Origin of the sequence: Streptomyces glomeratus (assembly GCF_021462825.1) — a bacterium.
Classification (GTDB): Bacteria; Actinomycetota; Actinomycetes; order Streptomycetales; family Streptomycetaceae; genus Streptomyces; species Streptomyces glomeratus.
The window spans coordinates 1-57671 of record NZ_JAKEEB010000028.1 but is presented as its reverse complement, the minus strand read 5'-3'; the positions used below and the strand labels follow the sequence as shown (position 1 = coordinate 57671).

The following is a 57671-nucleotide window of genomic DNA, read 5'->3' as shown; positions in this document are numbered from 1 at the left end:
GGTCTGGGAGCTGGAGACCTGGGGCGCCCTCTTCGACCGTACGAAGGACGGGCGCATCTCCCAGCGCAACTTCGGCGGCCACGAGTACCCGCGCCTGGCGCACGTGGGCGACCGCACGGGCCTGGAGCTGATCCGCACGCTCCAGCAGAAGGTCGTCGCGCTGCAGCAGGAGGACGCGAAGGAGACCGGGGACTACGAGTCCCGGCTGAAGGTCTTCCAGGAGTGCACGGTCACCCGGGTCCTCAAGCAGGGGAACCGGGTGTCGGGGGTCTTCGCCTACGAGCGCGAGTCCGGCCGTTTCTTCGTCCTCGAGGCTCCCGCGGTGGTGATCGCGACGGGCGGCATCGGCAAGTCCTTCAAGGTGACGTCGAACTCCTGGGAGTACACGGGCGACGGGCACGCGCTGGCCCTGCTCGCCGGGGCGCCGCTGCTGAACATGGAGTTCGTGCAGTTCCACCCGACGGGCATGGTCTGGCCGCCGTCGGTGAAGGGCATCCTGGTCACCGAGTCGGTGCGCGGCGACGGCGGGGTGCTCCGGAACTCCGACGGCAAACGGTTCATGTTCGACTACATCCCGGATGTCTTCAAGGAGAAGTACGCGCAGTCCGAGGACGAGGCCGACCGCTGGTACGACGACCCGGACAACAACCGGCGCCCGCCGGAGCTGCTCCCCCGTGACGAGGTCGCGCGCGCGATCAACGCCGAGGTGAAGGCGGGCCGCGGCTCCCCGCACGGCGGTGTCTTCCTCGATGTCTCCACGCGTATGCCCGCCGAGGTCATCCGGCGCCGGCTGCCGTCGATGTACCACCAGTTCAAGGAGCTGGCGGACGTCGACATCACCGCCGAGGCCATGGAGGTCGGCCCGACCTGTCACTACGTGATGGGCGGCATCGCGGTCGACTCGGACACGGCGGCGGCCCGTGGGGTCGAGGGCCTGTACGCGGCCGGAGAGGTGGCCGGCGGGATGCACGGCTCCAACCGGCTGGGCGGCAACTCGCTCTCCGACCTGTTGGTCTTCGGACGGCGGGCGGGTCTGCACGCGGCGCGGTACGCGACGGAGACCGCGGAGCGCCCCACGGTGGACGAGGCCGAGGTGGACAGCGCCGCGGCGGAGGCCCTGCGCCCGTTCTCGGCCGAGGGGCCGGCACCCGGCGAGGAGGACGGGCGCCCGCCGGAGAACCCGTACGCCTTGCACCAGGAACTCCAGCAGACCATGAACGACCTGGTCGGGATCATCCGCCGGGAGCCGGAGATGCGGCAGGCGCTGCAGAAGCTGGCGGAGCTGCGGGTGCGGGCGCGCCGGGCGGGTGTCGAGGGGCACCGCCAGTTCAACCCGGGCTGGCATCTCGCCCTGGACCTGCGGAACATGCTGCTGGTCAGCGAGTGCGTGGCACGGGCCGCCCTGGAGCGCACGGAGTCACGCGGCGGGCACACCCGGGAGGACTTCCCGGCGATGGACCGGGCGTGGCGCCGCATCAATCTGCTGTGCCGCCTGACCGACCCGACGGGCGGTCTCGCGGCGACGGACCCGGTCCGCGGCCAGATCACCCTGTCCCGCGAGACCACCGAACCCATCCGCCCCGACCTGCTCGCCCTCTTCGAGAAGGAGGAGCTGGTCAAGTACCTGGCCGAAGAGGAGCTCTACGAGTGAGCAGCTACGAGGCCCGCTTCAAGGTGTGGCGGGGCGATGCACAGGGCGGCGCCCTGGAGGACTTCAAGGTCGAGGTCAACGACGGCGAGGTGGTGCTGGACATCATCCATCGCCTCCAGGCCACCCAGGCCCCGGACCTCGCCGTGCGCTGGAACTGCAAGGCGGGCAAATGCGGTTCGTGCTCGGCGGAGATCAACGGGCGGCCGCGGCTGATGTGCATGACGCGGATGTCGGTCTTCGGCCGGGACGAGACGGTCACCGTGACCCCGCTGCGCGCCTTCCCGGTGGTCCGCGACCTGGTGACGGACGTGGGCTTCAACTACCGCAAGGCGCGCGAGATCCCGTCCTTCGTACCGCCACCGGGCCTCGGCCCCGGGGAGTACCGCATGATGCAGGAGGACGTGGACCGCCCACAGGAGTTCCGCAAGTGCATCGAGTGCTTCCTGTGCCAGGACACCTGTCATGTGGTCCGTGACCACGAGGAGAACAAGCAGGTGTTCGCGGGGCCGCGCTTCCTGATGCGGGTGGCGGAGCTGGACATGCACCCCCTGGACGCGGCCGCGGAGTCGGGCCTGGACCGCAAGCGCACGGCCCAGGACGAGCACGGCCTCGGCTACTGCAACATCACCAAATGCTGCACGGAGGTGTGCCCCGAGGGCATCCGGATCACGGACAACGCGCTGATCCCACTGAAGGAACGGGCCGTCGACCGCAAGTACGATCCGCTGGTCTGGCTCGGGTCGAGGATCAGGAGGCGTCCCACGGCGGGATGAGGGCCCTCCTGCGGTCGTGCCGTACGGGGCTGCGGCCGGCGCGTCAGACCTGGACCCGGCCGACGCGCTGGCCGAGGAACTGCAGCACTGCGCCGGAGCCCATCAGAACAAGCCCGCCGGTGGACAGGATGCCGAAGGCGGTCGCGCCGATCACGGCGGCGGAGAACCTGAGAACCACGAACCCCGCGGCCAGGAGCAGGGCTCCGGAGCCCCACAGCCGTGGCCGCGGCACACGCCCGCGCTGCCACGGCACGATCATCCGCCCGGTGGTGAGGGCCAGGACTCCCAGGAAGGCGTAGAACACCACGACCACCGAGACGGCGATCAGTGATATGACATGCAGCATCGGGGCCTCCGGCCTGTGTTGCCCTGATCATGGCACCACCGCCCCCGGATGGCCAGATCCGTCTCCTGCACCTTGACTCCGCCGGACCAGGCGCACCCCGCTCGCGGCGCCGCGTCATCGGCCATACGCTCCGAAATGTGACGCCGCCCCACCGTCGACGCCGGCCGCGCCGGGCCGCCGCGTACCGAGCCGTGCGGAGGGTCGCCGCCGCGTGCGCGGCGGCGGTGGTCGTGGTGGGGGCGGCCGCGGCCGGACGGGATCCGGGCGCCTCCGGTGACCTGGTGCTGCCGCTGGTCGCCGCGGTCGCCGCCATGGCGGTGGCGGCCTACACGTCGGTGCGGCGCCGGCTGCGGACGAGGACGCGTACGACACCCGGCGGACATGCGCCGACCGTCGTGCGCCTGGACGAACTCGATCTACGGGCGCGGCGGTTGCTCGTCGGGACCGACGACTGCGTACGCACCAGCCGGGAGGAGCTGCGGTGGGCGGCCGCGCAGCTCGGGGACGAGGCGATACGGGGGCACGCCGAGGCGCTGGAGGCCGCCGCGTCGGAACTTGCGGCGGCCTTCGGGATGCGGCAGCGGCTCGACGACGGGGAGGAGGGGGCGCGGGCGCTGCTGGAGGAGATCGTCGCACGGTGCGGGGCGGCCGGGCGGCGGCTGGATGCGGAGGCGCCGGGGTTCGACCGCACCCGGGCGCTGGAACGGACCGCGCCCGGCGCGCTGGAGCACGCCGAGGCTCGGTTCCGCGAACCGGCGGCGCGGGTCGCGGAGGCGGACGGCACGCTCGCGGAACTGCGCGGACGGTACGCGCTGTCCGCGTGTCTGCCGGTCACGGGCCACGACGAACAGGCCAGGGACCGGCTGTTCTTCGCCGCGACCTGCCTGCACCGGGGACGCAGGGCCGTGGACCTGGGGCACACCGGGAGCGCAGTGGTCCATCTGCGCGCGGCCGAGGCCGCCGTCGACCAGGCGACCCTGCTGGTGGCCGGTATCGCCCGGCTGGCGTCGGCCCTGGCGGCGGCGGCGCGTGTCCTGCCCGACGCCCTGACCGCGGCGGAGACCGACCTCAGGGAGGCAGCCGTGGGGTCCGCCCGTACGGACCTGCGGACCCGGATCGCCCACGGGGAGGCGGTGGTGGCCCGACTACGGCGGGAGCTGGGCGAGGAGAAGGGAGGTCCGGGGACGGGGGGCCGGGGAGTGCTCGATCCGGTCGGGGCGCTGCGCCGGGTCGAGGAGGTGGCCGCCGGGCTGGACCGTGCGTCCCGCCGCCGGCCGGAGGGACCGCGGGCCCTGGACCGGCTGGAACGTGCCCTGCTCGTGGCCCGCAGCAGCGTCGGTGCCGCGTCGGACTACGTGACCACGCGCCGTGGGGCCGTCGGCTGTGAGGCGCGGACCAGGCTCGCGGAGGCGGAGCGGCGGCTGCGCGCGGCGGAGCGCACGGGCGCTTCGGCCCCCGTCTCCGCCCCGGCCCCCGCCCCCTCCCCGGGCCCCGCCTCCGCCCTGGCGGCCGCCCTCGCCGACGCCCGTGAGGCGGACACACTCGCCCGGCAGGCCCGGCAGCTCGCGGAGCGGGACGTCCGGGCGTACGGGACGCCGTACGGCGAAGGGATCTGGACGGGCGGCGCCGTACTGGGCGGGATTCTGCTCGGCGCTCCGCACCGCCCGGGCGCCCCCGAGGGTCACCCGGGCGACGGCGGTCCCGCCGGCTACGGCGGACCGGGCACGCGGGCGCGCAGGGACGGCGGGGAGCTGTTCCGGACGGAGCGGCCACGGCGGCCGTCCGCCCGGCGGCGGGACGACGGGCCCGCCGAACCGCCCGCCGCGGGGCCGCCGGACTCCCCCTAGAACAGGCTCAGCAGCGCCTCGGCCGGGTCCGCGATACCGTTCTCGCCGTCGGGCAGCGGGAGTTCGAACCAGACCGTCTTGCCGCGCGGTGTGCGCCGCGAACCCCAGGCCGCGGAGAGCAGGCCGACCAGCTGGAGGCCACGGCCTCCCTCGTCCGTGTCGCGGGCGCGTCGGCGGCGCGGCTGGACCAGGCCAGCGTCCCACACCTCGCACACCAGCGTCCGGTCGAGCAGCAGCCGCAGTCTGATCTCGCCCTCGCCGTACCGCAGGGCGTTCGTCACCAACTCGCTGACCAGCAGCTCCGTGGTGTCCACCAGTGGCTCCAGGTCCCAGGAGAGCAGCTGCCCGCGCGTGTACTCCCGGGCCCGGCCCACGCTGCGCGGCTCCCGCGGCAGCGTCCAGTCTCCGACGGACTCGGCCGGCAGTCCCTGGACACGCGCCATCAGCAACGCGATGTCGTCCTCGCCGTGATGGGTGTCCAGGGTGTTGAGGACGTGGTCGCAGACGTCCTCCAGGGGCCGGGAGGGATCGGTGAGCGCGCCGACGAACGCCTGGAGACCCTCGTCCAGCGGATGGTCCCTGGACTCGACGAGGCCGTCCGTGTAGAGCGCGAGCAGGGCGCCCTCCGGGAGTTCGACCTCCACCTCCTCGAACGGCTCGCCGCCCACACCGAGCGGCATCCCGGGCGGCACGTCCAGCATCAGCGCGGGTTCGCCGGGCTCCACGAGCACCGGCGGGAGGTGGCCCGCGTTGGCGAAGGTGCAGCGGCGGGTGACCGAGTCGTAGACCGCGTAGACGCAGGTCGCGAGGTAGACCTCGGACAGGTCGGCCTCGCGCGGCCGGCGGGCGGCGCGGGTGGCCTGCTGGACGCCTGTCCCGGAGCCGAAAGCCTGGGAGGGGCCCCCGGGGGCGCCTAGGCCCCGGGCGATCTCGTCGAGCTGGGAGAGGACTTCGGCCGGTTCGAGGTCCAGCTGCGCCAAGGTGCGTACGGCTGTGCGCAGTTCGCCCATGGCGACGGCGGCACGCAGGCCTCGTCCCATGACGTCGCCGACGACCAGCGCCGTGCGGTGGCCGGGGAGTTCGATGACGTCGAACCAGTCGCCGCCGACCTCGCTCGGCCGCCCGGTGGCCGCGTTGCCCGGCAGATAGCGGCAGGCGATGTCCAGGCCGGAGGCCTCCGGGTCGCCCGGTGGCAGCAGGGATCGTTGCAGTATCAGCGCGCGTTCGTGCTCGCGGCGGTACAGGCGGGCGTTGTCGATGCAGACCGCGGCGCGCGCGGCCAGTTCGACGGCGAGCGCGCGGTCGCGTTCGCCGAACGGCTCGCTGCCCTTCGTCCGGGAGAACTTGGCGAGTCCGACCACGGTGTCGTGCGCGACCATCGGAACGGCGAGAGTGGACTGGATCAGGCCACCGTCCTCGGCGGGGATGATCCGGGGGCGGGCGGCGCGCAGGGCGTCCGCACAGGGGGAGTTGAAGGCGTAGTGGTGGACGGCGCCGACGGCGACGGGCTCGGGCCCGCCGGCGAAGGGCGCGTCCGCGACGGCGCTGGCGAACGCGACGCGGCGTAGTTCGGCGCTGCCGTCGGCCAGGCCGGGCGGGGTCTCGTCGCCGGCCAGCAGCCCTTGGTAGAGGTCGACGGTGGCGAGGTCGCAGAAGCCGGGCACGACCACGTCGAGGAGTTCCCGGGCGGTGGTCTCCAGGTCGAGGGAGTTGCCTATGCGGGCGCCCGCATCGTTCAGGAGGGCGAGGTTGCGGCGGGCGGCGGCGGCCTCGCGGGCGGCGGCGCGGCGGGCGGTGATGTCGATTCCCAGCCAGGCGATACCGATGGGGCGTCCGCTGCCGCTGTGCACGCGGTAGAGGTTGACGGACCAGTGCCTGCGCTCGTCGGAGCCCGGGACGAAGCCCGTGACATGCATGTCCGTAATCGATTCGCCGGTCTCCAGGACGCGTCGCAGGGTCGCCGCGACACGTTCGGCCTCCGGGGACTGGAGGTAGTCGTGGACGGAGCGGCCGCGGTGCTCGTCGGGGGTGCCGCCGAACGTCGAGGCGAACCGCTTGTTGGCACGCCGTACCCGCAGGTCCGCGTCGATCAGCAGGAAACCGAAGGGAGATTGACCGAAAATCGCCTGTGAGGCGGCGAGATCGGTCTCGATGCTGCGGAGCGTGCGGACATCGACGACGATGCACACGGCGGCCCGGTCGCCGTCCTCCGTCATGGTGGGCATCACGTAGACCTCGGCGAACGCCTCGGTTCTCTGCGCGTCGGGCGCCCGGAAGGGGATGACGCCGGTCCACTCCCGGCCGTCGAGGATCTCGGCCATCTTGCGCTGGCCGCGCTCGCGCAGTTCCGGCGCGACGAACGCCTCGATGGGGTCCATGCCGACGGCCCGTTCGCGGGGGATCCCGAAGAGCTGTTCGGCCCGCAGGCTCCACTGGTCGACATACCCGTCGGGGCCGATGGAGAACGAGGCGACCTTGATGTAGTCGTAGATGGAGCCGGGCGGACTGCTCTGCCACATCGGGCCGCTCGCCGTGTCGCGCGGATCGGCCACGGCGGAATCCGCCGCGGCCCCCTTCCTCGCGCCGCCCGACGGGTCCTCGGACTCCGTGGCCTTCGCTGGTATCTCGCTCACGCGAACCGTCCCCTCCAGCTCACCGCGTCCGGCACCGGTCACCGGGGGCGGCTGCCCGCAGTATCCAGCACTACGGTGCCGCACAACACGGTGTTCACGATCACAGCACGGTCCCGATGTTTTTTGGACCGGCCGGGCCATACTCCCAGTCTTCTAACCAGGTGACGCCCGGTCGAACCCCACAACCGCAGCAGGTCAGCCGTGAACCGGCAGCTCGAACCAGACCGTCTTGCCGGTGTCCGCGGGACGGGTGCCCCAGCGGCGCGAGGAACGGGCGACCAGTTGGAGGCCGCGGCCATCCTCGGCGTCGGGTTCCGCGGCGCGTGCGCGGGGCGGGTCGGGGAGCGTGTCGGAGACCTCGACGAGCAGGTAGGGGGCGGTGCCGTCGGACGGGACGAGGCGGACCCCGATGGGGCCGGTGGCGTGCCGCAGCGCATTGGTCACCAGCTCGCTGACCAGCAACGCGGCGATGTCGCCGATCTCGTCGAGCGCCCAGACGCGCAGCTGGCCTCGGACAGCCGCCCGAGCGGCCCGTGCCGCACCGGGGTCTGCGGGGAACGTCCACTCGGCGCTGTTGCCTTCGATGTCGAGCACGCCGATCACTTCCCGGCCAGATGCTCATCGTGTCCGGTTTCGTGGGCCTAATCAGCACATACCCGGTATCCGGAGCGCTTACCGCGCATGAGAGCGCACAGTGGTGTGGACGGCCCGCCGGGCGCCGCCCTCTGGAGCATCAGGCGCCCCCGTCATCCCGCTTCTCATCGCCCCGCCCCCGGACGGTCCGGGTCCGGGCCCGCGTCTCACCGATTCCACACGGCCAGCACGGCCTTGACCGCCGCCACGTCCTGGTCGAGCCAGTCCACGTCCCAGATCTCATCGGGGGTCAGCCAGCGCAGTGCGTCGTGGTCCTCCAGGGGCTCGGGACTGCCGGCGAGCAGGCGCGCGGTCCAGACCCGCAGGACGTATCCCGGTTTCAGCTGCCACTCCCCCGGTACACGCGCGACCGGCTCCGCCGTGACCCCCAGTTCCTCCCTCAGCTCGCGCACGAGGGCGCGCTCGGGGGTCTCGCCCGGTTCGACCTTGCCGCCGGGCAGTTCCCAGCGTCCGGCGAGCTCCGGGGGCGCACTGCGGCGCGCGGCCAGAAGGCGGTCGTGGCCCAGCAGGGCGGCGCCGACGACCACGATCGGTTGTGTCATGCGCCGGAGCCTACGGGAGCGCACGGCGGTTCACACTCCGGGCCGCTCCGCCCGCCTGCCGCCGCTCTGGCCGATGCGCTCGACCCAGTAGAGCTGTCTGTGGCCGCGGTCGTCGAGGCTGTCCACGATCTTCTGGGCCTCGGCGCGGGTGGCGTACCTGCCCACGCGATAGCGGTTGCCGTTGTCGTCCTGCCGTATGACGAGCCAGGGGAGCGAGACCGTGCTGTCGTTCATTGCGTCCCTCCACTTCCCGTCCCCGGCCCTCGCCGCGCCCCGCCCTCCACGGAAACCGCAGTGCGCATATGCCCGAGCCTACGCCTAACCTTCACGGAGCGAATACGGCTTTTCACAAAGAGGTACGCAACCAGCCATGTCAGAGGGGGCGCACGCCGTCGCGTGCGCCGTCCCACGCGCCCCGCGCGCACGCAGAGCAGCCTGAGCGCTCACACATCGCGACCGGAAGGGCAGGAGGAAACGACCGGATTGCGACCGCACCGGAAGCCGGCCCTTCTCCACCGGGCAACCGGCTCAACTCTCCCTGTGCGACGGCTCGTTGAAAAGACCTGGGGGCAAGTGCCCGCGTCGGGGGCGGACGGCCGGGGCGCGTTGAGCGGGAGCGTGGGGTGTGAGGCGCGGACGGAGCAGGGCGCCGCGGCCCCGGCGAGGGAGCGCTTCGGAGGGGGCCGCGCGCCCGCTTACCTCACCGGCAGGTGGTACGCCACCCGGTAGCGATCCGCCGGCACCACCACATCCGCCGTCTCCACCGGGCGGCCCGAGGCATAGAAGGTCCGCTGGACGACCAGCACGACATGGCCGGGGACGCCACCCAGCGCCAGCAGCTCCTCCGCGAGACCGGGGCGGGCGCCGACCTCCTCCGTGACGTTGTCCACGATCACATCGATGGCCGCCATCCGTTCGACCACACCCATGCCGCCGAGCGGCCCCTCCTCGGGGAGCATCACGGGAGTGCGGCCGGTCAGCGCGAGGGGCTCCCACGACGTGGACAGCATCATCGCCTCGCCCGCCTCGCGGAAGACGTACTTCGTGCGCATCACCCGGTCGCCCGGCTGGATGCCGAGCCGCTCGGCGATGGCGCCGCTCGCCTCTTTCTGCTCGCTGCGCGACTCCCATGTGCCGCGCACCGAGGTGTCCGCCTGCTCCTGGCGGAACGGGGTGGCGCCGCTCTCCGGCCGGAACCCCGAGCGGGCCACCCGGCGTGGCACCGGCCGCTCCCGGACATACGTGCCCGACCCGGAACGGCCCTCGACGAGCCCCTCGGCCATCAGGACCTTGCGCGCCTCCAGCGCGACCGTGTCCGAGACGCCGTACTCCTCGCGGATGCGGGCCTGGGAGGGGAGCCGTGTGTGCGGTGGCAGCAGACCGTCGACGATCTTCTTACGGAGATCACCCGCGACACGCAGATACGCCGGCTGCTCACCGAAAGTCACTGGCCGCTCCCATCAGCTTGTACAGACAGCAACAGCCTGGCAACGGTGGGTTGTGCCACGCAAGTAATGGCCAGGGAATCACTCGATGTGATGACTTGGCTGGCCCAACGGCTTTGCGCAGGCACTTCCTGCCCGGTATCGCCGCCGTCACACCTGCTTTGCGTCGTCCGAGGCCCCTGCGGCGCTTCCGGCGTCGTCCGCGTCGCGTGAGGGGGGAGTCGCGGCAAGGCCCAGAGCCTTGCGCGCGGTGACCGCCGCCCGGCCCTCCAGTAGTGCGCTTGCCCGGTCGTAGTGGACGTAGAAGGTGTCGGCGTCGGCGGCCGCGGCCGCCCTGGCCCACTCCTCGCGGGCCCGGTCCAGGGCCGAGGTCTGGTCGGTGACCGGCCTTCGGGCGGCCCCCGGCCAGGAGTGGGCGCGCAGCTGCCGGGTCTGGCCGGCAAGCGCCGTGGCGACCCGTGCCGCCCAGCGCCGGTGGCCCGGCAGGTCGTCCTCGACGTATGCGGCGTCGGGAGCGGAGTCCAGGGCCCCGTACAGGACCGCGTCCGCGCGCAGATACGCGAGCTGGTCGCCGGTGAGGGTGGTGGCGTCGCGGCGCAGGGAGCCGGTGAGGGTGCCCTTCTCGTCGGTGTTGCCGAACATGCAGATGACCCGGCGGTCGCCGTAGGCCCAGCTCTGCCGGGTGGGGGTGAAGTAGTAGACGTCGACGTCGGCGGGCACCGCCCAGGTGTCCATGGCGTACGCGCTGCGGAGCGCGTAGCACCTGTCGTCGGCGGTCTCGGTGATCGTGTCGTCGCCGGGGAAGCGGCCGCCCGGGAGTGTGAAGTCCGCGAAGACCTCGGCCTGGTGTCTTCCCGAGCAGGGCACCTTGTCGACGTCGTACGCCTCGCCCTCGAGCGAGCCGCCCGGCGCGTCGAAGCACTCGCCCTTGCGCACCGAGAACGTCACGCCGTCCCCGCGCGCCGCGTCCCTGACGCCGTCCCAGAAGTCGTGCGCGCCACCGGTGGCCAACGCGGTCACGAACAGGGCGAGCCCGATCGAGGACATCACGATGCCGCCGATCGCCAGCCCCCGGCCGCGTTCGCCGCGCCGCCTGATCTGCGCCAGCGCGACCAGTCCGAGCACCAGCCCGACGGCCGGCAGGAAGCAGAGGATCCCGAGGACGAGCGCGGTGATCGCGAGTCCGTTTATCGGCGCCGGACGGTTGTACGGGGAGTACCCCTGTCCCCAGGGCCGGTACGGCAGCCCGGGTCCGTAGGGCTGCTGATAGGGACCCTGCGGGTACGGGCCCCCGGGCTGCTGGGGCCCGGGAGGCGGGGGTATGGCCACGGGTGTCGCTCCTCGTCCGCACGCGCAGAACAGATGTACGACGCGCATGGTAGGTGCGGGAGGAACGGGAGTGGCCGGCGGGGCGGGAGCGCGCCCGGAAAGGGGCCGGGCCGGAGGTCAGAACTGCAGGGCCCAGGCGTCGATCTTCCCCGTGTCGTACTTCGCGTAGTCGCCGACCCTCAGCCTCCATGTGCCGTTCGCCGTCCGCGACGAGGCGTTCACGGTGTAGGTGGTGTCGATGTCGTGCGTACTGCCGCCTGCGCCATAGGGCTTGAGGAGGATGGCCGCGCCGTCCGGCGCGATCAGCTGAACCTGGAGGTCACCGATGTAGGTGTGCTGGATGTGCACCTCGACGCCCAGAGCCGAGGGGGCCCTGCCGGGCACCCCGGTGACCGTGATCGGCGACTCGGCGACGGAGTAGTCGCGGATCGGGTAGTCCGTGGTGTTGACGAAGCGGGGCGGGGCCGGGGTGGGGGGCGTTCCCGTTCCCGCGACGGTCTGGAGCAGCCGGTTGGGAGAGCCGGTTCCCGGGCCGGAGACGACACCGGTGGCCGCGGCGCCCGTCAGCTCGGAGGCGACCTGCGCGGGTGTGGCCGTCGGGTGGTCCGCCAGATAGAGGGCCGCCGCCCCCGTCACATGCGGCGTCGCCATCGACGTGCCGGACAGCGTGGACGTGGCCGTGTCGCCGGAGTTCCATGTGGACTTGATCGAGGAGCCCGGTGCGAAGAGGTCCAGCCCCGGTCCGTAGTTGGAGTAACTGGCACGCGCGTCGCCCTGCGTGATGGCACCGACCGTGAGCGCCTCGCTCACCCGGGCCGGTGAGTAGCCGGAGACGTCGTCGTTGCTGTTGCCCGCGGCGACCGCGAAGGTGACGCCCGAGGCGATGGTGTTGCGGACGGCGGTGTCGAGCGCGGGGTCGCCGGGGCCGCCGAGGGACATGTTGGCCACGGACGGACCGCTGTGGTGCTGGGCCACCCAGTCGATGCCCGCGACGACCGTGTCGGTGGTGCCGTAACCCGAGTTGTCGAGGACGCGGACCGCGACGATCCTCGCCTTCTTGGCGACGCCGTACGCGGTGCCGGCCACCGTGCCCGCGACATGGGTGCCGTGGCCGTTGCCGTCCTGGGCGACGTTGTCGTCGTCGACGGCGTCGTAGCCGTAGGAGGCGCGGCCGCCGAAGTCGCTGTGGGTGATGCGGACGCCGGTGTCGATGATGTACGCGGTCACGCCCTGGCCCGCCGAGTCGGGATAGGCGTACTTGCCGTCGAGCGGCAGGTTCCTCTGGTCGACGCGGTCCAGACCCCAGGAGGGCGGATTCGTCTGGGTGGACTCGACGTGGAAGACGCGGCTCTGCACGACGGAGGCGACCGCCGGGTCGGCGGCGAGCCGCTTGGCGGCGGCCGCGGTGGCGTGGATCGCGTAGCCGTTGAGCGCCTTGACATAGGTGTGCCCGATGATGCAGCCGTACTTCCGGGCAAGGGCACGGCCGCCGTCGGAGTCGGCCCGCGCGCCGTCCTTGAGGACGACGATGTAGCTGCCCGGGACGGTGTTCGCCGCGCCCGCGTACCCGACCGTGCCCTCGGGAACGGGCGCCGCGTGCGAGGGAGCGGCGGAGAAGAGCCCGAGAAGCAGGGCCGCCGTGCCGATCCCGGCCAGTCGTCTCCGGGCCTGCCGCATCACTGGCATCCGAGGGTCCTCCTCGTCGGTGGAATGCTGAGGGCGCCTCGGTGGGTGGTGCGGTGCGCGAGGCGTACGGCGGTGCGGGCGCGCCGGACGCGGGCCCAACACGGGTACTGAACCGCGACTATGACATACCGTTATGAACCGGACAACTACCCTGGCCGCATGACACTGTTGCCGGACTCTTTCTGCCCGGCGGACGGCACCCGCGTGACCGCGGAGTCGCTCGCCTGGTGCTGCCCCGTCTGCCGGGGGCCACTGGACCTGGACTTCGCGCCGACCCCCGCGCCGCTCAAGTCCCTGGGAGGGCGGGTGAATTCCCTGTGGCGGTATGCGGAGACCCTGCCGCTGGGCGCCCCCACCGTCAGCCTCGGCGAGGGCCGTACGCCGCTCGTGGAGCTGAGGGACGGCATCTGCGCCAAGCTCGACTTCGTGATGCCGACGCTGTCCTTCAAGGACCGTGGTGCGGTACTGCTCGCCGAACTGGCACTGCGGCTGGGACCGCGCCAGGTGCTCGCCGACAGCAGCGGCAACGCGGGCACGTCGATCGCCGCGTACTGCGCCCGGGCCGGCCTGCCGTGCACGGTGTACGTCCCGGAGGGAACCTCCGCCCAGAAGCTGGAACAGATCGACGCGCACGGGGCGCGCGTTCAGGTGGTCGACGGTGACCGCGAGGCGGCGGCGCAGGCGGCCCGGCAAGCGGCCGACGAGCCCGGCACGTTCTACGCCTCGCACGCCTTCAACCCGTACTTCCTGCACGGCACCAAGACGTGCGTGCACGAGCTGTGGGAGGACCTCGGGGGCCGGCTCCCGGACGTGCTCGTGCTGCCCGTCGGCAACGGCACCCTGCTGCTGGGCGCGGCCCTGGCCGTCGCCGAGCTGTTCGGGGCGGGCCTGATCGACCGCCGGCCGGCGCTGTACGCGGTGCAGGCGGCGGCGGTCGCGCCGCTGGCGCACGCCTGGGAGGAGGGGGCCGAGGACCTGGTGGGCGTCACCCCCATGGCATCCACGTTCGCCGAGGGCATCGCGATCCCGCGCCCTCCGCGGGCCCGCCAGATCCTGCGCGCGGTACGCGACTCGGGCGGCCGCTTCCTGACGGTGACGGAGGACCGGATCCGCCACGCCCAGCTGGACCTGGCGTCCCAGGGCCTGTACGTCGAGACGACGGCGGCGACCGGCTGGGCGGCGGCACGGGAGGGACTGCTGGAGTCGCTCCCCCGGGCCCGGCTCCGCCCGAACGGAGGAATCGCCCCCGTGGTGGTGCCCCTGTGCGGGGCCGGCCTGAAGACGGGACCGGCCCGAACCTAGCCGGCCGACGCGGGCGGGCTACGGGGGACGGCACGGGCGCCTTACATCGGTACGGAGGCCGGGCGGGACGCACGGCAGTGGAGGTGTCCCGGGCCGGTCGGCGGTCCCCCGGCCCCACGCCGGGCACCTGCCGCGGCTCGTAGCGGCCGGTCTCGTACTGCACGAACCGCACGGTCGCGAACCCGGCGGCCTCCATGACGTACCCCACGCGTCCGCCACCCGGCCGCCCGGACCAGGCGAAGGGTACTTCTGTTGTTAATCCTGGGTATGAGGGGCAGGGTGGGTGACAGTGCCCCACACTCGACTTGTCCGGAATGACGGGTGTCAGTCGAACCTGGAGGGATCATGCCACACGCACGCACACGTGGCCCGATCCCGTACGAGACCGGACGGCTTCCCGGCTGCCCGGTGGCGTCCCGGAAGGGCCGGGCCCGGAGCGGGAACCAGGCGTGAGGCTCCTCAGCGGTGATGCGTCCGCCGGCCACCCCGCTCCCGGCTCAGGGGTAGGCCGGAAGGGGCTCAAGAGCGGCGCCCTCGGCATGTTGTCCTCGGTCGTCATCGCGATGGCCTCCGCCGGCCCCGCGTACAGCATCGCCGCCACCCTGGGCCTGATCGTGGCAGGGGTCGGACTCCAGGCCCCGATCATCACCATTCTGGCCTTCGTACCGATGCTGCTGATCGCGTACGCCTACCGGGAACTGAACGCGAGCAACGCCGACTGCGGCACCGCCTTCACCTGGGCGACCCGCGCCTTCGGCCCGCGCGCGGGCTGGATGGCCGGGTGGGGCATCATCGTCGCGGATGTCCTGTTCATGACCAACGTGGCCGAGATCGCCGGTATCTACGGCTTCCGGCTGCTGGGCTTCGAATCGCTGGCGCACGACCGGCTGTGGACGACCGTGGCGGGCATCGTCTGGATCGCCGTGATGACCGCGATCTGCTACGTCGGCATCGAGCTCTCGGCCGCCGTACAGCGCTGGCTGCTGTGCCTGGAGATCGCGGTGCTCATCCTGTTGGCGGTCACCGCCCTGGTCAGGGCCTACACCAGCGCTCCCCCGACGGCCCTCCACGTGTCCGCCTCCTGGTTCAACCCCTTCGAGGTGTCCTCGGGGAAGACGCTGACCGCGGGCATCGTCACGGCGGTCTTCCTCTACTGGGGCTGGGACACCGCCGTCTCCGTCAACGAGGAGACCGTGGACAGCGCGCGCACCCCCGGGCGTGCCGCCATCACCTCCACCGTGCTGCTCCTGGTCACCTATGGGCTGGTGTCCACGTCGGCGCAGTCCTTCGCCGGAGTCGGCACCTCGGGGATCGGACTGGGCAACCGCGACCACGCGGGCGATGTGCTGTCCGGACTGGGCGACGCCGCCTTCGGCAGCCACGGGGCGGGACCGTTCCTGTCCAGGCTGCTCATCCTGATGGTGCTGACCTCGGCGGTGGCCTGCACCCAGACCAGCATCCTGCCGCTGGCCCGGACCGTCTTCTCCATGGCGGCCCACAAGGCCGTCCCCTCCCAGCTCGCCCGGGTCCACCGCAGGTTCCTCACACCGACCTGGTCGACCGTCTGCATGGGAGCGGTCTCGATCGTCGTCCTGGTCCTGCTGACCTTGTTCAGCGGGAACATCCTGGCCGACTCGATCGACGCGGTCGGCCTCGCGATCACGTTCTACTACGGGCTGACCGGCTTCGCCTGCGTCTGGTACTACCGCAGGGTCCTCACGCACAGCGCCCGGGACTTCGTCTTCATGGGCGTGCTGCCGGGGCTGGGCGGGCTGATGATGCTCGTCCTGTTCTTCTACGCCGCCTTCTACGTCTACGCGAACCCCCGGTACAACACGACGTCCGTCGACCTGCCGCTGATCGGACGCACGGGCGGGGCCACGGTCGTGGGCCTGGGCGCTCTGCTGCTCGGCTTCCTGCTGATGCTGGTGGTCACCCGGGAACACTCCGCGACCCTGAAACTCCAGCGGAACCTGCTCCCGCACACCCTGCCCCGGGTGACCGCCCTGGAGGCGCAGAGCCGCTATCTGCCCGCGGACAGCGGGTCGGGCGTGGGCGGTGACTGGTTCGACGTCATCCCGCTGTCGGGCACCCGGGTCGGCCTGATCGTCGGGGATGTTCTCGGCGGGGGCCTGCGGGCCGCCGCCACGATGGGGCGCCTGCGCACGGGTGTCCAGGTCCTGGCCCGGCTGGACCTGACCCCGGACGAGCTGCTCTCCCGCCTCGACGACCTGGTCGAGCAGACCGCGTACGAACCGGGAGTGGGCCACGCCAGGGCGCACGCCGACGAGGCCAGGGGAGTGACCTGCCTGTATGCGGTGTACGACCCCGTCTCCGGACGGTGCAGCCTGGCGTGCGCCGGCCAGTCGCTGCTGATGGTCGTGGAACCGTTCACCGGCGCCGCCGACCGTCCACGGGTGCCGCCGGGGCCACCGCTCGGAATGGCCGGACCGCCCCACGAGAGCATCGAACTCCAGCTGCACCCGGGCACCGTCGTCGCCCTGTTCTCGCGCGGCCTCCTCCAGTCGGCGGACACCCCGGAGGCCGGGATCGCCCAGCTCGCCCGGGTCCTCGCGGATTTCCGACGGCCCCTTCGCGAACTGTGCGACCAGGCGGTGGCCACGCTGCTGCCAGGGCCGGTGGACGAGGACGCGACACTGCTGCTCGCGCGCACCCGGATGCTCGACCAGAAGCAGTTCGCCCAGTGGGAGCTGGCCCCGGACCCGGCGGCGGTCGCCGTCATCCGCACCACCGTCGGCAAACAGCTCGACGACTGGGGGCTGGACGACCTCGCCTTCACCACCGAGCTGGTCCTCAGCGAGCTGGTCACCAACGCCATCCGCTACGTCGGCGGGCCGATCCAGGTACGCCTGATCCGCGACCGCACCCTGATCTGCGAGGTCTCCGACGTCGGGCACAGCGCCCCCAACCTGCACCACGCCGCCAGCGACGACGAGGGCGGCCGGGGCCTGTTCATCATCGCCCAGATGACCCACCGCTGGGGGACCCGCTACACCCCCACCGGCAAGACCATCTGGACCGAGCAGACCCTCCCCCCGGACCGCCTGCCCCCGGACCACTGAGCCCGCGGCAAGGCGGGCGTTCACCCCGCCCGCGATCTCGTGACCCGGGTCTCGCCGAGTCGCTACGGTTGGGTCATGACCGCACTGCCCGACTGGATGCGCCCGCCGCGCGAGGAAGGCTGGTTCGCGGAGGACCTGGACCGCCTCCCCGAGGCACCCCGCCACACCGAGCTGATCGACGGAGCCCTCGTCTTCACGATGGCGCCGCAGAGGTGGTGGCACGGCCACCTCGTCACCATGCTCACCGTCGCCCTCATGGAGCAGGCGCCCGCCGACGTCAGAGTCGGCCGCGAGATGACCGTAAAGCTCGATGAGCGCAATCGTCCCGAGCCGGATCTGCTGGTGACGACGGCCGACTTCGACGGCGACCGCACCTGGTTCGCCCCGGACGAAGTGCAACTCGTGATCGAGGTCGTCTCCCCCGAGTCCGCACATCGGGACCGCACGGTCAAGCTCCGCAAGTACGCAGAGGCCGGCATCCCGCACTACTGGTGCATCGAGGACGAGGACGGTGCCCCCGTCGTCCACGTCTACGAGCTGGACATGCCGACCCATGCCTACGCCCCCGCCGGCATCTTCCGTGGCTCGCTCCGGCGTCCGGTGCCCTTCGAGATCAGCCTCGATCTGGACAAGCTCGCTCCGCCCCGAAGGGACTGACGCTCAGCACCAGGTCGGCACGGAACGCGCAAAGGGCCGGGCTCGCTCACGGTCACGAGGCGTGGACCCGCGTCCCGCACGGTCCGAGGGAGGCGCTCCAGGTTGCAAGCCAGTCGAAGGCGACGTCCGGACGGGTCGAGGCCGTCGCGTCGGGCGATGTGCACGCCGAGGTCGTAGCGGCTGAGAGCCTGGCTGCTTCATCCCAGCACGATCCCGGCGCGGGAAAAAACCAGGGGCCCGACCCCGGAGAGTCGAGCCCCTCGGACCCGCCTGTGTGACGGATCAGCGACGTGTCGATAGAACGCCCGTTACACGTTGAACCGGAACTCCACCACGTCGCCGTCCTGCATCGTGTACTCCTTGCCCTCCATGCGTGCCTTGCCCGCGGCGCGGGCCTCGGCCACCGAACCGGCCGCGACCAGGTCCTCGAAGGAGATGACCTCCGCCTTGATGAAGCCCTTCTGGAAGTCGGTGTGGATGACACCGGCCGCCTCGGGGGCCGTGGCGCCCTTCTTGATGGTCCAGGCGCGGGACTCCTTCGGGCCCGCCGTGAGGTAGGTCTGCAGACCCAGGGTGTCGAAGCCGACGCGCGCCAGGGTCGCGAGGCCCGGCTCGTGCTGGCCGACCGACTCGAGGAGTTCCAGGGCCTCGTCCTCGTCCAGCTCGGCGAGGTCCGCCTCCAGCTTGGCGTTCAGGAAGATCGCCTCGGCCGGGGCGACCAGCGCACGCTGGTCGTCCTTGAAGGCGTCGTCCATCAGCTCGTCCTCGTCGACGTTGAAGACGTAGAGGAACGGCTTGGTGGTGAGCAGGTGCAGGTCGTGGAGGAGCTCCGCGCGCTCGCTGCCCTGGACGATGCCGTGCGCGAAGAGCGTGTCGCCCTTCTCCAGGATCTCCTTCGCCTCCTCGACGGCCTTCACCTTCGGGGCGACGTCCTTCTTGATCCGCGACTCCTTCTGAAGCCGCGGCAGGACCTTCTCGATCGTCTGGAGGTCCGCGAGGATCAGCTCGGTGTTGATGGTCTCGATGTCGTCCTTCGGCGAGACCTTGCCGTCCACATGGACGACGTTCTCGTCCTTGAAGGCGCGGATGACCTGGCAGATCGCATCCGACTCGCGGATGTTCGCGAGGAACTTGTTGCCGAGACCCTCGCCCTCGCTCGCCCCGCGCACGATGCCCGCGATGTCGACGAAGTCGACGGTCGCCGGGAGCACCCGCTCCGACTTGAAGATCCCGGCCAGCTTGGCGAGCCGGGCGTCCGGGACGCCCACGACACCGACGTTCGGCTCGATCGTGGCGAACGGGTAGTTGGCCGCCAGCACGTCGTTCTTGGTCAGGGCGTTGAACAGGGTCGACTTGCCGACGTTGGGCAGACCGACGATTCCGATCGTGAGCGACACGTTGCGACTTCCCGTACGTGAGAGTGGAACTGGACTGGACTGGGCGGTGGGGCCCGGGTCCGTCAGGAGTGTGTGCGGGCCGATCCACCAGTCTACGGCGTGCCGGACCCGACCCCGGCGACCTGTCGAACGCTTGGCCAAGCGCGCGACAACGGCGTGTCTGAGAGGTCATTCCACACATAAACCGACCTAAGTTGGTCCAGTGGAGCAACACAGGACGCGACCCCCGCATCACGGACCGCGAGGCAGCGCACCCCTTCCCCCGCAGGGCAGACGGGGTGGAGCCGCGCCGGTCCGCTCCGGCACGGCTGCCCGCCCCTCCCCTTCCGGCATTCCCGGCCGGCCCGAGACGGCCGACGGGCCCGTCCGGCCGGACGGGCGGCGGGTCACCGGAGCCCGGCCGTCCGGCCGGGGCAACGGTGGTCCCCAACGGCGCCTCGCGGCCGCGCGCCGGAACACGCCCCCGGTCGTCCGGGCGGTACGGCGGCTGCCCGGCCCCCGCCTCACCGGCCTCGGCGGGGGGATGTTCTGCGGGGCCGTGATGTTCGTGCTCGGCTGTCTGGACCAGTTGCTGTTCGGCTCGTCCCCGACGGCGTACGGCGTGCTGTTCCTGCCGGTGTGCGCGCTGACCGCGCTGTGGGTGCGGGGCGGGGACCTGGTGATCGCGCCGGTCGTGGTGCCGATCGCCTTCACCGTCGGCCTGCTGCCCCTGGCGAACGGCAACGGCGGACTCGGCGGGCTCCTGGTGGCCCTGATCACCGGGCTCGCCACCCAGGCGGGCTGGCTCTACGGCGGCACGCTCGTCGCGGGTGTCATCGCCACCGTGCGCCGGCTGCGCATGATGCGCCGACGGGTCGCCCAGCGCCGCCGGCCGGCCTGACCGGCACGGTGCGGGTGCACTACGGCGCCCGGACGGAAACCCCGGGGCGGGCGGGCCGTACGGGCCGCGTGACCGGCGTGCGGCCGGGCGGGCCGTACGGGCCGCGTGACCGGCGTGCGGCCGGGCGGCCCGCGCCCGCACGGCCTTCGCGGCTCGCCCCGCCCCAGCCGCTACCTCGCGTCCGCCGCCCGCATGGCCGCGCCCACGATTCCCGCGTTGTTCTGCAGCTGCGCCGGGACGATCTCCGCCCTGATGCCCTTGATCAGCGGAAGGAACCTGTGGGACTTCCGGCTGACACCGCCGCCGATGACGAACAGCTCCGGGGAGAACAGCATCTCCACATGGGCGAGGTACTTCTGCACGCGGTTCGCCCACTGTTCCCACGACAGTTCGTGGTCGTCCTTGGCCTTGGTGGAGGCACGTTTCTCCGCGTCGTGACCGTTCAGCTCGAGATGGCCCAGCTCGGTGTTCGGGACGAGCACACCGTCGGTGAACAGGGCGCTGCCGATGCCGGTGCCGAGCGTGAGCACGATGACCGTGCCCCGGCGGTCACGGCCGGCGCCGAACCGCATCTCGGCCACACCGGCCGCGTCCGCGTCGTTCAGCACGGTCACGGGCAGGCCGCCCAGCCGCTCACCGAACAGGGCGCGCGCATCGGTGTCGATCCAGCCCTTGTCGACGTTGGCCGCCGTGCGGATGGTGGAGCCCCCGGTGACCACTCCGGGGAACGTGATGCCGACCGGGCCGGTCCAGCCGAAGTGCCCGACGACCTCCTTCACCCCGTCCACCACCGACTCGGGCGTCGCCGGATGCGGAGTGAGCACCTTGAAGCGCTCCTGCACGAGTTCGCCCCGGTCCAGGTCCACGGGAGCGCCCTTGATTCCGGATCCGCCGATGTCCACGCCGAAGATCTGCATGAGCACCACGGTACGTCCTGCGCCCGGCGGTCTCTTCCCGGACCGTACCGGCTCCTCGCCCGCCCTGTGCCGTGCGCCGCGGGGCGCCGTCACTGCTCGCCGGTGCGCTCCTCCACCAGGGTCGCCGCCTCGTCCCGCAGGTCGCGGCGGAGCTCCTTCGGCAGCGAGAAGGTGATGGACTCCTCGGCCGCCTTGACGATCTCGACGTCCTCGAAGCCGCGCTGCGCGAGCCACTCCAGGACCTGCTCCACCAGGACCTCGGGAACGGAGGCGCCCGAGGTCACGCCGACCGTGGAGACGCCCTCCAGCCATGTCTCGTCGATCTCGTCGGCGAAGTCCACGAGGTACGCCTCGCGGGCGCCCGCGATCTTGGCGACCTCGACCAGCCGCTTGGAGTTCGAGGAGTTCCGGGAGCCGACCACGATCACCAGGTCCGCCTCGGCGCCCATCTGCTTCACCGCGAGCTGGCGGTTCTGCGTGGCGTAGCAGATGTCGTCGCTCGGCGGGGAGAGCAGCTGCGGGAACTTCTCCTTCAGGGCGTCGACCGTCTCCATGGTCTCGTCGACGGACAGGGTGGTCTGGGAGAGCCAGACCACCTTGGAGGGGTCGCGCACCTCGACGTTCGCGACATCCTCGGGGCCGTCCACGAGCTGGATGTGGTCCGGGGCCTCACCGGAGGTGCCGATGACCTCTTCGTGGCCTTCGTGCCCGATCAGGAGGATGTCGAAGTCCTCCTGGGCGAAGCGGACCGCCTCCTTGTGGACCTTGGTGACGAGGGGGCAGGTCGCATCGATGGTGGCGAGCCGGCCCCGCTTGGCCTCTTCGTGGACCGTGGGGGCGACGCCGTGCGCGGAGAACATGACGATGTTGCCCGGCGGCACCTCCTCCGTCTGCTCGACGAAGATCGCGCCCTTCTTCTCCAGGGTCTGCACGACGTACTTGTTGTGGACGATCTCGTGGCGGACGTAGATCGGGGCCCCGTACTGCTCCAGGGCCTTCTCGACGGCGATCACGGCGCGGTCGACACCCGCGCAGTAGCCCCGGGGGGCGGCGAGCAGGACACGGCGGCCAGACGAAGCGGTCATGGGCACCATCGTAAGGCCGCACGGAGTGCCGTAGATCGGCTCCCTGAGGAGAGGTTGTGCCGGTCTGCGTTGTCGGACCCTGCCGTTACGCTCGGCGCATGGCTGTGAACACGTCCGCTGAGTCACCGCTGCCGGTCGGCGAGGTCTCGCGGCTCATCGGGGGGTGGATCGACCGGCTCGGGGCCGTCTGGGTGGAGGGGCAGATCACCCAGCTGTCGCGGCGCCCCGGCGCCGGCGTCGTCTTCCTCACGCTGCGCGACCCGTCGTACGACATCTCCGTCGCCGTCACCTGCTACCGCCAGGTGTTCGACGCCGTCGCCGATGTCGTGCGCGAGGGCGCCCGGGTGGTCGTCCACGCCAAACCGGAGTGGTACGCGCCGAGGGGACAGCTGTCGCTGCGTGCCGCCGAGATACGGCCCGTGGGCGTCGGCGAGCTGCTGGCCCGGCTGGAACAGCTGAAGAAGTCCCTGGCCGCGGAGGGCCTCTTCGCGCCGGAGCGCAAGAAACCGCTGCCCTTCCTGCCGCAGCTCATCGGGCTCGTCTGCGGCCGGGCCTCGGCGGCCGAGCGTGATGTGCTGGAGAACGCGCGGCACCGCTGGCCGGCCGTCCGCTTCGAGGTGCGCAACGTGGCCGTGCAGGGCGTGCACGCCGTGCCCCAGGTCGTCCAGGCCGTCAAGGAGCTGGATGCGCTGGAGGACGTCGATGTGATCATCGTGGCGCGCGGTGGCGGCAGTGTGGAGGATCTGCTGCCGTTCTCCGACGAGCAGCTGGTCCGGGCGGTGGCGGGCTGCCGTACGCCCGTGGTGTCGGCCATCGGCCACGAGCCGGACAATCCGCTGCTCGACCATGTCGCGGACCTGCGTGCCTCCACCCCGACCGACGCGGCGAAGAAGGTCGTGCCGGACGTGGGCGAGGAGCTGCAGCGGGTGCGGGAGCTGCGGGACCGGGCGCGGCGGTGTGCCGTGGCGTTGGTCGAGCGCGAGGAGCGGGGGCTCGCGCACGCGCTGGCGCGGCCCTGCATGGAGGACCCGCACCGCATGGTCGACGAGCGGGCCGATCAGGTCGCCTCGCTGGTCGACCGCAGCCGGCGCACGCTGAGGCATCTGCTCGACCGCGCCGACTCGGAGCTGAGGCACACGCACGCTCGCGTGGTGGCCCTGTCACCGGCCGCGACGCTCCGGCGGGGGTACGCGGTGCTGCAGAAGGCCGACGGGCACGTGGTCCGGTCGCCGGACGACGTGGCGGCGGGCGAGGCGCTGCGGGCGCGGGTCGCGGAGGGCGAGTTCACGGTACGGGCCGACAACCAGGGATCTTAGGGTGGGCGCATGACCAGCAAGACGGACGAGGCACTCGGGTACGAGCAGGCGCGGGACGAGTTGATCGAGGTCGTACGGCGTCTGGAGGCCGGGGGCACGACGCTCGAGGAGTCTCTGGCGCTGTGGGAGCGGGGCGAGGAGCTGGCCAAGGTGTGCCGCACCTGGCTGGAGGGCGCCCGCAGGCGGCTGGACGCCGCGCTGGCCGAGGAGCGCAAGGAGGCGGAGGACGGGGGCGCCGAGGCGGCCGAGTGAACCGGTCGCGGCCCCCGGGCGGTCTTACGGCGCCGAGCGGCCTTGACCTGTGAAGCCGGTCACCTCGGGCCCGATTTAATTGAACGTTGAACCTCTCGGGGCCTACTGTCGATGCCGCAAGCCGATCCCACGGGATCCAGCGTCATCGTGAGGAAGTCCCCTTCATGTCCCTCGTTCTCGACTCCGCCGCCCAGGACCTGCTGTTCCGTGAGGCCCGCACGGCCAACACCTTCACCGACGAGCCGGTGACGGACGAGCAGGTCCAGGCGATCTACGACCTGGTCAAGTACGGCCCGACGTCCATGAACCAGTCGCCGCTGCGCATCACCCTGGTCCGCTCCGCCGAGGCCCGCGAGCGTCTCGTCCGGCACATGGCAGAGGGCAACCAGGCCAAGACGGCCGCTGCCCCGCTGGTCGCGATCCTCTCGGCGGACAACGAGTTCCACGACGAGCTGCCCCACCTCTTCCCGCACTTCCCCCAGGCCAAGGACGCCTTCTTCGGCGACCGCTCGGTGCGCGAGAACAGCGCCCTGCTCAACGCCGCCCTCCAGGCCGCGTACTTCATCGTCGGCGTCCGCGCCGCTGGTCTCAGCGCCGGCCCGATGACCGGCCTGGACTTCGAGGGCGTCCGCAAGGAGTTCCTGGACGACGACCACACCCCGCTGATGGTCGTCAACATCGGCAAGCCGGGCGAGGACGCCTGGTACCCGCGCTCCCCGCGTCTGGACTTCGACCAGGTCGTCACCACGATCTGACCCCGTCCGGCACACGGACAAGGGCCCCCGTCAATGGCGCCGGGGGCCCTTGTCCGTGTGCCGGAACGAGAACACGGCCTCCCGCCGAGGCCGGCCCCGGGGGGTCACCCCGTCCTCAGGGCCTCCGCCATCTTCGTCAGCTGCGCGAACGACGCCGTGCCGGTCACCACGGTCGTGGAGCCCTTGTCCCGGAGGACGAGCGCCTCGTAGCGGCCGCCCGTGTAGCGCTGCCAGGTGTGCCCGCCGATGTTCTGCGTGGCCTTGGTCTCGTGCGCGCCCTGGCTGGCGTCGTCGATGAACGCGGCCGCCCGCTGAGTCGACTGCTCGATGGCGACGTACTGCCCCTCGGGGTCCTGGAAGCCGAGGTGCCACGCGTCGTAGGGGTCGTCCTGGAAGCGCACCGAGGTGGCCTTCCAGCTGTCGGCCAGGCCCTCCGGCGCCGCCACCGGGTAGGCGGCCGCGCGGCGGGCCGTGAGCAGCTCGACGCGGTAGTCCACCCGCTTGAGATCGGGAGCGTGGTCGTCATGGGGGATGAAGAGATAGATGACGCCCGCCATCAGCCCGATGAGGGCCAGGGAGAGGACCATGTCCCGGACCGTATGCTGCTTGCCTTTCGTACCTGCCACGCCCCTATCGTCGCAGGTACGTGGTCTGCTCATCCGTGGGGCCCCCTGCTCATTTTGTCTGCCTAACGATAGAGTCGGGGGCATCACCCTCATCCGGCCGTCGTCGTATCAGAAAGGTGCGCTCCGATGACCGAGAATCATCACCTGCCGTCCGAGCTCGAAGTCCCCTCAGAGGCCCCGGACCGCAATCTCGCCCTGGAACTCGTCCGGGTCACCGAGGCCGCCGCCATGGCGGCGGGCCGCTGGGTCGGCCGCGGCGACAAGAACGGCGCCGACGGCGCGGCGGTACGCGCCATGCGGACCCTCGTCTCCACCGTGTCGATGAACGGCGTCGTCGTCATCGGCGAAGGGGAGAAGGACGAGGCCCCGATGCTCTTCAACGGGGAGCGGGTCGGCGACGGGACCGGCCCGGAGTGCGACATCGCCGTGGACCCGATCGACGGCACCACGCTCACGGCGAAGGGCATGCCGAACGCGATCGCGGTGCTGGCCGCTGCCGACCGCGGCACGATGTTCGACCCGTCCGCCGTCTTCTACATGGACAAGCTGGTCACCGGTCCCGAGGCGGCCGACTTCGTCGACATCAACGCCCCGGTCTCGGTCAACATCCGCCGGGTCGCCAAGGCCAAGAACTCCACGCCCGAGGACGTCACCGTCGTCATCCTCGACCGGCCGCGCCACGACGGCCTCATCAAGGAGATCCGGGAGACCGGTGCACGCATCAAGCTGATCTCGGACGGCGACGTCGCCGGCTCCATCCTGGCGCTGCGCGAGGGCACCGGCATCGATCTGCTGCTCGGCGTCGGCGGCACCCCGGAGGGCATCATCTCCGCGTGCGCCGTGAAGTGCCTGGGCGGCACCATCCAGGGCAAGCTGTGGCCCAAGGACGACGAGGAGCGGCAGCGGGCCCTGGACGCGGGTCACGACCTCGACCGGGTGCTGACCACCGACGACCTGGTCTCCGGTGAGAACGTCTTCTTCGTCGCCACCGGCATCACGGACGGCGAGCTGCTGCGCGGCGTGCGCTACCGCTCGGAGACGGCCACCACCGACTCGATCGTCATGCGCTCCAAGTCGGGCACGGTCCGCCGTATCGACTCGGTGCACCGGCTGAGCAAGCTGCGCGCGTACAGCGCGATCGACTTCGACCGCGCGAAGTAGGAGTCCGGCTGCGGGAAGCAGTCCGGTCGCGCACAGCAGGCGGGGATCCCGTCCGGGACCCGTCCGCCCCTACCCGGGGGCGCCCTCGGTGCGGAGAGGGCGCCCCTTTTCCGTGCGCGTCCTCAGCCGGCCGCCGCTATCGTCCCCCGTGCGGTCTTCTTCAGCTCCATCTCGCGGCGGCGGCGCCGGGCCAGCACCACACGGCGCTCGGCGGCGGTCAGACCGCCCCACACCCCGTAGGGCTCGGGCTGCAACAGCGCGTGCTCGCGGCACTCGACCATCACCGGGCAACGCGCGCAGACGCGCTTGGCCGCCTCCTCGCGGGACAGCCGGGCCGCGGTGGGCTCCTTGGAGGGAGCGAAGAACAAGCCGGCCTCGTCACGCCGGCACACCGCCTCCGTGTGCCACGGGGCGTCCTGATCCCTGTCTGGCACCCGCTGAGGCGGAACGTCAGCGACCTGCAGGGACGAATGCGGCGGTTGCAGCACGGTCTACTCCTGACGACGGCTTCGCGAGCGAGAGACGATGCAGCAAGGCCTACCCGCTGTGCGCGCGCCTATGCACTGAGTTCCCAACCGACGGCATCACAGGGGCCGTTGAGGCCATCGGTGCGGGACCGGACCGATGCGTCAGGATTCAACCGTCAACGGTCCAGATGTTTGCGCAGAGCCCGGTCCACCTTGCCCGACACCCGGTCGAGAATGTCCGCGACCAGCTTGCCCCGCTTGGGCCGCGCCTCCACGTTGCCCAGGACGGCCCAGCCGTCGACGTAGACGACGGGTGCCTGCGAATCCTCCGAGTCCAGCGTCTGCACCTCGAAGTTGCCGAGGACCCCACCGCCGGTGCCGCGCAGCGACACGTTCTCCGGGACGCGGATCTGGACGTCGCCGAAGACCGAGACGGCCTTGATCACGACCTGCTGGTACTCGAAGATCGCCTCGCTGAGATCGATCACCACGCTGCCGAAGACCGAGTACACATGCAGCCGGCGCCCGGCGCGCCAGCGGCCTTTGCGCACGGACGCGCTGAAGACCGCCACCACGTTCTCGTCGGCCTGGGGCGGGACGGCGCCGGCCGCCGGGCGGTTCGACGCGTAGCCGTGCGCAGGACCCGGGCGCCCCTGGTGGGCGGCGGGCAGGTCCCGGATGAAGACCTCCAGCTCGCCGACCGTCTTGGCGTTCAGCACGCCCTCCACGCGCTCGGCGTGCTCTTCCGCGGTCAGGCGGCCCTCGGCGAGGGCGTCGCGCAGCATGTCGGCGATGCGGTCACGGTCGGCGTCCGAGGCGCGCAGCTCGGCGAGGCGGGGTCCGGTCTGCTTCTGAAGGTCCACGGCAGCAGACTACCCAAACGCGATAGATCGCGACTACCCCCCGTCGCGGCCTGTGGAAAACCGTTGCGTCCGGGTCGGCGCCCGCACCGGTAACCCGGGCGGACGCCCGAGTGAGCCTTACCTCACAGCTTCGCCCACGACGGCAGGTTCTACGCTGGTGAGCGCCCGCCAACGGGGGCGGGCACCATCTGTCGAGTGAGGAATGGGCTGAGATGCCTGAGTTCGCGTACACCGATCTGCTGCCCCAGGGAGAGGACACCACCCCCTACCGGCTGGTGACCTCCGAGGGTGTCTCCACCTTCGAGGCCGACGGGCGTACGTTCCTCAAGGTCGAGCCGGAGGCGCTGCGCAAGCTCGCCGAAGAGGCGATCCACGACATCCAGCACTATCTGCGGCCCGCGCACCTGGCCCAGCTGCGGCGCATCATCGACGACCCGGAGGCCTCGGCGAACGACAAGTTCGTGGCCCTGGACCTGCTGAAGAACGCGAACATCGCGGCGGCCGGCGTGCTGCCCATGTGCCAGGACACCGGCACGGCGATCGTCATGGGCAAGCGCGGGCAGAACGTCCTCACCGAGGGCGAGGACGAGAAGGCCCTCTCCCGCGGCATCTACGACGCCTACACCAGGCTGAACCTGCGCTACTCGCAGATGGCTCCGCTGACCATGTGGGAGGAGAAGAACACCGGCTCCAACCTCCCCGCCCAGATCGAGCTGTACGCGACGGACGGCGGCGCCTACAAGTTCCTGTTCATGGCGAAGGGCGGCGGCAGCGCCAACAAGTCCTTCCTCTACCAGGAGACGAAGGCCGTCCTGAACGAGGCCTCCATGATGAAGTTCCTGGAGGAGAAGATCCGTTCGCTGGGCACCGCCGCCTGCCCGCCGTACCACCTGGCCATCGTCGTCGGCGGCACGAGCGCGGAGTTCGCACTGAAGACCGCCAAGTACGCCTCGGCCCACTACCTGGACGAGCTGCCGACCGAGGGCTCCGAGCTGGGGCACGGCTTCCGTGACAAGGAGCTGGAGGAGAAGGTCTTCGAGCTGACGCAGAAGATCGGGATCGGCGCACAGTTCGGCGGCAAGTACTTCTGCCACGACGTGCGCGTGGTGCGCCTGCCGCGCCACGGCGCGTCCTGCCCGGTGGCCATCGCGGTCTCCTGCTCCGCCGACCGGCAGGCCGTGGCGAAGATCACGGCCGAGGGCGTGTTCCTGGAGCAGCTGGAGACGGACCCGGCGCGCTTCCTGCCGGAGACCACGGACGAGCACCTGGAGCAGGACGGCGACGTGGTCCGCATCGACCTGAACCAGCCGATGGACGACATCCTGGCGGAGCTGACCAAGTACCCGGTGAAGACGCGGCTGTCGCTGTCCGGGCCGCTGGTCGTGGCGCGTGACATCGCCCACGCCAAGATCAAGGAGCGGCTGGACCGCGGCGAGGAGATGCCGCAGTACCTGAAGGACCACCCGGTCTACTACGCGGGCCCGGCCAAGACCCCCGAGGGCTACGCGTCCGGCTCGTTCGGTCCGACGACGGCCGGCCGCATGGACTCCTACGTGGAGCAGTTCCAGGCGGCGGGCGGCTCCAAGGTGATGCTCGCGAAGGGCAACCGCAGCAAGCAGGTCACGGACGCCTGCGCGGCGCACGGCGGCTTCTACCTCGGCTCGATCGGCGGCCCGGCCGCCCGCCTCGCCCAGGACTGCATCAAGAAGGTCGAGGTCGTCGAGTACGAGGAGCTCGGGATGGAGGCCGTCTGGAGGATCGAGGTCGAGGACTTCCCGGCGTTCATCGTGGTGGACGACAAGGGCGACGACTTCTTCAGCTCGCAGGAACCCTCTCAGCCGACCTTCACGACGATCCCCGTGCGCGGCCCCGGCCTCGGCTGACACAGCCCCAGCACGCCACGGGGAGCCTCCGGCACTCCTTGCGTTCCAGTGGTCGTCGCAACACCCCGGCTCGGGGGATGCGGTGGACTCGGAGATCCGGGAGAACCGGGCGCCGGGTGGACGAAAGCCGGTCCCTCCCCTCTGCGGGACGGGACCGGCTCCCGTGTCGCCTCAGGCCGCCGACAGCCCTGAGACGTCTCGGCGCCGCGCGTCCGGGTGAGCTGACAGCGCCCCTGAGCGGGCCCTCGCCTACCTGGGATCGTCGCTTTGGATGGACGAAGAGGTCGGGCCGGAAACCCCGCGCGTTGAGCACCGTGTCCAGCTCGGACTCGTCAGGGGCGTCGGCGGACACGATGAGGGCTGCGCCGATGTCGTAGCCGAAGCCATCCATGCGCCGGCGGTCGTACTCCCGATGCTCCAGCCGAAAGCCGCGTTCAACGTCGCTGCGAACCCATCCCTCGCCCCGGGCCCGGACATCGGGCTCGCTCCGCGCGGGGCGGATGTCCACGAACGCGCGGCGATCCGGCCGCGAAGCCGGGACTTCCGCAACCAGCAGCGAAGCCGCCGACGGATACGGCGCCCCCGCCGCCCCCCGCCCGGACGGGCTGAGGGGTGCCGTCGGACGGAAGGGGATCAGCCGTCCAGCAGCAGTGCGGCCAGTTCCCTCCGGTTGGTGATGCCGAGCTTGTTGCCGATGCGATAGAGGTGGCCTTCCACCGTACGTACGGAGACGATCAGCCGGTCGGCGATCTGCTGGTTGGTCAGGCCGCGGGCCACCAGGACCGCTATCTCGCGCTCCCGCCGGGTCAGCGGCACGGGCCGGGCCGCCTCCAGCAGCGCGGGTGTACGGACCCCCTGGCACGCCTGAGCGAGCCGGTGCGCCCGGGCGGCCGCGGCGTGGGCCGGAGCTCGCTCTCCGCGGCGCAGATGCGTGCTCGCGGACTGCGCGGCGGCATCCGCGGCGGACAACAGGTCGCCCGTCTCCTCCCACAGGGCCGAGACGGCGCGCAGCCCCTCGCCGTCCGCGGTGCTCAGCGCGGCCGCATGGGCGGCGGCAGCCCGCACCCGCGGACCGTCGACCCGGCCGGCCAGCTCGGCCAGCCGCCCGGCGACCGAGGTGTCCCCCAGGCAGACCGCGGTCTGCAGGGCCAGCACCTCGTGCGCGTGCTGGCCGCGCCGGGCCGCTCCGTCGGCTCCCTCGTGGGCCAGGGTGATCGCATCGCTGAGCGCCCCCTCGACTGCGCTCACCCATGCCCGTACGAGGGCGAGTTCCGGATCGAGGACGGCGAGCGACGGGCTCCACTCGGCCTCCAGCTCGGCCAAGGAGCTCCGGGCGCCCGGCAGGTCGCCGGCGAGGGCCAGGGCGCGGGTCAGCGACAGCAGGCAGAAGTACACGAATCCGCCGGCGTTGCCGTGTTCCCGCAGGCCCACGAGCGCCTCCCGGAGCCGGCGCGTGGCGTCGGCCACCCGGCCCCGCGCGAGTTCGGCATCGCCCATGATGAAACCGCTGAGTTCGTTGCCGAATTCCTGGTCCTTGACCTCTTCCCGGAATGCGGCCGCGAGGACCTCCGCGTCCCGTAGGTAACCCGCCAGGCTCAGCCCCGTCGTCTGGGCCATGGTCAACGGAGCGCGCAGAAAGCCTAGTTGACTCGACCGGGCCGCTGCCTCATGACCCCGGGCGGCGGCCGGGGCCATTGCGTCGGCGCGGCCCGTCACCCCCAGAGCGGCGACCAGCCCGACCGAGGCCAGGATGACCGGCTCGTCCGGCAGGTCCGGTGCGTCGAGTGCCGTGGTGGCGCACTCGACGGCGCGAGCCAGGCGTCCCTGGGTCGCTTCGAGGTAGGCGCGCAGCGCGGTCAGCTGGAGCCGGAAGCCATCCTGCCGGACGCGTGCCTCCGCTTCCCCCAGCACGGCCTCCGCCTCGGCGGGCCCGCTCGTCACATAGGCCAGGGCCGGCACTCTGACCAGGGTCGCCCGTACGAGTTCGGCGTCCGTGACGGCCATGGCGGTGAGGACGGCCAGCTCGTCCTTGACGTCCTCGTGACGGGTGGTGGCGGCGAGGGCGGTCGTGACCAGCAGCTGTGCCTCGAACCCGGCGCCGGCGGCGACCGCCCTTCTGGCCAGCCGTTCGACCAGCGGCATGTCCATGAGACGCGCGGCATGCGCGGCCGCCTCGGTGAAGAGCGCCGGATCCGGCGGCAGGTCCGAGTCCACGGCGAGCACGGCCCGGCGCAGCGTGTTGTCACCGTGGTGTTCGGGGTGGCCGGCCAGCGCCGTCGCCATCCGGCCGCGGAGCCGGCGCGCGCGCAGAGTGCCGAGGGCCGCGCGGCGCGCCTCGCCGTAGAGGGGGTGGGCGAGCCCGGCCCACAGGGTGTCCCCCGCCTGTTCCACGGTCACCAGCCCCCGTGCCTCGGCCTCCTCGATCGCGGCCGCGTCCACCAGTTGGGCCAGAAGGGCGATGTCGAAGGGCTCACCGAGTGCGAGCACATCCACCACATCCCTCAGGGGGCCGGAGAGTTCGCCCATGCGCGTCGCGACCAGGTCGGCGAGCACCGGTGAGACGGACGGCGTCCCGGACCACCGCCAGGTCCCCCGCACACGGCGCAGGTTGCGCGCCTCCAGCTCGCTCTCGACCACATGGCGCAGGATCAGAGCGTTGCCCCGGGTGAGTTTCCACAGCCGGCCTGCGGTGGTGCTGTCCACGGGCCCGCCGAGAACCGCCTCGAGCGCGGCGGCGGTCTGCGGTTCGGACAGCGGCTGCACTTCCAGCCGTTCCAGATGTCCGTCCTTCCACAGTGCCGTCACGGCGTCCGGGGCCGGGCAGCCGGCCCGCACCGTGATCACGACCGCAGCCGCCTGCCGCAGCACCAACTGGTGCACCAGCAGCGCGGACAGGTCGTCGAGCAGGTGCGCGTCGTCCACCGCGACCACCGCTCCCGCCGGCCCCGCGCCGTGGAGCAGCGCGTCCAGGGTCCGGTTCAGCGTCCGGGAGGCGTCCCCGCCACCGGGTTCGGTCCACGCGGCGAAGGCCCCCAGCGGCAACGCCCTCGCCGAATCCGTGCCCGTCGCCCACCTGGTGACGGCCCCGCGCCGCACGGCCGCGGCGACCGCTTCCCGGGCGAGCCGGGTCTTGCCCACCCCGGCCGCTCCCGAGAGCAGCACGCCGCGCGTGCCCCGGCCGCTCCGCCCCGCCCTGTCGATGAACTGCAGTTCTTCCGTGCGGCCGGTCAACGGCCATTCCCGCCCCAGTTCCCCCACATGAGGATCCTACAAACCGGGACATCCATCCCGAAACCCAATTCGAGTAGCCAACTACTCGTGACCGCCCGTACCGGCGCCCCGATCCTGGTCCAGCACCCCCACCAACGGTGAGGAAAGGAACATTCAGTGAGCAACATCCGGAGCACCGGCGTGATCCGTCGGCCCCGCAAGCTCGTGGCCACCGCCGTGGCCACCGCCGCCCTGACCGCCGTCGCCCTGGTCCCCACTGTGGGTACGGCCGACGCCTCGGTCCACGCGCCGGCCTGGAAGTCATTCACGTGGGGCACCCTGCGCAGTGGCGACTGCACCATGTTCTCGGGTGCGAGGTGGACCGTGTACCCGGACGGTACGGCTTACTTCCGGGCCACGGTCACCAGCAGCGACAACCACGACGCCTGGCTGATGCGCGTACGTCTGAAGGACGCGAACGGAGCCGTTCTCACGGCTCTGCGCAACGCGCGGATTCAGGACCCGGCGAGCCCGACCAAGTTCGTGAAGAACCTGCCCGACCACACCCAGCGCTACGTATGGACGGCGAAGGGGAACTTCGACCCCGGCTGGTACGACGACATCCGGCGCATGTCCCTCGTCAACAGCTGCTGACCGCAGCCCACGGTAACCCGCCGTCGAGCCTGCCGCGACAACGGCGGCAGCGCGTCGGATCCTGGAACGGGAGTACGGGAATAGTCGTCGCCCGTCACGTGCTCCCGTTCCAGGAGGTATGACGACGATGACCACAACGGCCGACGCGGACGGCAGCCGGCGATACCGCACCGAGCACGACTCCATGGGCGAGATCCGGGTTCCCATCGACGCCAAGTGGCGCGCCCAGACCCAGCGCGCTGTCGAGAACTTCCCCGTCTCCGGGCAGCGGATCGAGCGCGCGCACATCGAGGCGCTCGCGCGGATCAAGGGGGCCGCCGCCAAGGTCAACGCGGAGCTCGGCGTGCTCGGCAAGGACGTTGCCGACGCCATCCAGGAGGCGGCCGCCGAGGTGGCCGAGGGGCGGTGGGACGAGCACTTTCCCGTGGATGTGTTCCAGACCGGGTCGGGCACCTCGTCCAACATGAACACCAACGAGGTCGTCGCCACCCTCGCCAGTGAGCGGCTCGGGCGCGACGTGCATCCGAACGACCACGTGAACGCCTCACAGTCGTCCAACGACGTCTTCCCGTCGTCCGTGCACATCGCCGCCACCGCCGCCGTCACCCACGACCTCGTCCCCGCCCTCGATCACCTCGCCACCTCTCTCGAGCGCAAGGCCGACGAGTTCGCCGATGTGGTGAAGTCAGGGCGGACTCACCTCATGGACGCAACGCCCGTGACGCTGGGGCAGGAGTTCGGCGGCTACGCCGCGCAGGTGCGGTACGGCATCGAGCGGCTGAACGCCTCACTGCCCCGCCTGGCCGAACTGCCGCTGGGCGGCACCGCGGTGGGCACCGGGATCAACACCCCGCCCGGCTTCTCCGCCGCCGTCATCGCCGAGCTCGCCCGGTCCACCGGACTGCCGCTCACCGAGGCGCGCAACCACTTCGAGGCACAGGGCGCGCGGGACGGCATCGTCGAGACCAGCGGGCAGCTGCGGACCATCGCCGTGGGACTGACCAAGATCGCCAACGATCTGCGCTGGATGGCCTCCGGTCCGCGCACCGGACTGGCCGAGATCGGCCTGCCCGATCTGCAGCCGGGGTCCTCGATCATGCCCGGCAAGGTCAACCCGGTCATCCCCGAGGCCGTCCTCATGGTCGCCGCGCAGGTCATCGGCAACGACGTGGCCATCACCACCGCGGGCGCCTCCGGCAACTTCGAACTGAACGTCATGATGCCGGTCATCGCGAAGAACGTGCTGGAGTCGATCCGGCTGCTCGCCAACGTCTCGCGGCTGCTGGCCGACCGGACCGTCGACGGCATCGTCGCCCACCGGGAACGCGCCCGCGAGTACGCCGAGTCGTCGCCCTCCGTCGTCACGCCGCTCAACAAGTACCTCGGCTACGAGGAGGCCGCGAAGGTCGCGAAGAAGGCGCTCGCCGAACGCAGGACGATCCGTCAGGTCGTCCTGGAGGAAGGCTATGTGGAGCGTGGCGACCTCACGCTCGAACAGCTTGACGAGGCCCTGGATGTCCTGCGGATGACGCGCCCGTGACGTCGGGCAACGGCTTGCCCGCCGTCGTGTGAACCATGACGCCCGCCGCAGCGTCGTATGCCTGGGGCACCTAATATCTGTGCATGGCAGACGGCGGAGCGGTGAGACGAGTGGAAGCGGGCGGGTCGACGACGTACTGGGCTCCGGGGGACCGGATCCTCTGGCGCTACCGTGAGAACGCCGGTCCACGCTTCCACATCGCACGACCCGTCACCGTGGTCAGGGACGACGAGGAGCTGCTCGCCGTATGGATGGCCCCCGGCACCCAGTGCGTCAAGCCGGTCCTCGCCGACGGCACGCCGCTGCACGCCGAGCCGCTGGAGTCCCGCTACACCAAGCCGCGGACCGTGCAGCTCGACCGCTGGTTCGGCACGGGCGTGCTCAAGCTGGCACGGCCCGGCGAGCCCTGGTCGGTGTGGCTGTTCTGGGATCCGGGCTGGCGGTTCAAGAACTGGTACGTGAATCTGGAGGAGCCGCTGGTGCGCTGGGCCGGCGGGGTCGACTCCGAGGACCACTTCCTCGACATCTGCGTCTACCCCGACCGCAGCTGGGGCTGGCGCGACGAGGACGAGTTCGTGCAGGCGCAGCGGGACGGTCTGATGGACGCGCGGCTGGCCGACCGGGTGCGGCAGGCGGGACGGTCCGCGGTGGAGGTGATCCGCACCTGGGGAGCGCCCTTCTCGGACGGCTGGCAGCACTGGCGCCCGGATCCGTCCTGGCCGGTGCCGCAGCTGCCGGAGGACTGGGATCGCATACCCGCGTACGCGGCCTCATGAGACCCTTGTTGCGCCCCCGCGGTACAACCGTAGGATCGTCCTCCGCAAGGGCACAGCACAGCAACTCCCACAATATGCGCTGGGTTTGACCGAACGTCACCGAGGGGCGGCAGGACGTGAGCGTGGGGTACGAGGGCCATACAGGGACGGCTGGGCCGTCGGGCGGATCGGCGACGGCCTGTCACCATGCGGGAATTCCGTTCCTGGGGCACGTATTCCGGGTATCGGCTTCTCGGCGGGACCAACTGCACGCACGGCGCGCAGCCCCGGACGGATGGATTCGACACGCGTGACGGAGCACCCGACCTCCCACGAGCGCCCCCAGGCGGGCGTCGGCCCCGCGGACCCCCGCGGGGCGCTCCTGCGTACCCCGGAGCCGCTGCCTTCCGCGCCGGCCGCCCCGCCGGCCCCCGCGTTACCCGCACAGACCCGGACCGGCGGCGTGTCCGCCGCTCCCTCCGTGCCCCTGCCCTGCGCCCAGCACGGACCGCCGGGCAACCAGGGCGGAACGCCCACCCCGCTGCCCGCGGCGGAGGGAGCCGAGCACTCCCAGCCGGCCGCCGACGAGCCGGATGCGCACCGGCCGCGACCCGCGCCCGAGGGCGGCATTCCCGTCCAGCCGGGTGCCGGGCAGGACCGTGCCTCCCATCTGCCCGGGGGCAAGGACCGGCGCACCGGCAAGACACCGCCGCCGCACGGCCCCATGCCGATGCGGCGCGACGGGGACCGGCTGCGTTTCGTGGGCGCCGCGACCCGGCGGATCGCCCGCGGCATAGACCTCGACGAGATCGTGATGGGCCTGTGCCGGGCCACCGTGCCGACCTTTTCGGACACGATCCTCGTCTATCTGCGCGACCCGCTGCCGGTCGGTGACGAGCGCCCCACCGGTCCCCTGGTGCTGCGGCTGCGGCGCACCGACCGGATCCCGCAGGAACGGGACCTGGAGGAGGGGATCCTGCCGGTGCCGGCGGTGGAGAACTCCGGGCTCGCGGATCGGAGCAACGAGCTGTGCGAGGTGCTCCCGGGCGGAGCGCTCGCCGAGGTGCTGCGCGGGGTGCGGCCCGTGTTCGCGGACGCGCCCGCCGCCCGTGCCGCGCTCCCGGAGCTGCTCGGCGAGGATCTCGCGATCCCTCCCGGTCAGCGCGCGATCCTGGCGCCGCTGCGGGGGCGGCGGCGGGTCATCGGCGCCGCCCTGTTCCTGCGCCGTCCCGAGCGGCCGGCGTTCGAGGCGGACGATCTGCTGGTGGCCGCGCAGCTCGCCACCCACAGCGCCCTCGGCATCGACAAGGCGGTGCTGTACGGCCGCGAGGCGTACATCGCGGACGAGCTGCAGCGCACCATGCTGCCGGAGACCCTGCCCAACCCGACGGGTGTGCGGCTCGCGTCCCGCTATCTGCCGGCCGCCGAGACCGCACGGGTCGGGGGCGACTGGTACGACGCCATTCCGCTGCCCGGCAGCCGGGTGGCCCTCGTCGTGGGGGACGTCATGGGCCACTCCATGACGTCCGCGGCGATCATGGGGCAGCTGCGCACGACGGCCCAGACGCTCGCCGGGCTGGACCTGCCGCCGCAGGAGGTGCTGCACCACCTCGACGAGCAGGCCCAGCGGCTGGGCACCGACCGCATGGCGACCTGCCTGTACGCGGTGTACGACCCGGTCGCGCACCGCATCACCATCGCCAACGCCGGTCACCCGCCGCCGGTGCTGCTGCATCTGGGCGGCCGGGCGGAGGTGCTGCGGGTGCCGGCGGGCGCCCCCATCGGCGTGGGCGGGGTCGACTTCGAGGCGGTGGAGCTGGACGCCCCGGCGGGCGCGACCCTGCTGCTGTACACCGACGGCCTGGTCGAGTCCCGGCTGCGGGACGTGTGGACCGGTATAGAGCAGCTGCGGGAGAAGCTCGCCGCCACCGCCCAGCTCACCGGCGCGGACCATCCGCCGCCGCTGGAGGCGCTGTGCGACGAGGTGCTCGACATGCTCGGCCCGGGCGACCGGGACGACGACATCGCGCTGCTCGCCGCCCGTTTCGACGGGATCGCGCCGAGCGATGTCGCGTACTGGGTCCTGGAGCCCGAGGACGCGGCACCGGGCCGGGCCCGGCGCCTCGCCCGGCGGGCGCTGGCCCGCTGGGGCCTGGAGGAGCTGACGGACTCGGTGGAGCTGCTGGTCAGCGAGGTCGTGACCAACGCCGTGCGCTATGCGTCACGGCCGGTGACGCTGCGGCTGCTGCGTACCGACGTGCTGCGCTGCGAGGTCGGCGACGATGTGCCTCAGCTGCCGCGACTGCGGCAGGCCCGCGCCACGGACGAAGGCGGCCGGGGGCTGTATCTGGTGAACCGGCTGGCCCGGCGCTGGGGCGCGACCCGGCTGAGCACGGGAAAGGTGGTCTGGTTCGAGCTGAACCGGGGGTGAGGCCAAGGGCCGGGGGCCGGTCCAGGTCCCGGAAGGGCCCTGATCACCGCCTGGAAGAGTACCGGAATTGGACCCCGTCCAAATGTTGCCGACGTCCCGTCGGCGGAGTTGACTGCTGGGGTGACCGAAGCGACTCGACCGACCCCCTAAGCATGACGGGAGGACGCTCGTGACCCAGGTACCCCAGTCGGTTCCCTACACCACCACCAATGCGGGCATCCCGGCGGAGAGCGACGAGCACTCGCTCACCGTCGGCTCGAACGGCCCGATCCTTCTCCAGGATCATTACCTGATCGAGAAGATGGCCCAGTTCAATCGCGAACGGGTTCCGGAGCGGGTGGTGCACGCCAAGGGCAGCGGCGCATACGGATTCTTCGAAGTCACCAACGATGTCAGCCAGTTCACCAAGGCAGACCTCCTCCAGCCCGGCAGGCGCACGGAGATGCTCGCGCGCTTCTCCACCGTCGCCGGCGAGCTGGGCTCCCCGGACACCTGGCGCGACCCCCGCGGTTTCGCGCTCAAGTTCTATACCGAACACGGCAACTACGACCTCGTGGGGAACAACACCCCGATCTTCTTCGTCCGGGACCCGATGAAATTCCAGGACTTCATCCGCTCCCAGAAGCGCCATCCGGTGACCGGGCTGCGCAACAACGACATGCAGTGGGACTTCTGGACCCTCTCCCCCGAGTCCGCGCACCAGGTGACGTGGCTGATGGGCGACCGGGGCATCCCGAAGACGTACCGCCATATGAACGGCTACTCCTCCCACACCTACATGTGGATCAACGGGGGCGGCGAGAAGTTCTGGGTCAAGTACCACCTCAAGACCGACCAGGGCATCGACTTCCTCACCCAGGAGCAGGCCGACGAGCTGGCGGGCAAGGACGCCGACCTGCATCGCCGTGATCTGTACGAGGCGATCGAGCGCGGCGAGCACCCGTCCTGGACGATGCATGTGCAGGTGATGCCGTTCGAGGACGCGCCGGACTACCGGTTCAACCCGTTCGACCTGACGAAGGTGTGGCCGCACGGCGACTACCCCCTGATCGAGGTCGGCCGGATGACCCTGAACAGGAACCCGGAGGACTACTTCGTCCACATCGAGCAGGCCGCGTTCGAGCCCTCCAACATGGTGCCGGGCATCGGCCCGTCCCCGGACAAGATGCTGCTCGGCCGGCTCTTCTCGTACCCGGACACCCACCGCTACCGCATCGGCCCGAACTACACCCAGCTGCCGCCCAACCGGCCGCGCGTGGACGTGCGGTCCTACGCCAAGGACGGCCCGATGCGCTACGAGCCCGCGCACACCGCGAGGCCGTACGCGCCGAATTCCTACGGCGGACCGGCCGCGGCCGTCCAGCAGTTCGGCGACCCCGCCGGCTGGCAGACGGCGGGCGAGATGGTGCGGGAGGCGTACCGGCTGCACCGCGAGGACGACGACTTCGGCCAGGCCCACACGATGGTCCGCCAGGTCCTGGACGAGGCGGCCCGTGACCGGCTGGTCTCCAATGTCACCGGGCACCTGCTGCAGGGGGTCTCCCGCCCGGTCATGGACCGCGCGCTGCAGTACTGGCGCAACATCGACAAGGAGGTCGGCGACCGCATCGCCAACAACGTCAACGGAGGCTGAAGCCTACGACGAGGAGTGCGCCCGGTGGCAGGTCCGCCGGGCGCCCTCGTGCTCCTTGCTACTGCGCGTTCGGATCGAGCGGATCCACCGGAGTCGTCGGCGGCGTGGTGACCGGAGTGCTCGGTGCGTTCGTCGTCGGCGTCTGGGTGGGCGTCTGGCTCGGGGTCGGCGGAGCCGAGCTCGTCGGCGGCTGGGACGTCGGCTTCTGCGTGGTCGGCGTCGACGACGGCGTGCTGCTGGGCGACTGCGAGAGGGTCGGCGTCACACTCGGCTGGACCGCCGCGCCCTGCGTGGTGTCCAGGTCGAACGTGCTGACCTCGCCCATCGCCTCGAAGGTGTACGCGGCCCAGATCTGCGCCGGGTACCCACCGCCGTTGATACGGCCGCTGCCCGGGATGCGGCCCGTGGCGCCCGTCAGACCGACCTGGGCGCCGTTCTTGGCGCTCTCGCCGAACAGGCCGACGGAGGTGACCAGATCGGGCGTGTAGCCGGTGAACCAGGCCGACTTGTTGTTGTCGGACGTGCCCGTCTTGCCGGCGACCTGCTGGCCGCGGCGCGCCGGGTTCTCCCGGACCGACGTCTGGGCCGTACCGTCGTCGACCACGCCGGTGAGCACCGAGGTGACCGTGTCGGCGGCCGTGCGGCTGATGACCTGGCTGCCGATCGGGTCGGGGAGCTTGACCGTGCTGTCCTTGTGCTCGGCCGACTTGATGATCGCCGGGGTGACCTTCCGGCCGTGGTTGTCGAGGGTGGCGTAGATGCCGGCCATCTCCAGCGGGCTCGCGCCCATGCTGCCGAGGGTCTGCGCGGGCACGGCCGGCAGGCCCTTGGTGTCCATCCCGAGCGAGTTCGCGACCTTCAGCACCTCGGGCATGCCGACGTCGACGCCCATCTGCGCGAAGACCGAGTTGACGGACTTGTTCATCGCCGTCTGGACGGTGATGGGGCCGTAGTCCTGATCGTCCTCGTTCGGCGGGGCGAAGCCGATCGCGCTGCCCTTGACCGGGCGGCGGCTCGTGCCGTCGTAGATCGTGTTGGCGGTGATCGCCCGGCCGTCCTGCGTCTTGGCCTGGTCCTCCAGCGCGGCCGCGAGGATCAGCGGCTTGAAGGTGGAGGCGGGCTGGTAGTCACGGCGCGTCGCGTTGTTGCGGAAGTGCTTGAAGTAGTCCAGGCCGCCGTACATGGCGAGCACCCGGCCCGTCTTCGGGTCGACCGACACGGCCCCGGGCTGGACATCACCGTCGACGGAACGCTTCTTCGGGTTCAGCTTGCTGGTCAGCTGCTGCTTGACCGCCTGTTCCAGCTCGCGCTGCTTCTTCTTGTCGATGTTCACCGTGATGGTCCAGCCGCCGGCCTTCACCAGCGCCTCCGCGTCACCGATGGAGGCGGCGGTGCCCTGGGCGACCAGCTGCTTCTCCAGCTCCGCGTTGGCCGCGTCCACCAGGTAGCCGGTCTGCCCCTCCATGCCGGGCGCCGCCTTGGGCGCCTTCGGCACCGGGAACTTCATGGCCTGGCGCTCGCCCGCGTCCAGCCAGTGCATCTGCACCATGTTGTCCAGGACGTAGTTCCACCGGTTCTGCACCAGCTTCTTGCCGGTGTCGCTGGCGATGGCCCAGTCGTACTGGTTCGGCGCCTGGAGCAGGGAGGCGAGGTACGCGCCCTGCTCGACCGTGAGCTTCTTGGCGTCCTTGCCGTAGTACGCCTGCGCGGCGGCCTGGATGCCGTAGGCGCCGCGGCCGTAGTAGCTGGTGTTGATGTAGCCCGCGAGGATGTACTCCTTGGACTTCTTGCGGTCCAGCTTCAGCGAGATGACCAGTTCCTTCAGCTTGCGCGTGACGGTCTGGTTCTGGTTCAGGTAGTAGTTCTTGACGTACTGCTGGGTGATCGTCGAACCACCCTGGGCGCCCTTGCCGGAGAGGGTGTTGAGCAGACCGCGGGCCGTGCCCTTCAGATCGACGCCGGAGTCGTCGTAGAAGGTCTTGTTCTCGGCCGCGACGAAGGTGTGCTGGACGGCCTTGGGGACCTCGGCGAGGGCGACGTTCTCCCGGTTGATCTCGCCGGTGCGGGCGAGGATCGTGCCGTCGCCGTACTTGTAGACGTTGCTCTGCAACTTGGCGGTGGCGTTGCCCTCCGGGATGGGCGTCACGATGTACAGCAGCACGAACGCGCCCATGGTCAGCAGCACGAAGCCGAACAGCGAGCCGACGACCTTCTTCCAGGTGAAGAACCGGCGTATGCCGCTCTTCCCGGACTTCCCGTTCCTCGCGGCCCTGGCACCCCTGCCGCGCGCGGCGGCCCGGCCGCCCGCCGACGGGGAGTTGGTGGTCCCGGCGACCCCCGGGGTCCCGGTGGCTCCGGCCGTCCCGGACGAGCGCTTGGGCGCCGCGCGGCGGCCACCGCGCTGTCGCGCTCGTCTCTCTTCCGCTCGTCCCATGAGTGGATCCGCTCCGCTTCCTTCTCGGCTGTCACACAGGTACGTGGCCCAGGTCAGCTCAGAAAGCTAACACCGCGCGGTACGACAAAGGGGCGGCGATCCCCCCTTTTACGGACGTGACAAACCGCACCTGTCCCACCGGAACCGACGACCAGGAGGCGTGGAAGGTTGTCAGGCTGGGTAATGTGATATCACTTAGCTAAGTCAGAGCTATGCAGGGAAACGGGGGACACCACCCATGTCGACACAAGACGCATCCACCGCCGCCGACATACCGGAGATGCCGAGTCCACGCGTACGGGAGTTCCCGGCGCACAGCGTGGGCGGCGGCACGGCGCTGCTCCTCGGGCTGGCCGGGCTGGTACTGGGGGTGGTCCTGGTGGCCTGCGGCTCGACGCTCGCCGCGCCCGGCGCCAAGGCCGCACTGATCGCCGCCGGCGTCCTGGCCGGCCTCGCGGCGGTCACCGGGATGGGCGGCCTGAACACGGTGGCGCCTGGCGAGGCCCGGGTCGTGCAGCTCTTCGGGCGCTACCGCGGCACGATCCGGCAGGACGGACTGCGCTGGGTGAACCCCTTCACCTCACGCACCAAGATCTCCACCCGGGTCCGCAACCACGAGACCGCCGTCCTGAAGGTCAACGACGCGTACGGCAACCCGATCGAGCTGGCCGCGGTGGTGGTCTGGAAGGTCGAGGACACCGCGCAGGCCACCTTCGAGGTGGACGACTTCCTGGAGTTCGTCGCCACGCAGACCGAGGCGGCCGTGCGGCACATCGCCATCGAGTACCCCTACGACGCCCACGAGGAGGGCGCGCTCTCGCTGCGCGGCAACGCCGAGGAGATCACCGAGAAGCTCGCCGTCGAGCTGCACGCGCGCGTGGAGGCGGCCGGGGTGCAGATCATCGAGTCCCGCTTCACGCATCTCGCGTACGCTCCGGAGATCGCCTCCGCGATGCTCCAGCGGCAGCAGGCCGGTGCGGTGGTCGCCGCGCGGCGGCAGATCGTCGACGGTGCGGTCGGGATGGTCGAGGCGGCGCTCGCCCGGATCGCCGAGCGGGACATCGTGGAGCTGGACGAGGAGCGGAAGGCGGCGATGGTGTCGAACCTGATGGTGGTGCTGTGCGGGGACCGGGCACCGCAGCCCGTGCTCAACACGGGGTCCCTCTACCAGTGACGGATTCCTCCGGGGGCCCGGCCCCCCAGCGGCGGCCGCAGCAGCGCAAGCAGGTGCTGCTGCGGCTGGACCCGTCGGTGTACGAGGCACTGGCCCGCTGGGCCTCGGACGAACTGCGCTCCGCCAACGCGCAGATCGAGTTCCTGCTGCGGCGCGCCCTCGCCGAGGCCGGGCGCCTGCCCGGCGGGGCCAAACCGATCCCCCGGCGGGGACGGCCGCCGGCTTCGGACGAGCCGGAGAGGTAGAGCGGCAGGCAGGGCTGCGGCCAGGCCGGCATGGCGGCGTCGGGCCGTGTAGCAGAACCGTGACAATCGCCCGCCACCAGCACGGATACCGCTCGGACCAAGATCTATACGCGCGATGTATACGTGAGGTGTATACGCCGTATGTACAGTGCTCCTCATGTCCATCGGTCACACCCTCCTAGGACTCCTGGAGTCCGGGCCCCGTCACGGTTACGACCTCAAGCGGGCCTTCGACGAGAAGTTCGGTCACGACCGGCCGCTGCACTACGGCCAGGTCTACTCGACGATGTCCCGTCTGCTGAAGAACGGACTCGTCGAAGTCGACGGGGTCGAGACGGGCGGCGGCCCCGAGCGCAAGCGGTACGCGATCACCGAAGCCGGGATCACCGACGTACAGCGGTGGCTCGCGACCCCGGAGAAGCCCGAGCCGTACCTGCAGTCGACCCTCTACACCAAGGTCGTCCTCGCCCTGCTGACGCACCGCGACGCAGCCGACATCCTCGACACCCAGCGCGCCGAGCATCTGCGCATGATGCGGATCCTGACCGACCGCAAGCGCAAGGGCGATCTGGCCGACCAGCTGATCTGCGACCACGCGCTGTTCCACCTCGAGGCCGATCTGCGCTGGCTGGAGCTGACCGCGGCGCGACTCGGGAAGCTCGCCGAGGTGGTGACCAAGTGACCCCTCCTCCCGGTTCCCTGCTCGCCGCCCAGGACCTGCGCAAGGCGTACGGACCGACCGTCGCCCTGGACGGCGCCGAGTTCTCCGTCCACCCGGGCGAGATCGTCGCCGTGATGGGCCCATCCGGGTCCGGCAAGTCGACCCTGCTGCACTGTCTCGCCGGGATCGTGCCGCCCGACTCCGGCTCGATCACCTACAACGGCCGTGAGATGGCCGGCATGAGCGACGCCGAACGCAGCCTGCTGCGGCGCACCGAGTTCGGGTTCGTCTTCCAGTTCGGACAGTTGGTGCCCGAACTGACCTGTGCGGAGAACGTGGCCCTTCCGCTGCGGCTGAACGGCACCTCCCGCAAGGAGGCCGAGCGGACCGCCCTGTCCTGGATGGCCCGGCTGGAGGTCGACGACCTGGCCGGGAAGCGGCCCGGTGAGATCTCCGGCGGCCAGGGGCAGCGCGTCGCCGTCGCCCGCGCCTTGGTCACGAGCCCGCGCGTGCTGTTCGCGGACGAGCCCACGGGCGCGCTGGACTCCCTCAACGGCGAGCGCGTGATGGAACTGCTCACCGAGGCGGCCCGGTCCACCAACGCGGCCGTCGTGCTGGTCACGCACGAGGCACGGGTCGCCGCGTACTCCGACCGCGAGATCGTCGTACGGGACGGCAAGTCCCGGGACATGGAGCGCAGCGTATGAAGGCGCGCCAGTGGTGGAGAGACCTGGCCATGGGGGCCAGGTTCGCGTTCACGGGCGGGCGCGAGGGGTGGGTCCGGCTGCTTCTCACCGCCGTCGGCGTCGGCCTCGGGGTGGCGCTGCTGCTGCTCACCACCGCCCTGCCCGGCGCCCTGGCGGCCCGCCACGACCGGGAGAACGCGCGCGCGGACCACACCTACAACCAGGAGAAGAAGCCCAAGGGCGACAACACCCTGGTGATCGCGGACATCGACACCCCGTTCCGCTCCAAGGACGTCCGCGGACGGGTGATGGAACCAGAGGGCGCACGGGCTCCGCTGCCGCCCGGGCTGGAGAGGTTCCCCCGGCCGGGCGAGATGATGGTCTCCCCCGCGCTGAAGACGCTGCTCGCGTCCGACGAGGGGCGGCTGCTGCGGGAGCGGCTGCCGTACCGGATCGTCGGCACCATCGGGGAGAACGGGCTCGTCGGCTCGCACGAACTCGCCTACTACGCGGGCGCCGAGGGGCTCGCGGCGAAGATCAGTCCGCCGAATGTGGCCCGGATCGACAGCTTCGGGGATCCGAACCTCACCCCCGAGAAGTCCGATCCCGTCCTGATCCTGCTGATGCTCGTCGTCTTCGTCGTGCTGCTCATGCCGGTCGGCGTCTTCATCGCGGCGGCCGTGCGGTTCGGCGGCGAGCGGCGCGACCGGCGGCTCGCGGCGCTGCGCCTCGTCGGCTCCGACGGGGGTATGACCCGGCGGATCGCCGCGGGTGAGGCGCTCGCGGGGGCGGTGCTCGGGCTGGCCTTCGGCACCGTCTTCTTCCTGATCGGACGCGAGGCCGCCGGGTCTGCCGAGGTTTTCGGCATCAGCGTCTTCCCCGGCTATCTGAACCCCTCCCCCGGGCTGGCCCTGCTGGTGGCGGTCGCCGTACCGGCGGCAGCGGTGCTGGTCACCCTGTTCGCGCTGCGGGGCGTGGTCATCGAGCCGCTCGGCGTGGTGCGCACGGCGAAGCCCGCCCGGCGCCGGCTGTGGTGGCGGCTGCTGCTGCCGCTCGGCGGCCTGGCGATGCTCTACCCGATGGTGGGTCAGGGGCGGACGAACGGCGACTTCAACGAGTACCTGGTCGTCGGCGGTGTCCTGCTGCTGCTGGTCGGTGTGACGGCGCTGCTGCCGTGGGTCGTCGAGGCCGTCGTCGCCCGGCTGAACTCGGGCGGGGTGGCCTGGCAACTGGCGGTGCGGAGGCTCCAGTTGAGCAGCGGCACGGCGGCCCGCATGGTCAACGGGATCGCGGTGGCGGTGGCCGGCGCGATCGCCCTTCAGATGCTGTTCTCCGGCGTCGAGGCCGACTACACCAAGCAGTCGCGGAACGACCTGTCGCGGGCCCAGATGCAGGTGAACCTGCCGGACGGTGTGCCGATCGGCGCGGCCGCCCGGAAGTTCTCCGCCGTCCAGGGCGTACGGAAGGTCACGGCCCTGTCCAGTGGCGACCTCGGTGACAAGCGCAAGGATCCCGCCATGTCCAGCGAGCTCAGCGTCGGCGACTGCGCCGCCCTGCGCGAGCTGGCCACGCTGCCCTCGTGCCGCGACGGTGACGTGTTCACCTTGCGGGGAGCGGAGTACGACACCGACACACCGAAGCTGGTCAAGCCGGGCCGGACGCTGTACCTCGCTCCGTCCTACGGCGACGAGCGCAACGCCGAGGTCGCCTGGACAGTGCCGGGCACCCTGAAGCAGGCCCGGTCCATCAAGGACCCGACGGGGGTGATGCGCGGCGGCATCCTGATGACACCGCGCGCGCTGCCCGGGCGGGCCGCGGCATCGGTCAGGGGGCAGGTCTATCTCTCGCTCGACCAGTCCGTGCCGGATGTGCGCGAGTACGTGCGGAACACGGCGGCGCGGGTCGATCTGCGGGCGGACACCATGGTGTGGGCGGCCTCCGAGCAGTCCCGCAGGTTCACCTCCATCCGCACCGGACTGTTCGTCGGCGCCAGCTGCGTGCTGGCACTGATCGGCGCGAGCCTGCTGGTCTCCCAGCTGGAACAGCTGCGCGAGCGCAAGAAGCTGCTGTCGTCGCTGGTCGCCTTCGGCACCCGGCGCCGCACGCTGAGCCTGTCGGTGTTGTGGCAGACGGCGATACCGATCGCGCTGGGTCTGGTGCTGGCGTCGGCGGTCGGACTGACGCTGGGCGCGATCCTGCTGAAGATGTCCGGTGCGTCGGTGACCGTGGACTGGGCGAGCGTGCTGACGATGACCGGCATCGGCGCGGGAGTGGTGCTGCTGGTGACGGTGCTCAGCCTGCCGCCGCTGCTGCGGCTGATGCGGCCGGACGGTCTGCGCACCGAGTGACCGCCGGCCGCTCCTGCGGGCCCCCTTCCTCTGCCGGGGAAGGGGGCCCGCACGCGTTCACGGTCGGTGACCGGGTGGCGGTCAGGCGTCGGCTTCGAGCACCCGTACCGGCAGTGGGCGCAGGGCGCCGCGCAGCGCCTCGGCCAGCTCCTCGTACTCGGCGCCCCGGGCGGCGCCCGCGCGCATCGCGAAGGCGACGCGCCGGGTCGGGGCCGGGTCAGTGAAGTAGGCGGTGAGGAGCCGGTTGCTGCGGCTGGTCTCCACCTTGAGGGCCGTGTGCGGCAGCAGGGTCACGCCGAGGCCGCCGGCCACGAGCTGGACGAGGGTGGACAGACCGGCGGCGGTCGTGGTCACGGGCGCGTCCTCGCGGCCGGCCTCCCGGCAGATGTCGAGGGCCTGGTCCCGCAGACAGTGCCCCTCGTCGAGGAGCAGCAGGTTCAGCTCGCGCAGCGCCTCACGCGGTATCCCCTCACGTCCGCCCAGCCAGTGGTCGAGGGGGGTGACCAGCACGAAGTCCTCGTCGAACAGGGGAAGTTCGACGACACCGGGCACCCCCAGGGGCACGGCGAGCAGCAGCAGGTCCAGGCGGCCGGTGGTGAGCCCGTCGAGCAGGTTGGCGGTCTGCTCCTCGTGGACCTGGAGGTCGAGGTGCGGATAGCGGTCGTGGACGAGCCTGAGGACGGTGGGCAGAAGGTACGGCGCGACGGTCGGGATCACCCCGAGCCGCAGGACCCCCGTGAACGGCGCCCGGACGGCATCCGCCTCCTCCAGGAGCGCGCCGACCTCCTCCAGCACCGCCTTGGCCCGCACGGCGAGACGCTCACCGGCGGGCGAGAGCAGCACCTTGCGGGTGGTGCGCTCCAGCAGGGTGACGCCGAGCACCTCCTCCAGGGCGGAGACGGCGCCCGACAGCGCGGGCTGGCTCATGCCGATCGCGGCGGCGGCGTCGCGGAAGTGGAGGTGCTCGGCAACGGCGGCGAAGGCCCGCAGCTGGGCGAGACTGGGCTGGCGGCGCCCATGGGACTTGGCCCCTGCCATGGCGTACCCCTTAACCAATAGTCACTGATAGCTCCGGCCGATCAACCGGACCGAGTGTAGCTATTTCCCGTATCAATCGACCGTGTGTCAGGATCGAGAACGTCCAACCCATGAGAAACACCTTGCCTCCGCGGTGTTTCTGTGCTTCAAGGAGAGCGTGTGCTCACTGTCGGTGACAAGTTCCCCGAGTTCGAACTGGCCGCCTGCGTCTCGCTGGAGAAGGGCAAGGAGTTCGAGCAGATCAACCACAAGACCTACGAGGGCAAGTGGAAGATCGTCTTCGCATGGCCCAAGGACTTCACCTTCGTGTGCCCGACCGAGATCGCGGCCTTCGGCAAGCTGAACGACGAGTTCGCCGACCGTGACGCCCAGATCCTCGGCTTCTCCGGCGACTCCGAGTTCGTGCACCACGCCTGGCGCAAGGACCACCCGGACCTGCGCGAGCTGCCGTTCCCGATGATGGCCGACTCCAAGCACGAGCTGATGCGCGCCCTGGGCATCGAGGGCGAGGACGGCTTCGCGCAGCGTGCCGTCTTCATCGTGGACCAGAACAACGAGATCCAGTTCACCATGGTGACCGCGGGTTCCGTCGGCCGTAACCCGAAGGAGGTCCTGCGGGTCCTGGACGCCCTGCAGACCGACGAGCTGTGCCCGTGCAACTGGAGCAAGGGCGACGAGACCCTGGACCCGGTCAAGCTGCTGGCTGGTGAGTGACCCGATGGCCCTCGACTCGCTCAAGAACGCCCTGCCGGACTACGCCAAGGACCTGAAGCTCAACCTGGGCTCGGTCATCGGCAACTCCGACCTGCCGGCCCAGCAGCTGTGGGGCACGGTGCTGGCGACGGCGATCGCCTCCCGCTCGGCGATCGTGCTGCGTGAGCTGGAGCCCGAGGCGAAGGCGAACCTCACGCCCGAGGCGTACACCGCGGCCAAGTCCGCGGCCGCCGTCATGGCGATGAACAACGTCTTCTACCGCACGCGCCACCTGCTCTCGGACCACGAGTACGGCACCCTGCGCGCGGGTCTGCGGATGAACGTCATCGGCAACCCCGGGGTCGACAAGGTCGACTTCGAGCTGTGGTCGTTCGCCGTGTCCGCGATCAACGGCTGCGGGATGTGCCTGGACTCCCACGAGCAGGTCCTCCGCAAGGCGGGCCTCGAGCGTGAGGTCATCCAGGAAGCCTTCAAGATCGCTTCGGTGATCCAGGCGGTCGGTGTGACGCTCGACGCGGAGGCCGTCCTGGCCGAGTGACGGCCGCACTGCCCAAGGGGCCCGCTCCCAGCCGTCGCTGGGGGCGGGCCCCTTCGCATACGCCGAGCTCGTGTGCCGGCCTCGCGTGCCGAGCGGGGAGGGGGAGGGACCGGCGTACGGGCCGACCGCGCCGTGCCCTACGCCGACGGCGCCTCGTCCACCGGCTGCTTCGCCGGGGTCTCGGCGGGCGCCATGGCGAGGTCCGGCTGCGTCTGCTGGTGGGGCACGGCGTTCGCGTACGACCGCAGATAGCCCACCACGGTGTTCGTCACCGCCACCAGCGGCACCGCCACCACCGCTCCGCCGATCCCGGCGATCATCCCGCCGGCCGTCACCGACAGCACCACCGCCAGCGGGTGCACCCGGACCGCCCGGCCCAGGATGAACGGCTGGAGGATGTGGCCCTCGATCTGCTGGACGGCGAGCACCACGACCAGCGTCATGATCGCGGTGAAGACACCCTGCGTCACCAGCGCCACCACCACCGCCAGCGCGCCCGAGGCCACGGCGCCCACCAGGGGGATGAAGGAGAACAGGAAGATGAAGACGGCGAGCGGCACGGCCATGGGCACGTTCAGGAAGTAGATCCCCAGGCCGATGAAGATCGCGTCGATCAGGGCCACGATGACCGTGCCGCGCACATACGCGGTCAGCGTGCTCCACGCCCGCGGACCCGCGCCCGCGACCCCCGGCCGCGCCGCGGCCGGCACCAGCTTGAGCGTCCACTCCCAGATGCGCCGGCCGTCGTAGAGCAGGAAGAGGGTGGAGAACATCGTCAGGAGGATGCCGGTCAGCGCCTCCACGATGACCGTCACGCCCTCCAGACCCGCCGAGGTGATCTGGTCGGTGTTGGCGCCGATCGCCTCCCGCAGATTCTTCGCGATCTCGTTGATCTGCTTGTCGGTGACATGGAAGGGGCTGTGCAGCAGCCACTTGCGCAGCTCGTCGATGCCGTCCTGGATCTGGTTGGAGAGCAAGTCGATGTTCTCCATGACCTGCCAGGTCACGAACCACCCGATCAGCCCCATGATGACGAAGCCGAGGATGGCGGTCAGCGCGGTCGCCGGCCCGCGCGGCACGCCATGACGTTTCAGCCGTGCCACGGCCGGCTGGAGCAGCGCGGTGATGAGCAGCGCGCACACGAAGGCGAGCACCACCAGCTGCACGGCGCTGATGACCCGCATCAGCACCCAGACCGTGCCCGCGAGGACGAGCACCCGCCAGCCCGCCTCGGCCGCGACGCGTACGCCCCACGGGACGGCCTCCACGGGGTGCGGGCGCGGCTGCTGCACGGCGGGCGTGTACGCCGTCGGGGGCAGGGAGTCCACCGGCGGGAGTGGCTCGGGCTCGGCGTCCTCCTTCGCCACCTCGGCGCGGCGCTCGTCCAGCCGCTCACCCACGTGGGTGATCCCGGCGCCGATCCGGGCCAGCCAGCCTGGCAGTTGCGACATGATCCGTCCTCTTCCCCCGTATCCCCGGGTGCTCCCCACCACTCCCCCCTGGAGTCGTCGTTCCCGACCGTACATGGCGGATGCCGGCGGCCGTGAACGGCCGTAGCCCCTCACCCGAAGACGGTGAGGGGCTGCGCAAGGTTGAGTGCCCGGGCGCGGGCGGACCCGCGGCTCAGTACCAGTGGTTGGCCTGCCAGAACGACCAGGCCTCACACGGGCTGCCGTACCGGCTGTTCATGTAGTTGAGGCCCCACTTGATCTGCGTGGCCGGGTTGGTCTGCCAGTCGGCACCGACGGACGACATCTTGGAGCCGGGCAGGGCCTGGAAGAGACCGTAGGCACCGGAGGAGGCGTTGACCGCCCGGTAGTTCCAGCTGGACTCGTGGTCCACGATGTTGCTGAAGCACTGGAACTGACCGGCCCCCACCATCTGACGCGCCATCGCCTGGATCTGCGCGACCGAGTAGGAGCTCTGGACCGGGAAGCTGGACACGTCACGGGTCGCGTCGCGGCTCGCCTTGGCCTCGGCCTCCTTGCGGGCCTTGGCCGCCTCTTCGGCCGCCTGGGCCGCCTTCTGCTTGGCGACCGCGTCCGCGGCCGCCTGCTTGCGGGCCGCCTCCTCGGCGTCCTTCTTGGCGCTCGCGTCCGCGGCGATGGCCTGGGCGTCGGCCTGCTGCGTCAGCGACGCGGTCTGCACCTGGGCCTGCTGACCCGCGGGTATGTCCGCGAGAAGCGTCGTGTCATTGGCCGTTGCCTCGGCGTCGAGCGAGGGCTGTCCAGTGCTGCCCGAGGCAACACCGGTGACGGCGCCGACAGCGGTGACCGCGGTGGCCGAGGCCACTGCGAATCCCCGGACCGAAATCCGGCTCACACGGTTTCCTTCCAGCATCGCCCGCTTCGGTGACCCTGGCGGACGCAATCGTGCCCCTGACGCTGGCCTCCCAACTGCGGGGTCACGGGAGGCACGGGCCCGGTGGGCAACTTCCGCGAGGGAAGCGCCGCGTGGTGCTCGGGCGGCATACGACGGCTCTATGGAGTTCTGGTGTTTCGGTTGTGCGGTACCGCTGGGGGTACAGCTGTGTCGTATGCGGGGCCTGACAGGAGTGAGACTCTGCCGTAACCGGACGCCGGGTGGCAATTCTGCGCTGAGTGTGAAAGCTCACACCTCGTTTGGCCCAAGGGATTCACGGAAATAGCCGCACATCAAAGCGCCGCCCGGCTAGGCTCTAGACCTTTGCCGGGCGGCGCCAACCGATGAGTAACTAGCTCACGTTGGACATGAGGTTCAGATCTGCCCCTCTTCCAGCATTTCGGTCACAAGGGCTGCGATCTGGGACCTCTCGGACCGGGTGAGCGTGACATGCGCGAAGAGCGGATGCCCCTTCAGCTTCTCCACGACGGCGACGACTCCGTCGTACCGGCCCACCCGCAGGTTGTCCCGCTGGGCCACGTCATGCGTCAGAACGACCCGCGAATTGGCTCCGATCCGGGACAGAACGGTCAGCAGGACATTCCGTTCGAGTGACTGGGCCTCGTCCACGATCACGAAGGCGTCGTGCAGGGAACGGCCCCGGATGTGGGTGAGCGGGAGAACCTCCAGCATTCCGCGTGCGGTGACCTCTTCGATGACCTCGCGGGTGGTGACCGCGGACAGGGTGTCGAACACCGCCTGCGCCCAGGGGCTCATCTTCTCGGCCTCGGTGCCGGGCAGATAGCCGAGTTCCTGCCCGCCGACCGCGTACAGCGGCCGGAAGACCATCACCTTCTGGTGCTGCCTGCGCTCCAGCACCGCCTCCAGGCCCGCGCACAGCGCCAGCGCGGACTTGCCGGTGCCGGCCCGGCCGCCCATCGACACGATCCCGACATCCGGGTCGAGCAGCAGATCGAGGGCGATCCGCTGCTCGGCGCTGCGGCCCTTGATGCCGAACGCCTCCCGGTCCCCGCGGACGAGACGGACATTGCCCTCCGCCGTGACGCGGCCCAGCGCCTTGCCCCGCTCCGACTGGATCGTCAGGCCGGTGTGGACGGGCAGGCCGGCGGCCTCGGACACATGCACGTGACCCTCTTCGAACAGGATGTCCACCTGTTCGGCCGACAGGGTCAGTTCGGACATGCCGGTCCAGCCGGAGGAGTCCGTGATGGCCAGCTCCGCGCGGTACTCCTCGGCGAGGAGCCCGACCGAGGACGCCTTGATCCTCAGCGGGAGGTCCTTCGACACGACGGTGACGTCGAACCCCTCCGCCTGGAGGTTGCGGGCGACCGCGAGAATGCGGGAGTCGTTGTCCCCCAGGCGGTAGCCGGTGGGCAGCACGCTGGGGTCCGAGTGGTTGAGCTCGACCCGGAGGCTCCCGCCGAGGTCCCCGATCGGAATGGGGGCGTCGAGACGGCCGTACCGCACCCGGTAGTCGTCGAGCAGGCGCAGGGCCTGCCGGGCGAAGTAGCCGAGTTCGGGATGGTGCCGCTTGGCCTCCAGCTCCGTGACCACGACGACCGGGAGCACGACCTCGTGCTCGTCGAAACGGGTCAGGGCGTTCGGGTCGGCCAGCAGGACGCTGGTGTCGAGAACATAGGTGCGCCGGTCTGGCTTGTGGCGCTTTGTGCTGGTCACCACGGAAGGACGTACCCCCTCGGATGAGGTCGGGGAGCGACGGGAAGGAACTGGACCGGTTGCCGGCCGCGATGCACGGGCCGGAAACCGGCCCTCCGCTGCTTCCTCCGTACAGTGACCGCACGGTCGGGCTGGTGCAAAGGGCCTCCCGGGCGGACGGCCCCGAGCCGCCCGCTGAGATACGACACCCGTGGTTCGGGTGTCGACCTGTTTGGCTTATGCCCTCGAACACGCGCTGCCATGCCAGGGCATACGGCGGCGCCCCGGTGAACTCCTCGTGACGTCCCCCATGAGCGGGCACCCGAATGGGTGACCAGGGGGTGCTCAGCCGCCGTAGCGGCGGTGCCGCGCGGCGTAGTCCCGCAGCGCGCGCAGGAAGTCGACCTTACGGAAGGCCGGCCAGAAGACCTCGCAGAAGTAGTACTCCGAATGGGCCGTTTGCCACAGCATGAAACCGGACAACCGCTGTTCGCCGCTCGTTCGGATGACGAGGTCGGGGTCGGGCTGGTCACTGGTGTACAGGTGCCGGCCGATCAGGTCGACGTCCACGGACTCGGCGAGGTCCTCCATCGAGGTGCCCTTGTCGTGGGCGTCGAGGATCATCGAGCGTACGGCGTCGGCGATCTCCTGGCGGCCGCCGTAGCCGACGGCGACGTTGACGAGTATCCCGTCGATGTGCGCGGTGGTCTCCTCGGCCTCCTTCAGCGCGGTCTGCACATGCGCAGGCAGCAGGTCGAGCGCGCCGACGTGGTGCACGCGCCAGCGGCCGTCGGCGGCGAGCGAGCGCACGGTGTCCGCGATGATCCCCAGGAGCGGGACCAGCTCCTCCTTCGGCCGGTTCAGGTTGTCCGTGGACATCAGCCAGAGGGTGACGACCTCGACGTCCGTCTCGGCGCACCAGCCGAGGAACTCCTCGATCTTGTCCGCGCCGGCCTGGTGGCCCTGCGCGGTGGTGGAGCCCGCCGCCTTCGCCCAGCGCCGGTTGCCGTCCATGATGACGCCGATGTGCTTGGGCACCTGAGCGTGGTCCAGGTGACCTTCCACCCGGCGTGCGTACAGCCTGACCAGCAGGCCGCGCAGCTTGTCGCGCAGGTTCACGTGATTGTCAGCCCCTCCGTGCGGATCAGACAGGTGCGGGCGGGTGCGCTCCCGTCGGATGGCGGTCCCCGGGGGCGAAGCCTACCCCCGCGGAACCGGCCCACCACCCAGGGGTGCCGGCGGCCGGCCCCGGGAGTGCACCGGTGAACGGAGGGTGTGTCATGCCTCTTCCGGTTCCGGGCCGGTGGGGGTGTCACGCCCTCCCGGCGGGATCGGCTCCGGCCCTTCGCCCCTCCCCGGTACGGCGCCGGCCGGGGACGGCAAGAAAAACGGGCCGGTCCGTGGGGGGGAGACGGACCGGCCCGAGGGGGGGTTTCCACCATAACCCTTCGTAAGGGCCGGCGTGTGCATTGGCGGGACACAACTACTCTCCGAAATCGCCCGGCGACGCGTGGGTGGCCTCGGAGGCGCTGATTCCGCGTGGAATCATGGCTGAATACAGGGGATTCCAAGGGAATCCGGCTGATTCATGAGGGATCCATGGGGTGGGGGTGCGGTGGCGGGACCGTAGACGACACCGGGCGGTGTACTCCGGGTGGGTGACCCGCACACGGATGGGTCACTTGACGCCACCGCTAACGTCACGGACATGGCCACGTTCACCACGGCGGGGACGGCCGCACCGATACCGCTGGAGATCGCCCGGTCGGCGCGCGACCGGCGGCGCGGGCTGCTGGGGCGCGAGGGGATCGAGGGGGCGTTGCTGCTCAGTCCGGCGAGCGCGGTGCACACCGTGGGCATGCGGTTCGCGATCGACGTCGCCTATCTGGACCGCGGTATGCGCGTGGTGAGGGTGCGGACGATGCCACCGGGGCGGATCGGCCTGCCTCGTCCCTGGGCGCGCCATGTTCTTGAGGCGGAGGCCGGAGCGATGGGGCGTTGGGGCATACGCCGCGGAAGCCGCATCGTCCTGCGGGACGTCTGACGGGGCGTCGGCGCGGGGGCAGCGCACCGCGCAGCCCCCTCCACTGCGCGGTGCCGCCCGCGCAGCTTTGCTCACGCGAATACCTTGGTCTGAACTTAACGTGCGCCGTGCCGGCAACGCGAGCCGCCCTCGATAACGATGTGGAAACCCGGGACGTCCGTCCCCTCACGTGGACGCCGCTACCCCGGGTTTACGGGCCTCGACGAGAAAGCGGGTGCTGTGGGCGACGAAGGGCCCCTCGGAGCGGATGCGCTCGTGCAGGGACCGCAGCCGGGGCTCGTACCGCTTCACGGTGAAGCCGGGCACCATCCAGATCACCTTGCGCAGGAAGTGCACGACCGCTCCGATGTCGTGGAACTCCATGCGCAGCCGGGCCTCCTGCAGGTCCACGACCTCCAGACCGGCCGCTTCGGCCTCGGCCCGCGCACGCCTGGGGTCCCGCGCGCCTCGTACCTCCTCCGGCTGCGGCCCGAGGAAGTACTCGACGACCTCGAACGCGCTCGCCGGGCCGACCTGCTGGGAGAAGTACGTGCCGCCGGGGCGCAGGACGCGGGCGACCTCGTGCCAGTACGTCCGCACCGGGTGCCGGCTGGTGACGAGGTCGAAGGCGGCGTCCCCGAAGGGCAGCGGTGCGTCCTCGGGCGAGGCGACGACCACGGCACCGCGCGGGTGGAGCAGGGCGGTGGCCCGGGCGACGTTCGCCGGCCAGCCCTCGGTGGCGGCGGTGACCGGCGGCAGGGCGGGGGCGGAGGCCAGGACCTCCCCTCCTCCGGTCTGGATGTCGAGCGCGGCGGAGGCGCGCCCCAGCCGCTCCGCCATCGAACGCGCGTACCCCCACGGGGGTCGCTCCTCCGTGGCCCTTCCCTCGAACCACGAGAAGTCCCAGCCGTCGACGGAGGCGTCGACGGCTTCCCGGACGAGTTCTTCGAACGTACGGTCGGCGCGCATACCGGCGATGTTCCCGGCGGAAGGACCCGGGACGCGACCGAATAACGGCCGCCGGGCCCGCGCCCCGCCGGCCTCGGCAGCCCCCTACGGCACCAGCGGGCGGACTTCCCCGGCCGCGAACCGTACGAAGCCCTCGGGATCCGGCTCGTCGCCCGTGGGCTGGAGGACCACCGTGTCGGCGCCCGCCTCCGCCAGCCGCCGGACGGCCTTGGCCACGGCGGAAGCGTCCCCGGCCACACCGAGACCCGGCACGGAGCCCGGGCCCTGCGCGGCCAGCTCGGCCTCGAGACGGGCAGCCGCGTCCGGGCCGGTGGCGGTGAGCAGCTGGACGACGACGTGGTGGGGGCCGGTACGGCCGGCCGACGCCCGCCCTTCGTCGATGAGGTCGCGGGCCCGCCGTACGCCCTCCGGCGTGGTGGCCGCGGTCAGGATCGTCCCGTCCGCCGCCTCACCGGACAGCCGCAGGGAGCGCGGTCCGGTGGCCCCGGCGAGCACACGGACCGGCTCCGCGGGCGGCCAGTCCAGCGCGACGCCGTCCAGCCTCACATACCGCCCGTGCGTGGTGACGCGCTCGCCGCGGAGCAGGGCCCGCAGGGCGTCGAGGTACTCGCGCAACAGCGTGAGCGGCGACTCGGCACGGGCGCCGACCTGTCCCATCCAGCTCTGGACGCCGTGCCCGACACCGAGGATCGCCCGGCCGGGGAACATTCGTTCCAGCGTGGCGGCTTCCATCGCGGTGACCGCGACGTTCCGCAGCGGCACGGGCAGCAGTCCGATGCCCACGCGCAGCCGCTCGGTCCAGGCGAGCGCGGCCGCCATGGCCGAGACGCCCCCCTCCAGAAAGCAGTCCTCCCACAGCCACAGCTCCTCGAGGCCCGATTCGTCCGCCAGCCGCGCCAGCGCGCGCAGCCGCTCGGGAGGCAGTTGGGGCCGGAACACAGCACCGAGTCCAGTCATGCGGCTCTACCTTCTTCCTGGGTCCGCCCCAGCCATTCGTAGGGTTGTGGCACCCAGGGGAGCTGGGTGTGGC

48 protein-coding genes (1 of these 48 running past the window's edge) are annotated in these 57671 nt (G+C 71.1%); 25 read left to right on the top strand and 23 right to left on the bottom strand.

The features are described 5' to 3' along the window. Together LZ604_RS26285 and LZ604_RS26280 are read left to right on the top strand one after the other, a co-directional pair. Positions 1-1651, top strand: the 3' portion of a protein-coding gene (locus LZ604_RS26285) for a fumarate reductase/succinate dehydrogenase flavoprotein subunit (RefSeq protein ID WP_234517960.1). The gene continues 290 nt to the left of window position 1, outside the view; the window shows 1651 of its 1941 coding nt (coding positions 291-1941); its start codon lies off the left edge, out of view; its stop codon occupies positions 1649-1651. Continuing rightward, entirely contained in the window at positions 1648-2424 is a 777-nt protein-coding gene (locus LZ604_RS26280) for a succinate dehydrogenase/fumarate reductase iron-sulfur subunit (protein ID WP_234517959.1), read from the top strand. Before LZ604_RS26285 ends, LZ604_RS26280 begins: the two co-directional genes overlap by 4 nt. 43 nt (positions 2425-2467) lie before the next feature. Here LZ604_RS26280 and LZ604_RS26275 read toward each other — a convergent pair whose 3' ends face one another. Next, on the bottom strand, positions 2468-2770 hold the full coding sequence (locus LZ604_RS26275; protein WP_234517958.1) for a hypothetical protein: 303 nt from the start codon (positions 2768-2770) through the stop codon (positions 2468-2470). A 137-nt stretch (positions 2771-2907) separates the two neighbouring features. Here LZ604_RS26275 and LZ604_RS26270 point away from each other — a divergent pair, with 137 nt between their 5' ends. After that, complete coding sequence (locus LZ604_RS26270; protein WP_234517957.1) at positions 2908-4617, top strand: TPM domain-containing protein; 1710 nt, start codon at positions 2908-2910, stop codon at positions 4615-4617. Here the strand turns inward: LZ604_RS26270 and LZ604_RS26265 are convergent. From LZ604_RS26265 to LZ604_RS26235, 7 genes are all read right to left on the bottom strand, one after another. Beyond that, a complete protein-coding gene (locus tag LZ604_RS26265) occupies positions 4614-7250 on the bottom strand; it encodes a SpoIIE family protein phosphatase (RefSeq protein WP_234517956.1) in 2637 nt (878 codons plus the stop codon). The genes LZ604_RS26270 and LZ604_RS26265 overlap by 4 nt on opposite strands. Before the next feature lie 195 nt (positions 7251-7445). Further along, entirely contained in the window at positions 7446-7853 is a 408-nt protein-coding gene (locus tag LZ604_RS26260) for an ATP-binding protein (RefSeq protein WP_234517955.1), read from the bottom strand. A 197-nt stretch (positions 7854-8050) separates the two neighbouring features. Next, on the bottom strand, positions 8051-8446 hold the full coding sequence (locus LZ604_RS26255) for a (deoxy)nucleoside triphosphate pyrophosphohydrolase (protein WP_234517954.1): 396 nt from the start codon (positions 8444-8446) through the stop codon (positions 8051-8053). 30 nt (positions 8447-8476) lie between these two features. Continuing rightward, positions 8477-8680, bottom strand: coding sequence for an SPOR domain-containing protein (locus LZ604_RS26250; protein ID WP_234517953.1), 204 nt, complete (start codon positions 8678-8680; stop codon positions 8477-8479). 461 nt (positions 8681-9141) lie between these two features. Continuing rightward, positions 9142-9894: a GntR family transcriptional regulator gene (locus tag LZ604_RS26245; RefSeq protein WP_234517952.1), complete on the bottom strand. Its 753-nt coding sequence runs from the start codon at positions 9892-9894 to the stop codon at positions 9142-9144. 147 nt (positions 9895-10041) lie between these two features. After that, positions 10042-11220 carry a DUF4190 domain-containing protein gene (locus tag LZ604_RS26240; RefSeq protein WP_234517951.1) on the bottom strand — a complete coding sequence of 393 codons (1179 nt, stop codon included), beginning with the start codon at positions 11218-11220 and terminating at the stop codon, positions 10042-10044. A gap of 117 nt (positions 11221-11337) precedes the next feature. After that, positions 11338-12906, bottom strand: a complete 1569-nt coding sequence (locus LZ604_RS26235; protein WP_234517950.1) for a S8 family peptidase — start codon at positions 12904-12906, stop codon at positions 11338-11340. Positions 12907-13065: 159 nt separating this feature from the next. Here LZ604_RS26235 and LZ604_RS26230 point away from each other — a divergent pair, with 159 nt between their 5' ends. The 3 genes from LZ604_RS26230 to LZ604_RS26220 all read left to right on the top strand — a co-directional run bounded on the left by LZ604_RS26230 (position 13066) and on the right by LZ604_RS26220 (position 17948). Next, positions 13066-14208, top strand: a complete 1143-nt coding sequence (locus tag LZ604_RS26230) for a pyridoxal-phosphate dependent enzyme (protein ID WP_234517949.1) — start codon at positions 13066-13068, stop codon at positions 14206-14208. 449 nt (positions 14209-14657) lie between these two features. Next, the gene (locus tag LZ604_RS26225; RefSeq protein ID WP_234517948.1) at positions 14658-17291 is read left to right on the top strand and encodes an amino acid permease; all 2634 of its coding nucleotides are present in this window, start codon (positions 14658-14660) and stop codon (positions 17289-17291) included. Positions 17292-17366: 75 nt separating this feature from the next. Continuing rightward, on the top strand, positions 17367-17948 hold the full coding sequence (locus tag LZ604_RS26220; protein ID WP_234517947.1) for a Uma2 family endonuclease: 582 nt from the start codon (positions 17367-17369) through the stop codon (positions 17946-17948). 308 nt (positions 17949-18256) lie between these two features. Here the strand turns inward: LZ604_RS26220 and ychF are convergent, their stop codons facing one another. Next, on the bottom strand, positions 18257-19345 hold the full coding sequence (ychF, locus tag LZ604_RS26215) for a redox-regulated ATPase YchF (protein ID WP_234517946.1): 1089 nt from the start codon (positions 19343-19345) through the stop codon (positions 18257-18259). 541 nt (positions 19346-19886) lie between these two features. On the opposite strand from ychF, the gene LZ604_RS35825 reads away from it, so the two are divergent. Continuing rightward, positions 19887-20225 (top strand): DUF6542 domain-containing protein, encoded by a 339-nt coding sequence (locus LZ604_RS35825; RefSeq protein WP_372482203.1) that lies wholly within the window; start codon positions 19887-19889, stop codon positions 20223-20225. Positions 20226-20395: 170 nt separating this feature from the next. Here LZ604_RS35825 and ppgK read toward each other — a convergent pair whose 3' ends face one another. Both ppgK and LZ604_RS26200 read right to left on the bottom strand, forming a co-directional pair. Beyond that, positions 20396-21142, bottom strand: coding sequence for a polyphosphate--glucose phosphotransferase (ppgK, locus tag LZ604_RS26205; protein ID WP_234517944.1), 747 nt, complete (start codon positions 21140-21142; stop codon positions 20396-20398). Positions 21143-21231: 89 nt separating this feature from the next. Beyond that, on the bottom strand, positions 21232-22227 hold the full coding sequence (locus tag LZ604_RS26200) for a 4-hydroxy-3-methylbut-2-enyl diphosphate reductase (protein ID WP_234517943.1): 996 nt from the start codon (positions 22225-22227) through the stop codon (positions 21232-21234). A 98-nt stretch (positions 22228-22325) separates the two neighbouring features. Here LZ604_RS26200 and xseA point away from each other — a divergent pair, with 98 nt between their 5' ends. The 3 genes from xseA (at position 22326) to LZ604_RS26185 (ending at position 24550) form a co-directional block, all read left to right on the top strand. After that, positions 22326-23543, top strand: coding sequence for an exodeoxyribonuclease VII large subunit (xseA, locus tag LZ604_RS26195; protein ID WP_234517942.1), 1218 nt, complete (start codon positions 22326-22328; stop codon positions 23541-23543). A gap of 9 nt (positions 23544-23552) precedes the next feature. Further along, positions 23553-23795 carry an exodeoxyribonuclease VII small subunit gene (locus LZ604_RS26190; RefSeq protein WP_234517941.1) on the top strand — a complete coding sequence of 81 codons (243 nt, stop codon included), beginning with the start codon at positions 23553-23555 and terminating at the stop codon, positions 23793-23795. 164 nt (positions 23796-23959) lie between these two features. Next, entirely contained in the window at positions 23960-24550 is a 591-nt protein-coding gene (locus LZ604_RS26185; protein ID WP_234517940.1) for a malonic semialdehyde reductase, read from the top strand. Positions 24551-24654: 104 nt separating this feature from the next. On the opposite strand, the gene LZ604_RS26180 is transcribed toward LZ604_RS26185, so the two are convergent. Beyond that, positions 24655-25176: a DUF4245 domain-containing protein gene (locus LZ604_RS26180; protein WP_234517939.1), complete on the bottom strand. Its 522-nt coding sequence runs from the start codon at positions 25174-25176 to the stop codon at positions 24655-24657. 126 nt (positions 25177-25302) lie between these two features. On the opposite strand from LZ604_RS26180, the gene glpX reads away from it, so the two are divergent. Then, a complete protein-coding gene (glpX, locus tag LZ604_RS26175) occupies positions 25303-26337 on the top strand; it encodes a class II fructose-bisphosphatase (RefSeq protein WP_234517938.1) in 1035 nt (344 codons plus the stop codon). Positions 26338-26459: 122 nt separating this feature from the next. On the opposite strand, the gene LZ604_RS26170 is transcribed toward glpX, so the two are convergent. Together LZ604_RS26170 and LZ604_RS26165 are read right to left on the bottom strand one after the other, a co-directional pair. Next, positions 26460-26825, bottom strand: a complete 366-nt coding sequence (locus LZ604_RS26170; RefSeq protein WP_234517937.1) for a WhiB family transcriptional regulator — start codon at positions 26823-26825, stop codon at positions 26460-26462. A gap of 155 nt (positions 26826-26980) precedes the next feature. Continuing rightward, on the bottom strand, positions 26981-27667 hold the full coding sequence (locus tag LZ604_RS26165) for a DUF1707 SHOCT-like domain-containing protein (protein WP_234517936.1): 687 nt from the start codon (positions 27665-27667) through the stop codon (positions 26981-26983). A gap of 212 nt (positions 27668-27879) precedes the next feature. Between LZ604_RS26165 and LZ604_RS26160 the strand changes: the two genes are divergently transcribed. Next, complete coding sequence (locus LZ604_RS26160; protein WP_234517935.1) at positions 27880-29550, top strand: fumarate hydratase; 1671 nt, start codon at positions 27880-27882, stop codon at positions 29548-29550. A gap of 633 nt (positions 29551-30183) precedes the next feature. Here the strand turns inward: LZ604_RS26160 and LZ604_RS26155 are convergent. Beyond that, positions 30184-32808: a helix-turn-helix transcriptional regulator gene (locus LZ604_RS26155; protein WP_234517934.1), complete on the bottom strand. Its 2625-nt coding sequence runs from the start codon at positions 32806-32808 to the stop codon at positions 30184-30186. Positions 32809-32937: 129 nt separating this feature from the next. Between LZ604_RS26155 and LZ604_RS36095 the strand changes: the two genes are divergently transcribed. The 5 genes from LZ604_RS36095 to LZ604_RS26130 all read left to right on the top strand — a co-directional run bounded on the left by LZ604_RS36095 (position 32938) and on the right by LZ604_RS26130 (position 39773). Then, positions 32938-33414 carry a DUF6294 family protein gene (locus tag LZ604_RS36095; RefSeq protein ID WP_234517933.1) on the top strand — a complete coding sequence of 159 codons (477 nt, stop codon included), beginning with the start codon at positions 32938-32940 and terminating at the stop codon, positions 33412-33414. Between the two features lie 127 nt (positions 33415-33541). After that, positions 33542-34954 (top strand): class II fumarate hydratase, encoded by a 1413-nt coding sequence (locus LZ604_RS26145; RefSeq protein WP_234517932.1) that lies wholly within the window; start codon positions 33542-33544, stop codon positions 34952-34954. An 83-nt stretch (positions 34955-35037) separates the two neighbouring features. Then, positions 35038-35730 carry a cytidylyl-2-hydroxypropylphosphonate hydrolase gene (fomD, locus tag LZ604_RS26140; protein ID WP_234517931.1) on the top strand — a complete coding sequence of 231 codons (693 nt, stop codon included), beginning with the start codon at positions 35038-35040 and terminating at the stop codon, positions 35728-35730. Between the two features lie 274 nt (positions 35731-36004). Further along, positions 36005-38140, top strand: a complete 2136-nt coding sequence (locus tag LZ604_RS26135) for a SpoIIE family protein phosphatase (RefSeq protein ID WP_234517930.1) — start codon at positions 36005-36007, stop codon at positions 38138-38140. Between the two features lie 169 nt (positions 38141-38309). Beyond that, positions 38310-39773, top strand: coding sequence for a catalase (locus LZ604_RS26130; protein ID WP_308283640.1), 1464 nt, complete (start codon positions 38310-38312; stop codon positions 39771-39773). A 58-nt stretch (positions 39774-39831) separates the two neighbouring features. Here LZ604_RS26130 and LZ604_RS26125 read toward each other — a convergent pair whose 3' ends face one another. Next, the gene (locus LZ604_RS26125; RefSeq protein ID WP_234517929.1) at positions 39832-42207 is read right to left on the bottom strand and encodes a transglycosylase domain-containing protein; all 2376 of its coding nucleotides are present in this window, start codon (positions 42205-42207) and stop codon (positions 39832-39834) included. A gap of 238 nt (positions 42208-42445) precedes the next feature. On the opposite strand from LZ604_RS26125, the gene LZ604_RS26120 reads away from it, so the two are divergent. The 5 genes from LZ604_RS26120 (at position 42446) to LZ604_RS26100 (ending at position 47321) form a co-directional block, all read left to right on the top strand. After that, a complete protein-coding gene (locus LZ604_RS26120) occupies positions 42446-43381 on the top strand; it encodes an SPFH domain-containing protein (RefSeq protein ID WP_234517928.1) in 936 nt (311 codons plus the stop codon). After that, a complete protein-coding gene (locus LZ604_RS26115) occupies positions 43378-43626 on the top strand; it encodes a type II toxin-antitoxin system antitoxin (RefSeq protein ID WP_234517927.1) in 249 nt (82 codons plus the stop codon). The genes LZ604_RS26120 and LZ604_RS26115 overlap by 4 nt, the downstream gene beginning before the upstream one ends. A 157-nt stretch (positions 43627-43783) precedes the next feature. Beyond that, positions 43784-44308, top strand: coding sequence for a PadR family transcriptional regulator (locus tag LZ604_RS26110; RefSeq protein WP_234517926.1), 525 nt, complete (start codon positions 43784-43786; stop codon positions 44306-44308). Beyond that, the gene (locus tag LZ604_RS26105; RefSeq protein ID WP_234517925.1) at positions 44305-44994 is read left to right on the top strand and encodes an ABC transporter ATP-binding protein; all 690 of its coding nucleotides are present in this window, start codon (positions 44305-44307) and stop codon (positions 44992-44994) included. The genes LZ604_RS26110 and LZ604_RS26105 overlap by 4 nt, the downstream gene beginning before the upstream one ends. After that, positions 44991-47321 (top strand): ABC transporter permease, encoded by a 2331-nt coding sequence (locus LZ604_RS26100; protein WP_234517924.1) that lies wholly within the window; start codon positions 44991-44993, stop codon positions 47319-47321. The genes LZ604_RS26105 and LZ604_RS26100 overlap by 4 nt, the downstream gene beginning before the upstream one ends. 81 nt (positions 47322-47402) lie before the next feature. Here LZ604_RS26100 and LZ604_RS26095 read toward each other — a convergent pair whose 3' ends face one another. After that, positions 47403-48359 (bottom strand): LysR substrate-binding domain-containing protein, encoded by a 957-nt coding sequence (locus tag LZ604_RS26095; RefSeq protein ID WP_234517923.1) that lies wholly within the window; start codon positions 48357-48359, stop codon positions 47403-47405. A gap of 159 nt (positions 48360-48518) precedes the next feature. Between LZ604_RS26095 and LZ604_RS26090 the strand changes: the two genes are divergently transcribed. Both LZ604_RS26090 and LZ604_RS26085 read left to right on the top strand, forming a co-directional pair. Then, a complete protein-coding gene (locus LZ604_RS26090) occupies positions 48519-49073 on the top strand; it encodes a peroxiredoxin (RefSeq protein WP_234517922.1) in 555 nt (184 codons plus the stop codon). Positions 49074-49077: 4 nt separating this feature from the next. Then, positions 49078-49611 carry an alkyl hydroperoxide reductase gene (locus tag LZ604_RS26085; protein WP_234517994.1) on the top strand — a complete coding sequence of 178 codons (534 nt, stop codon included), beginning with the start codon at positions 49078-49080 and terminating at the stop codon, positions 49609-49611. 137 nt (positions 49612-49748) lie between these two features. On the opposite strand, the gene LZ604_RS26080 is transcribed toward LZ604_RS26085, so the two are convergent. From LZ604_RS26080 to LZ604_RS26065, 4 genes are all read right to left on the bottom strand, one after another. Then, the gene (locus LZ604_RS26080) at positions 49749-51062 is read right to left on the bottom strand and encodes an AI-2E family transporter (RefSeq protein ID WP_234517921.1); all 1314 of its coding nucleotides are present in this window, start codon (positions 51060-51062) and stop codon (positions 49749-49751) included. A 172-nt stretch (positions 51063-51234) separates the two neighbouring features. Continuing rightward, positions 51235-51933, bottom strand: coding sequence for an aggregation-promoting factor C-terminal-like domain-containing protein (locus tag LZ604_RS26075; RefSeq protein ID WP_486388717.1), 699 nt, complete (start codon positions 51931-51933; stop codon positions 51235-51237). Between the two features lie 414 nt (positions 51934-52347). Then, the gene (phoH2, locus tag LZ604_RS26070; RefSeq protein ID WP_234517919.1) at positions 52348-53673 is read right to left on the bottom strand and encodes an RNA 5'-3' helicase PhoH2; all 1326 of its coding nucleotides are present in this window, start codon (positions 53671-53673) and stop codon (positions 52348-52350) included. A 321-nt stretch (positions 53674-53994) separates the two neighbouring features. Further along, the gene (locus LZ604_RS26065; RefSeq protein WP_234517918.1) at positions 53995-54768 is read right to left on the bottom strand and encodes an isoprenyl transferase; all 774 of its coding nucleotides are present in this window, start codon (positions 54766-54768) and stop codon (positions 53995-53997) included. 589 nt (positions 54769-55357) lie between these two features. On the opposite strand from LZ604_RS26065, the gene LZ604_RS26060 reads away from it, so the two are divergent. Then, a complete protein-coding gene (locus LZ604_RS26060; protein ID WP_234517917.1) occupies positions 55358-55693 on the top strand; it encodes a DUF192 domain-containing protein in 336 nt (111 codons plus the stop codon). A gap of 165 nt (positions 55694-55858) precedes the next feature. Here LZ604_RS26060 and LZ604_RS26055 read toward each other — a convergent pair whose 3' ends face one another. Both LZ604_RS26055 and LZ604_RS26050 read right to left on the bottom strand, forming a co-directional pair. Then, on the bottom strand, positions 55859-56641 hold the full coding sequence (locus LZ604_RS26055; protein WP_234517916.1) for a class I SAM-dependent methyltransferase: 783 nt from the start codon (positions 56639-56641) through the stop codon (positions 55859-55861). 84 nt (positions 56642-56725) lie between these two features. Beyond that, positions 56726-57598, bottom strand: a complete 873-nt coding sequence (locus LZ604_RS26050; protein ID WP_234517915.1) for an LLM class flavin-dependent oxidoreductase — start codon at positions 57596-57598, stop codon at positions 56726-56728. Positions 57599-57671 lie beyond the last annotated feature (73 nt).

Excerpts from the sequence above, each read along its gene's own strand:
- LZ604_RS26125 (WP_234517929.1), bottom strand. The coding sequence starts at position 42,207 with ATGGGACGAGCGGAAGAGAGACGAGCGCGACAGCGCGGTGGCCGCCGC.
- LZ604_RS26095 (WP_234517923.1), bottom strand. The coding sequence starts at position 48,359 with ATGGCAGGGGCCAAGTCCCATGGGCGCCGCCAGCCCAGTCTCGCCCAG.
- LZ604_RS26145 (WP_234517932.1), top strand. The coding sequence starts at position 33,542 with ATGACCACAACGGCCGACGCGGACGGCAGCCGGCGATACCGCACCGAG.
- glpX (WP_234517938.1), top strand. The coding sequence starts at position 25,303 with ATGACCGAGAATCATCACCTGCCGTCCGAGCTCGAAGTCCCCTCAGAG.
- LZ604_RS26230 (WP_234517949.1), top strand. The coding sequence starts at position 13,066 with ATGACACTGTTGCCGGACTCTTTCTGCCCGGCGGACGGCACCCGCGTG.
- xseA (WP_234517942.1), top strand. The coding sequence starts at position 22,326 with ATGGCTGTGAACACGTCCGCTGAGTCACCGCTGCCGGTCGGCGAGGTC.
- LZ604_RS26080 (WP_234517921.1), bottom strand. The coding sequence starts at position 51,062 with ATGTCGCAACTGCCAGGCTGGCTGGCCCGGATCGGCGCCGGGATCACC.
- LZ604_RS26100 (WP_234517924.1), top strand. The coding sequence starts at position 44,991 with ATGAAGGCGCGCCAGTGGTGGAGAGACCTGGCCATGGGGGCCAGGTTC.
- LZ604_RS26255 (WP_234517954.1), bottom strand. The coding sequence starts at position 8,446 with ATGACACAACCGATCGTGGTCGTCGGCGCCGCCCTGCTGGGCCACGAC.
- LZ604_RS26055 (WP_234517916.1), bottom strand. The coding sequence starts at position 56,641 with ATGCGCGCCGACCGTACGTTCGAAGAACTCGTCCGGGAAGCCGTCGAC.
- LZ604_RS26190 (WP_234517941.1), top strand. The coding sequence starts at position 23,553 with ATGACCAGCAAGACGGACGAGGCACTCGGGTACGAGCAGGCGCGGGAC.
- LZ604_RS26110 (WP_234517926.1), top strand. The coding sequence starts at position 43,784 with ATGTCCATCGGTCACACCCTCCTAGGACTCCTGGAGTCCGGGCCCCGT.
- LZ604_RS35825 (WP_372482203.1), top strand. The coding sequence starts at position 19,887 with ATGTTCGTGCTCGGCTGTCTGGACCAGTTGCTGTTCGGCTCGTCCCCG.
- ppgK (WP_234517944.1), bottom strand. The coding sequence starts at position 21,142 with ATGCAGATCTTCGGCGTGGACATCGGCGGATCCGGAATCAAGGGCGCT.
- fomD (WP_234517931.1), top strand. The coding sequence starts at position 35,038 with ATGGCAGACGGCGGAGCGGTGAGACGAGTGGAAGCGGGCGGGTCGACG.
- LZ604_RS26185 (WP_234517940.1), top strand. The coding sequence starts at position 23,960 with ATGTCCCTCGTTCTCGACTCCGCCGCCCAGGACCTGCTGTTCCGTGAG.
- LZ604_RS26060 (WP_234517917.1), top strand. The coding sequence starts at position 55,358 with ATGGCCACGTTCACCACGGCGGGGACGGCCGCACCGATACCGCTGGAG.
- LZ604_RS26220 (WP_234517947.1), top strand. The coding sequence starts at position 17,367 with ATGACCGCACTGCCCGACTGGATGCGCCCGCCGCGCGAGGAAGGCTGG.
- LZ604_RS26275 (WP_234517958.1), bottom strand. The coding sequence starts at position 2,770 with ATGCTGCATGTCATATCACTGATCGCCGTCTCGGTGGTCGTGGTGTTC.
- LZ604_RS26250 (WP_234517953.1), bottom strand. The coding sequence starts at position 8,680 with ATGAACGACAGCACGGTCTCGCTCCCCTGGCTCGTCATACGGCAGGAC.
- LZ604_RS26120 (WP_234517928.1), top strand. The coding sequence starts at position 42,446 with ATGTCGACACAAGACGCATCCACCGCCGCCGACATACCGGAGATGCCG.
- LZ604_RS26200 (WP_234517943.1), bottom strand. The coding sequence starts at position 22,227 with ATGACCGCTTCGTCTGGCCGCCGTGTCCTGCTCGCCGCCCCCCGGGGC.
- LZ604_RS26235 (WP_234517950.1), bottom strand. The coding sequence starts at position 12,906 with ATGCCAGTGATGCGGCAGGCCCGGAGACGACTGGCCGGGATCGGCACG.
- LZ604_RS26050 (WP_234517915.1), bottom strand. The coding sequence starts at position 57,598 with ATGACTGGACTCGGTGCTGTGTTCCGGCCCCAACTGCCTCCCGAGCGG.
- LZ604_RS26135 (WP_234517930.1), top strand. The coding sequence starts at position 36,005 with ATGGATTCGACACGCGTGACGGAGCACCCGACCTCCCACGAGCGCCCC.
- LZ604_RS26085 (WP_234517994.1), top strand. The coding sequence starts at position 49,078 with ATGGCCCTCGACTCGCTCAAGAACGCCCTGCCGGACTACGCCAAGGAC.
- LZ604_RS26160 (WP_234517935.1), top strand. The coding sequence starts at position 27,880 with ATGCCTGAGTTCGCGTACACCGATCTGCTGCCCCAGGGAGAGGACACC.